This window comes from Clostridium sp. LIBA-8841 (genome assembly GCF_057782475.1).
In genome coordinates, this window is record NZ_CM173488.1 from 425,343 (window position 1) to 483,013 (window position 57,671).

46 protein-coding genes and 1 riboswitch (2 of these 47 cut by a window edge) are annotated in these 57,671 nt (G+C 29.4%); of the genes, 33 read left to right on the plus strand and 13 right to left on the minus strand.

Features of this window, described 5'->3' with window-relative positions; all coding sequences use genetic code 11:
- Together AC2A4K_RS01840 and AC2A4K_RS01845 are read right to left on the minus strand one after the other, a co-directional pair.
- Positions 1-546, minus strand: partial view of an FprA family A-type flavoprotein gene (locus AC2A4K_RS01840; RefSeq protein ID WP_322504674.1) — the 5' end (the start) only. Its footprint begins 654 nt before the window's first position; the window shows 546 of its 1,200 coding nt (coding positions 1-546); the start codon lies at positions 544-546; its stop codon lies beyond the left edge, outside the window.
- A 486-nt stretch (positions 547-1,032) separates the two neighbouring features.
- Positions 1,033-4,458, minus strand: a complete 3,426-nt coding sequence (locus tag AC2A4K_RS01845) for an endo-beta-N-acetylglucosaminidase (protein WP_322504673.1) — start codon at positions 4,456-4,458, stop codon at positions 1,033-1,035.
- A 368-nt stretch (positions 4,459-4,826) separates the two neighbouring features.
- Here AC2A4K_RS01845 and AC2A4K_RS01850 point away from each other — a divergent pair, with 368 nt between their 5' ends.
- The 22 genes from AC2A4K_RS01850 (at position 4,827) to AC2A4K_RS01955 (ending at position 28,797) form a co-directional block, all read left to right on the plus strand.
- The gene (locus tag AC2A4K_RS01850; RefSeq protein ID WP_322504672.1) at positions 4,827-5,132 is read left to right on the plus strand and encodes a DUF6514 family protein; all 306 of its coding nucleotides are present in this window, start codon (positions 4,827-4,829) and stop codon (positions 5,130-5,132) included.
- A 51-nt stretch (positions 5,133-5,183) separates the two neighbouring features.
- Positions 5,184-5,585 (plus strand): holo-ACP synthase, encoded by a 402-nt coding sequence (gene acpS, locus AC2A4K_RS01855; protein WP_322504671.1) that lies wholly within the window; start codon positions 5,184-5,186, stop codon positions 5,583-5,585.
- A complete protein-coding gene (locus AC2A4K_RS01860) occupies positions 5,572-7,071 on the plus strand; it encodes an NAD(P)H-hydrate dehydratase (RefSeq protein ID WP_322504670.1) in 1,500 nt (499 codons plus the stop codon). Before acpS ends, AC2A4K_RS01860 begins: the two co-directional genes overlap by 14 nt.
- A gap of 60 nt (positions 7,072-7,131) precedes the next feature.
- The gene (locus tag AC2A4K_RS01865; protein WP_322504669.1) at positions 7,132-7,725 is read left to right on the plus strand and encodes a germination lipoprotein GerS-related protein; all 594 of its coding nucleotides are present in this window, start codon (positions 7,132-7,134) and stop codon (positions 7,723-7,725) included.
- Positions 7,726-7,983: 258 nt separating this feature from the next.
- On the plus strand, positions 7,984-8,226 hold the full coding sequence (locus AC2A4K_RS01870; RefSeq protein ID WP_322504668.1) for a hypothetical protein: 243 nt from the start codon (positions 7,984-7,986) through the stop codon (positions 8,224-8,226).
- A 5-nt stretch (positions 8,227-8,231) separates the two neighbouring features.
- Positions 8,232-8,585 (plus strand): type II toxin-antitoxin system PemK/MazF family toxin, encoded by a 354-nt coding sequence (locus tag AC2A4K_RS01875; protein WP_003458025.1) that lies wholly within the window; start codon positions 8,232-8,234, stop codon positions 8,583-8,585.
- A gap of 447 nt (positions 8,586-9,032) precedes the next feature.
- The gene (locus AC2A4K_RS01880; RefSeq protein ID WP_416173361.1) at positions 9,033-9,857 is read left to right on the plus strand and encodes a transketolase; all 825 of its coding nucleotides are present in this window, start codon (positions 9,033-9,035) and stop codon (positions 9,855-9,857) included.
- Positions 9,857-10,801, plus strand: coding sequence for a transketolase family protein (locus AC2A4K_RS01885; protein WP_322504667.1), 945 nt, complete (start codon positions 9,857-9,859; stop codon positions 10,799-10,801). The genes AC2A4K_RS01880 and AC2A4K_RS01885 overlap by 1 nt, the downstream gene beginning before the upstream one ends.
- Positions 10,802-11,009: 208 nt before the next feature.
- Positions 11,010-11,867 (plus strand): YitT family protein, encoded by an 858-nt coding sequence (locus AC2A4K_RS01890; protein ID WP_322504666.1) that lies wholly within the window; start codon positions 11,010-11,012, stop codon positions 11,865-11,867.
- A gap of 208 nt (positions 11,868-12,075) precedes the next feature.
- A complete protein-coding gene (ftsE, locus tag AC2A4K_RS01895) occupies positions 12,076-12,762 on the plus strand; it encodes a cell division ATP-binding protein FtsE (protein ID WP_322504665.1) in 687 nt (228 codons plus the stop codon).
- Positions 12,752-13,660 (plus strand): permease-like cell division protein FtsX, encoded by a 909-nt coding sequence (ftsX, locus tag AC2A4K_RS01900; protein WP_322504664.1) that lies wholly within the window; start codon positions 12,752-12,754, stop codon positions 13,658-13,660. The genes ftsE and ftsX overlap by 11 nt, the downstream gene beginning before the upstream one ends.
- An 88-nt stretch (positions 13,661-13,748) precedes the next feature.
- Complete coding sequence (locus AC2A4K_RS01905; protein WP_322504663.1) at positions 13,749-15,032, plus strand: S41 family peptidase; 1,284 nt, start codon at positions 13,749-13,751, stop codon at positions 15,030-15,032.
- Positions 15,033-15,053: 21 nt separating this feature from the next.
- On the plus strand, positions 15,054-16,331 hold the full coding sequence (locus AC2A4K_RS01910) for a PDZ domain-containing protein (protein ID WP_322504662.1): 1,278 nt from the start codon (positions 15,054-15,056) through the stop codon (positions 16,329-16,331).
- Positions 16,332-16,420: 89 nt separating this feature from the next.
- Positions 16,421-18,400, plus strand: coding sequence for an excinuclease ABC subunit UvrB (uvrB, locus tag AC2A4K_RS01915; RefSeq protein ID WP_322504661.1), 1,980 nt, complete (start codon positions 16,421-16,423; stop codon positions 18,398-18,400).
- A 504-nt stretch (positions 18,401-18,904) separates the two neighbouring features.
- Entirely contained in the window at positions 18,905-19,756 is an 852-nt protein-coding gene (locus tag AC2A4K_RS01920) for a DegV family protein (RefSeq protein ID WP_322504660.1), read from the plus strand.
- Between the two features lie 292 nt (positions 19,757-20,048).
- On the plus strand, positions 20,049-21,053 hold the full coding sequence (locus tag AC2A4K_RS01925; RefSeq protein WP_322504659.1) for an alpha/beta hydrolase: 1,005 nt from the start codon (positions 20,049-20,051) through the stop codon (positions 21,051-21,053).
- A 233-nt stretch (positions 21,054-21,286) separates the two neighbouring features.
- Positions 21,287-22,840: a MutS-related protein gene (locus tag AC2A4K_RS01930; RefSeq protein ID WP_322504704.1), complete on the plus strand. Its 1,554-nt coding sequence runs from the start codon at positions 21,287-21,289 to the stop codon at positions 22,838-22,840.
- A gap of 14 nt (positions 22,841-22,854) precedes the next feature.
- A complete protein-coding gene (locus AC2A4K_RS01935) occupies positions 22,855-23,541 on the plus strand; it encodes a FadR/GntR family transcriptional regulator (protein ID WP_322504658.1) in 687 nt (228 codons plus the stop codon).
- 236 nt (positions 23,542-23,777) lie between these two features.
- Positions 23,778-25,301, plus strand: coding sequence for an L-lactate permease (locus tag AC2A4K_RS01940; protein ID WP_322504657.1), 1,524 nt, complete (start codon positions 23,778-23,780; stop codon positions 25,299-25,301).
- A 99-nt stretch (positions 25,302-25,400) separates the two neighbouring features.
- Entirely contained in the window at positions 25,401-26,189 is a 789-nt protein-coding gene (locus AC2A4K_RS01945; protein WP_322504656.1) for an electron transfer flavoprotein subunit beta/FixA family protein, read from the plus strand.
- 12 nt (positions 26,190-26,201) lie between these two features.
- Positions 26,202-27,395, plus strand: a complete 1,194-nt coding sequence (locus AC2A4K_RS01950) for an electron transfer flavoprotein subunit alpha/FixB family protein (RefSeq protein ID WP_322504655.1) — start codon at positions 26,202-26,204, stop codon at positions 27,393-27,395.
- 1 nt (position 27,396) lies between these two features.
- Positions 27,397-28,797 carry an FAD-binding oxidoreductase gene (locus AC2A4K_RS01955; protein WP_322504654.1) on the plus strand — a complete coding sequence of 467 codons (1,401 nt, stop codon included), beginning with the start codon at positions 27,397-27,399 and terminating at the stop codon, positions 28,795-28,797.
- A 297-nt stretch (positions 28,798-29,094) separates the two neighbouring features.
- Here the strand turns inward: AC2A4K_RS01955 and AC2A4K_RS01960 are convergent, their stop codons facing one another.
- The 4 genes from AC2A4K_RS01960 to AC2A4K_RS01975 all read right to left on the minus strand — a co-directional run bounded on the left by AC2A4K_RS01960 (position 29,095) and on the right by AC2A4K_RS01975 (position 34,296).
- Positions 29,095-29,493, minus strand: coding sequence for an HsmA family protein (locus tag AC2A4K_RS01960; protein WP_322504653.1), 399 nt, complete (start codon positions 29,491-29,493; stop codon positions 29,095-29,097).
- 575 nt (positions 29,494-30,068) lie between these two features.
- Positions 30,069-32,447, minus strand: coding sequence for an ABC transporter permease (locus AC2A4K_RS01965; protein WP_322504652.1), 2,379 nt, complete (start codon positions 32,445-32,447; stop codon positions 30,069-30,071).
- A 9-nt stretch (positions 32,448-32,456) separates the two neighbouring features.
- Entirely contained in the window at positions 32,457-33,155 is a 699-nt protein-coding gene (locus tag AC2A4K_RS01970; RefSeq protein ID WP_322504651.1) for an ABC transporter ATP-binding protein, read from the minus strand.
- A gap of 169 nt (positions 33,156-33,324) precedes the next feature.
- Complete coding sequence (locus AC2A4K_RS01975; protein WP_322504650.1) at positions 33,325-34,296, minus strand: fructosamine kinase family protein; 972 nt, start codon at positions 34,294-34,296, stop codon at positions 33,325-33,327.
- Positions 34,297-34,768: 472 nt separating this feature from the next.
- On the opposite strand from AC2A4K_RS01975, the gene AC2A4K_RS01980 reads away from it, so the two are divergent.
- Complete coding sequence (locus AC2A4K_RS01980) at positions 34,769-36,868, plus strand: sodium-translocating pyrophosphatase (protein ID WP_322504649.1); 2,100 nt, start codon at positions 34,769-34,771, stop codon at positions 36,866-36,868.
- 129 nt (positions 36,869-36,997) lie between these two features.
- On the opposite strand, the gene AC2A4K_RS01985 is transcribed toward AC2A4K_RS01980, so the two are convergent.
- Positions 36,998-37,375 (minus strand): ribosomal maturation YjgA family protein, encoded by a 378-nt coding sequence (locus AC2A4K_RS01985; protein WP_322504648.1) that lies wholly within the window; start codon positions 37,373-37,375, stop codon positions 36,998-37,000.
- A gap of 194 nt (positions 37,376-37,569) precedes the next feature.
- On the opposite strand from AC2A4K_RS01985, the gene AC2A4K_RS01990 reads away from it, so the two are divergent.
- Both AC2A4K_RS01990 and AC2A4K_RS01995 read left to right on the plus strand, forming a co-directional pair.
- A complete protein-coding gene (locus tag AC2A4K_RS01990) occupies positions 37,570-38,223 on the plus strand; it encodes a DUF975 family protein (protein WP_322504647.1) in 654 nt (217 codons plus the stop codon).
- A gap of 212 nt (positions 38,224-38,435) precedes the next feature.
- Positions 38,436-39,113 (plus strand): DUF975 family protein, encoded by a 678-nt coding sequence (locus AC2A4K_RS01995; RefSeq protein ID WP_322504646.1) that lies wholly within the window; start codon positions 38,436-38,438, stop codon positions 39,111-39,113.
- Between the two features lie 230 nt (positions 39,114-39,343).
- Here AC2A4K_RS01995 and AC2A4K_RS02000 read toward each other — a convergent pair whose 3' ends face one another.
- Both AC2A4K_RS02000 and AC2A4K_RS02005 read right to left on the minus strand, forming a co-directional pair.
- Positions 39,344-39,973, minus strand: a complete 630-nt coding sequence (locus AC2A4K_RS02000) for a DedA family protein (RefSeq protein ID WP_322504645.1) — start codon at positions 39,971-39,973, stop codon at positions 39,344-39,346.
- Positions 39,974-40,071: 98 nt separating this feature from the next.
- A complete protein-coding gene (locus tag AC2A4K_RS02005; protein ID WP_322504644.1) occupies positions 40,072-42,732 on the minus strand; it encodes a calcium-translocating P-type ATPase, PMCA-type in 2,661 nt (886 codons plus the stop codon).
- A 569-nt stretch (positions 42,733-43,301) separates the two neighbouring features.
- Between AC2A4K_RS02005 and AC2A4K_RS02010 the strand changes: the two genes are divergently transcribed.
- The 4 genes from AC2A4K_RS02010 (at position 43,302) to AC2A4K_RS02025 (ending at position 48,170) form a co-directional block, all read left to right on the plus strand.
- Positions 43,302-44,099: a TIGR00266 family protein gene (locus tag AC2A4K_RS02010; protein WP_322504643.1), complete on the plus strand. Its 798-nt coding sequence runs from the start codon at positions 43,302-43,304 to the stop codon at positions 44,097-44,099.
- A gap of 154 nt (positions 44,100-44,253) precedes the next feature.
- Positions 44,254-44,355, plus strand: a riboswitch (purine riboswitch).
- Between the two features lie 267 nt (positions 44,356-44,622).
- Positions 44,623-45,195: a xanthine phosphoribosyltransferase gene (locus tag AC2A4K_RS02015; RefSeq protein ID WP_322504642.1), complete on the plus strand. Its 573-nt coding sequence runs from the start codon at positions 44,623-44,625 to the stop codon at positions 45,193-45,195.
- A gap of 412 nt (positions 45,196-45,607) precedes the next feature.
- On the plus strand, positions 45,608-46,549 hold the full coding sequence (locus AC2A4K_RS02020; RefSeq protein ID WP_322504641.1) for a DMT family transporter: 942 nt from the start codon (positions 45,608-45,610) through the stop codon (positions 46,547-46,549).
- A 238-nt stretch (positions 46,550-46,787) separates the two neighbouring features.
- Positions 46,788-48,170 carry an APC family permease gene (locus AC2A4K_RS02025; RefSeq protein ID WP_322504640.1) on the plus strand — a complete coding sequence of 461 codons (1,383 nt, stop codon included), beginning with the start codon at positions 46,788-46,790 and terminating at the stop codon, positions 48,168-48,170.
- Between the two features lie 167 nt (positions 48,171-48,337).
- Here AC2A4K_RS02025 and AC2A4K_RS02030 read toward each other — a convergent pair whose 3' ends face one another.
- From AC2A4K_RS02030 to AC2A4K_RS02045, 4 genes are all read right to left on the minus strand, one after another.
- Positions 48,338-49,060, minus strand: coding sequence for an ABC transporter permease (locus tag AC2A4K_RS02030; RefSeq protein ID WP_322504639.1), 723 nt, complete (start codon positions 49,058-49,060; stop codon positions 48,338-48,340).
- Positions 49,053-49,922, minus strand: coding sequence for an ABC transporter ATP-binding protein (locus tag AC2A4K_RS02035; RefSeq protein WP_322504638.1), 870 nt, complete (start codon positions 49,920-49,922; stop codon positions 49,053-49,055). The genes AC2A4K_RS02030 and AC2A4K_RS02035 overlap by 8 nt, the downstream gene beginning before the upstream one ends.
- On the minus strand, positions 49,923-50,717 hold the full coding sequence (locus AC2A4K_RS02040; protein ID WP_322504637.1) for a MerR family transcriptional regulator: 795 nt from the start codon (positions 50,715-50,717) through the stop codon (positions 49,923-49,925).
- A gap of 182 nt (positions 50,718-50,899) precedes the next feature.
- Complete coding sequence (locus AC2A4K_RS02045) at positions 50,900-52,189, minus strand: DUF389 domain-containing protein (protein ID WP_322504636.1); 1,290 nt, start codon at positions 52,187-52,189, stop codon at positions 50,900-50,902.
- Between the two features lie 272 nt (positions 52,190-52,461).
- Between AC2A4K_RS02045 and AC2A4K_RS02050 the strand changes: the two genes are divergently transcribed.
- The 4 genes from AC2A4K_RS02050 to aspT form a co-directional block, all read left to right on the plus strand.
- A complete protein-coding gene (locus AC2A4K_RS02050) occupies positions 52,462-53,847 on the plus strand; it encodes a TldD/PmbA family protein (RefSeq protein ID WP_322504635.1) in 1,386 nt (461 codons plus the stop codon).
- Between the two features lie 15 nt (positions 53,848-53,862).
- Complete coding sequence (locus AC2A4K_RS02055; protein ID WP_322504634.1) at positions 53,863-55,212, plus strand: TldD/PmbA family protein; 1,350 nt, start codon at positions 53,863-53,865, stop codon at positions 55,210-55,212.
- 457 nt (positions 55,213-55,669) lie between these two features.
- On the plus strand, positions 55,670-57,256 hold the full coding sequence (locus AC2A4K_RS02060; RefSeq protein WP_322504633.1) for a bifunctional aspartate transaminase/aspartate 4-decarboxylase: 1,587 nt from the start codon (positions 55,670-55,672) through the stop codon (positions 57,254-57,256).
- A 17-nt stretch (positions 57,257-57,273) separates the two neighbouring features.
- A protein-coding gene (gene aspT / locus AC2A4K_RS02065; RefSeq protein ID WP_322504632.1) for an aspartate-alanine antiporter crosses the window boundary here: on the plus strand, positions 57,274-57,671 show its 5' end (the start). Its footprint extends 1,267 nt past the window's final position; 398 of the gene's 1,665 nt are visible here — the first part of the coding sequence; the start codon lies at positions 57,274-57,276; the stop codon falls past the right edge of the window.

The following is a 57,671-nucleotide window of genomic DNA, read 5'->3' on the forward strand; positions in this document are numbered from 1 at the left end:
AATTAAATCGTCAAACATCTCTTCACAAGAGTAGTGACTTCCAAATGAATCACAAGTGATAAGAGTTTTATCTTCTTCTACATAAGTGTAGATTGTGTCAGGCCAATGTAAGAATGGTACTGACATGAATTTTAAAGTTTTATTTCCTAAAGAAATTGAATCACCATCTTTTACAGGCATTGATTCAAAATCCCTGTTTGCTATTTCTTTTAAATAATTAATAGCAACAGGTGATGCTACTACTTTAGCATTAGGAGCTAATTCTAATAATTTATCTATAGAACCAGCATGGTCAGGTTCAGTATGACTTACAACTATGTAGTCAATTTCTGAAGGCTCAACACCTAAGTCTTTTAATCTTGATATATATTGATCAAAGAATTCAGCTTTTACAGTTTCAAAAACTGCTGTTTTTTCACTACCTTTTACAACATATGAATTATAAGTTGTACCATAAGGTGTGTACATTATTATGTCAAATACTCTAAGGTTTGGATCTAATGCTCCTACCCAAAATAAATCGTCTTTAATATTTAAGTGCTTCACTACATACGCTACATATTTTTTGTAGAATAATATGCAGCTACCTCCCTTCAAAATGTAATATATTTTATAAATTAAAAATTATGCATAAACCTAAAAATATTAGTCCTATTAATTAAAAAAGTAAATTCTTATTATATATAGAATTACCAATAATTATTTTACTATGTCAAATAACAGAATATTTTTTTGATAAAATAATATAAAAAGTACATTTATTTTTCTAATTAATTAATAATATCAAGTAATAAATTTTATTACTTGATATTATTAATTATACACTTTTAGTATTAAAAGTAAATAGAAATTGAGCATTATTAACTCAATTTTAAACTAAAAGATAATTAGGAATTTTCAGAAAATTACAAAGAAGATTACATAAAAAATAGCAGACTTTTAATTGAAATTTAGTAAAAAAGAAATCACATCCTAAAATTCTAGGATATGATTTCTCTTTTTTTATTTTTACTAAAATCTTATTTAAAAAAATTATTTTTTCTTTTTCTTTAAAGTTAGATAAGCACCAGCAGCTGATATAGCAACACCAGCAGTAGCTAAAGCACCTGTACTGATTGGAGTACCAGTATTAGGAAGATTGCCGCTATCTTTTTTGTTTGTAGTAACTTCTAAGGTTATCTTATCTGATTCTTTTCCGTTTTTATCAATTGAAGATACTTCGAACTTATACTTAGTATTAGGATTTAAATCCTTAGCTAAGAATTCAAGTGGAGTCTTATCAGTAGGAACTCTGCCTATTTCCTTTCCATCTTGATAAACAACATACTCTTGAATTGGTTCTGCCTTTTCAGGAGCATTCCAGCTTAATAAAGCACTATTGTGAGTAACTTCTTTACTAGCTAAATCGGCTGGTGCAGCAGGCTTTTCTTCTGGATTTTCAGGTTTCTCTGAATCGCCAGGTTTTTCAGGATTTTCAGGTTTCTCTGAATCACCAGGTTGATCAGGATCAACTGGCTTTTCAGGATCAACAGGTTTTTCAGGGTCAACAGGTTGATCAGGATTTTCAGGTTTATCTGGGTTAGTAGGCTGATCTGGATCAACAGGTTTATTTGGTTCATCTGGGTTTAAAACAGGAGGTAATGCTACATCTCCATCTAATCCTTTAACTGCTACTTCGTATATTCTAGCTGCAGAGTCAGCTCCTTGAGTAGGTTGAATAATATTTAATCTAACATATCTAGCTTTAGTAACAGGGAAGGCATCATTACTTACAGCCTTTGTATTATCATTTACATTTAATACAGGAGTGAAGTTTTCACCGTCGTTACTAACTTCAAGAGAGTAAGCTCTAGTATTCATACCGCTACTTTCTCCACCAGCTTCAGCATGGCTTATTTCTAATTCACCTATAGTTTTAACATCCCCTAAATCTATAGTTAATGTATGTGGAGCAGAGCCAACAGCACACCACTTAGTTTTAACATCTCCGTCTAGAGCAAATTTAGGTGACTCGTTTTCATTAACAAAACTTGATGCTGTAGCAGGTTTGTTAAGTGATAGGTTTACTAAACCATCCTTTGCAGCATTTGTAACTGTTATAAGCTCAGTTTTAGTTTCAACATTTTCTCCAGAAGAGTTTTTAGCAGTAAGTATTACTGGATAAACTCCTTCTTCTTCATAAGTTACAGTTGGATTTTGCTCTGTACTAGTCTCAACTGTAGCGCCTGGGAATTTCCATTCAATTTCTTCAGTAACTTCAGAGCTAGTATTAGTAAATGTTACTGATTGACCTGGTGCTATTAGTGTGTTTGAAACTTTAAATGAAGCTGTTGGAGATGGATAAGCAGGCCATTCCATATTTATTGTTTGTCCATTTCCTCTATTATAGTTTTTGTTAACAGCAACAACTTCAAACGTAGTGTTTGCTTCTTTGTCATTTCTTCTTAAATCACTAACATAATAGCTTGTGTTAGGAGTTGCACCTAATAATACTTTAGTGCCATCTTTCATAACTCTATAAACTTCGTAATGATGTACAACGGAAGCATTTCCTTCTGGAGTCCATGAAAGTCTAGCACCTGCATATATTCCATCCTTAAAGTCTACATCGTTTAAATTAGTATTAGATACATTAACAATAGAACTTGAGTTAGGTGTTTCAATTGTTATGTTGCCTAAGTTAGCTGAGAAGTTTTCAACACATACAGGACTTGATACTTTATAAGAAATTGTTTTAATTGATTTTCCTACATATGGTGAAACATCGTAAGTAAGCTTAGTCCAGTCAGTACCAAGTTTTTTATCGGCAGCAATAGTAGCCTCTGTACCATCATGGAATGTAAGAACTAAGTTCATATCTACAGTATTTCCATTAGCCTTAGCGGTAGTTGTAAATTGAACGCCTTCAGGTAAAGCTAAATCAGCACTATAAAGTTTTATTGTAGAAGATTTACCCTCAGCTAGGTATCCAGAAAGCTTAATTGAGTTACCTCCATAGTAAGCAGTAGTATAATCTATATCAGCTTTTACATTGTTATTTTCTTCATTTGAAATAACCCATCTATAAGTTGGCATTATATCGTTTAAACTTCTATTATTCCAATCTTGAGTAGATACCTTAGCACCATCAACATAGAAGTCATATCCATTACCCATATTAAAGTTAGTTGTGAAAGGAAGAGTAGTTACAGCACTCTTTTCAACAGAGTATGTTGAGATTCCTCTCCAATCAAGGTTTTCAGCGTTAGTTCCTTTTGATGGGTCACCATGCTCATTAACCCATAATCTACTTTCATTATATTGGAACTCCTCTGGAGTCTTAGCATCAAAGTAAGTCCAGCTTGGGCAATATAATCCTAATGAAGTAAATGGAGCTTGATCTTCTCTTTGATAATGAGTCCATCTAAGTGGAGTTTTATAACCATTTGCTTGAACATCTATACCAGCATATAAATCATAAGGATTAATTCCTATGTCCTTAGCTTTTTCATTAGATACTCTTAATAAATCTTTATCTTTTAAACTGTTGTATGTCCACCAGAAATTCAAGAACATACTATCAGCAACTTTATTTTTATCTCCATCTAATAGGAAGTATTCATTTTTATCAGTTAAAGCATTTTGCCAATCCATTTCACCATCTTTTGTCATTGAATCATACCACATGATTTCAAGTTTTCCATTGGATTTTGCTTTAAATTGTTTTATTAATTCTTGCATAAGTTGTGCGTGTTCAGGAGTTAAAGGTTCTTGCTCAGTTCCTTCAGTCTCTTGATTTATGAACCATCCATCAAAGCCATATGTTTCAGCAACTTCGATTAATTTATCTACTATAGGGAAGTTACCATTTGCATCCTTTTGAAGGAATTGATCAAGCCATTCCATTTTTCCACCATGAGCAGTCATAGGGAAGAATACAGTACCTAAAACAGGAACTCCATTTCTATGAGCTGAATCAGTAACATCTGGACTTGGAGGAACTATTAATCCTTCACCAGCTGAGCCACCCCAGTAAACTAACTTATCTATGTATTGCCAATAAGAGAATGTGTTAGCACTAAATTTATTCGAACCTTGTGATGGGTTACCACTAGTGTTTGAATTCATTATAGAAATTGCTACAACTTTAACATCTTTGTTTTGAGTGTCATTAATAGTGTCAAGTTTCTCTTTTTCGACTCTTTTTGCTAATGGAACTGTGCTTTTATTGAAGTTTGTATCTTTATCAGTGCTAGCACTCCACTTTAATAAATCTTCTGGATACCAATAAGATGAGATCGGTTGATTCTGAATTGAGTTTGAAGTCTCTTCTTGAGTTTGTACGTAGTTTACAATATTTTTGTCTTGTTTAGGCGTTGCGTAAGTTACCTTTCCTAATGCGTTAAAAGAAAATGCAAATGCTGCAAAAACACAAAGTAAAGCCCTTCTACGCTTACGCATTTTTTGTTTGTTTGCCATAAAAAAATCCCCCTCATATTAACTTTTTATATAACGATTACAGATGAATTATTACATAGTTATAAATTTTCATAAATATAACTAATTATATAAAAAGTGGATAAATTTCAGTTATTACATCGTTTTCATAAAATTTATTAGGAATTTATGAAAAAACACAAAAATATAAATAAAAAAAATAAAATATTCTCAGAAAAATACAAAAAAAATGAATTTTGGGTTTTCATGAAGGGACTTATGTCGTTAAAGAACGATAAAAAATTCTGGAGAGTATGCATGATTTGACATGTTTTTTCAAATAAAGATGATAAGATAAAGGTGATTAATGTGTACATGCATATAACATAGGGAAATGAGGGGGAAATTCGATGAGAGTCATAAAAAATTTGTGTAAAGAAGTAAAATTAGAAGATAAGTGTTACAAATTTTGTTATAGATTAATAGAAACCTGTTTTAAGGGAAACATGGTATATGGCATAGAAGTTGAAAGAAAAGATTTTATGGATGAAGTTTTAACCAATATAGAGAGAGATTCTATTGAAAAAATATCTCCTAACAAGGATAAGGTTGAAAGTTTAATTGATAAGTTACATAAATATGAAGTTTCACCTATACATCTAATAGATGTTATAGGTGAAGATGTAGATAATTATGTGGCTGACTTTGGATGGTAGTAGTATCATAGGAGATAGTAGAATATTAATTAAACAAGGGAGAGGATCTCTATGATAATAGGTATTGGTGTTGACATCATTGAAATAGAAAGAGTTAAAGAAGCTATTCAAAAAAATAAGAATTTTATAAATAAGTTATTTACAGAAAAAGAAATAAATTATTTTAATGATAGAAATATGAATAGCGAGGTTATAGCTGGAAATTTTGCTGCGAAAGAAGCTGTTAGTAAAGCTTTAGGGACTGGTATAAGGGGATTCTCTTTTAAAGATATTGAAATTCTTAGAAATGAATTAGGAAAGCCAGAAGTTACTTTGCATAATGGAGCAATGGTGATAGGAAATGAGCTAGTTGGAAATAATAAATCACTAAAGGTACATTTAAGTATTTCTCATAATAATAGTAGTGCTATTGCGTATGCTGTATTGGAAGGTGAGTATTATGGAAATTTATAGCTCTAATAGTATAAGAAATATGGATAGAGAATATATTGAGGCATTTAATATGCCAAGTATAGTTTTAATGGAAAATGCCATAATTAAATTTTTAGAAAATATAGATTTAACTAAAGAAAGTTTTACTATTATTTCTGGAAGAGGTAATAATGGTGGTGATGCTTTAGGTATTGCAAGACATCTGTTAAATAAGAGTAAAAAAGTTTACGTACATATATTAGAAAAAGAAAAGCATGGATCTGAAGATTATAAAACAAATCTTACTATATTAGAAAAGTTAGGATGTCATATAAATGATATATCTGAATTAAAAAATATAGAAGAGTTAAGAAAGAACATAGTAAATAGTGATGTTGTTATTGATGGTATATTTGGAACTGGACTTAATAAGAACATTTCAGGAATATACCTTGAAACTATAAAATGCATAAATGAAAATAGTAATTTTATTGTTTCAATAGATGTGCCATCAGGTATTAATGCAGATACTGGAGAAGTTTTAGGAATAGCTATTAAGGCTAATGAGACAATAAGCTTTCAGGTTTATAAAAGGGGATTTTTAAATTACAAGAGTTTTGAGTATGTAGGAAATTTAAAAATTGTAGATATAGGAATTCCTAAAGTTATAATTGATAAAAATTCAGATAACATTAGATTTACAGATATAGAATATGTAAGGAGTAAGTTTCCTTATAGAGATAAATTTGGACATAAAGGTACATATGGTAAGTGTTTGATATTTGCTGGGCATAAAGGGTTTGTTGGAGCTGCTTATATGACAGGAAAAGCTACAATAAAAACTGGAGCTGGATTAGTTACAGTATTAACCCATGAAGATGTTCAATGTGAATTATCTATTAAGTTAAACGAAGGAATGACAGGTAAATATAATACTTTAGAAGATTATAATGATTTACTTATTGGCGCTAATGTGGTTGCTATTGGACCGGGTATGGGGAATAATGATACTACCTTCCATAAATTAAAAGAGATATCAGAATTTTATAATGGGAATCTTGTTATAGATGCTGATGGAATAAATGTATTAAGTAGAGAAAAATCACTTTTAAAAAAATATAAAGGAAACATAGTTATAACCCCACATCCAGGTGAAATGGCAAGATTACTAGGAATAGAAATTAAGGATGTCGAGAAAAACAGAATAGATATTGCTAAGAGATGTGCAAAAGAAAATGGAATTATAGTTTTATTAAAGGGATATAACACTGTAATAACAGATGGTGAAAGGGTATTTATAAATCCTACTGGAAATAGTGCTATGTCATCAGGTGGAATGGGGGATACCTTAACAGGAATTATTACTTCCTTAATATCTCAAGGATTGGATGTTTTTGATGCGGCTGTTTTAGGAGCATATATACATGGATACATAGGTGAAGAGTTATCAAAGGAAAATTTCACAGTAAGTGCTATGGAAATTATAAAGAATATTCCTAATAAAATAAAAGAATTAATTAGCTTTTAGAATAAATAAGATTACTAATTAATAGTATGTAAGGTATAAGGTTTCAATAGGAGGATTTTCATGAGAGGCAAATGGAATACCATACTCATAATACTATTAGTTATAATCTTAGGAGTTATAGGTGGACTAGCTATCTATCAAAAAACTTATAATTTAAAACCAGAAGATATACTAGAAGATATGTTTTCTATAGAGTCTTATGAGACAGAAGTAACATATGATGTTAAAAATTCTAGAGGACAGTTCCAAGAAAAAGGTAGAATTTATTATGATGAAGAAGTTGGGACAAAGATTGTTTTAGATGATAGAGAACAATTATTTAAAGAAGATAAAATAATAATAAACTACTTTAAAGATGAAAAGACTTATGAAGTTGGAAAGGATTATGACCAGTTTTATAGATTCATGTTTATAAATGAATTAAAAAATTTATGTAATGAAGAACATAATTTTACTTATAGATGGAATGATGAAAATGAGAAGTCTGAAGTAATATTAGAGCTTAAAGATTTAAATGGAAATGAGAATTTTGCAAGGGAAGTAATTATTATAGATGCTAATAAAAAGGTTCCCAAGGAGGCTATAATTTACGGAAGAGAGGATTCAGAAAGTGTTTCTATAAGGTTTAACAACTTTAGTAAGGTTAAAAATTAAATTTATTTTTGTGGTTGTTTTAAATTTGAACAACCACAGTATTTATTTAATTTATTTATAGAAAATTAGTATTAGGAATTGTTATTTTACATATTTAATATATTTAATGAGGATAAAATAGGAAAAAACAAATTAAAAAGTAAATATTATGTCAAAAAATATCATTTGCTTAGGACGAAATCTTTGACAAGGTGGCATATTTTGTAATATAATTTATACATAATTTTAGAACTCTTTTTATATTTAGGAGTGGTGTTCATGTCAGTATCAAAGATCAATAAACAAAATTTAAAAAAACAAAAAAAAATTGAGAATTTTAGTCAATTAAAAGGACAAAAGCTAATAACATATAGTGAGGACAAAAAAGAAGATGACTTTTATGAAGCAATGAAGGAAGGATATAAAGCTATGGCTTTAATAAATTCACAATATGCTGAGGAAGGAACTTCTGTAGAATACTTTGATCAAATAGAATATGAGACATGGCTTTGCGGAGTGTGATATAAATGGCTAGTTTAAATGTAAAAAGAGGGGATATATTTTATGCTGATCTTAGCCCAGTTGTTGGATCAGAGCAAGGTGGAATAAGACCGGTTATAATAATACAAAATGATATAGGAAATAGATATAGTCCAACTGTAATTGTTGCGGCTATAACTTCTCAAATAAATAAAGCAAAATTACCTACACATGTAGAGATTTCTTCTGAGGAATATGGATTAAATAGAGATTCAGTTGTTCTTTTAGAACAAATAAGAACTCTTGATAAGAAGAGATTAAAAGAAAAAATTGGACATATGACAGAAGATGATATGAAAAAAGTTAATAAATCTCTATTGATAAGTTTAAATTTACAGTAAAAGATAAGTCAGGCTATGATTAAATTTTTAATCATAGCCTTAATTTTTTTTGAAAAAGCTATTAAAAAGAAGATTTTTATTATTTTTTAATGCATAAGAAAAATAATTTAAAAAAATAAATAAATGTAATCGATATAACCTTTTGTATAGTATTAAAGCTATAAATGTGATACTCTATTTAAAACTTTTTCATAAAAAATTTTATCCAGGATATACTATTATGGACTTTAAACTAAGAAAAACAGCTTTAAGCTATTAAAATCAGAGAGTAATAGAGTAGTCTAATTAGGTATTAAGATATACTTAATGGATGTGATTTAGGGAAAAAGATTAGCATAAATAAAAAAATCCTATATGAAAAATTAATTTTTTGTGATAGAATGAACTTGGCAAAAAGGTAAAACAATATTTTAAAAAAAAGTTTACATAAATGTACAGGAGGTCATTATGAGCAACAAGATACAAGAGTTAAAAAGCATGTCTAAGGTTATAAGAAAAGACATAGTAACTATGCTTACTGAGTCAGCATCAGGACATCCAGGTGGATCTTTATCAATCGCAGATATAGTAACAGTTTTATACTTTGATGAAATGAATATTGATCCAAAAAATCCAAAAGACCCAAATAGAGATAGATTCGTTCTATCAAAAGGACATGCAGCACCAGTATTATATAGTGCTTTAGCAAGAAGAGGATATTTTGATCCAGCAGAATTAACAACATTAAGAAAATTTGGTTCAAACCTTCAAGGACATCCAAATATGAACGACTTACCAGGAATCGACATGTCAACTGGTTCTTTAGGTCAAGGTATATCAGCAGCTGTAGGTATGGCTTTAGCTGGTAAATTAGACAACAAAGATTACAGAGTATTCACTATTTTAGGAGATGGCGAGTTAGAAGAAGGTCAAGTTTGGGAAGCAGCTATGTCAGCAGCTCACTACAGACTAGATAATTTAACAGCTTTCGTTGACTTTAATGGATTACAAATAGATGGAGATATTAAAGAAGTAATGAGTCCTTGTCCAATAGACAAGAAATTCGAAGCTTTCGGATGGAATGTAATAGTTATAAATGGACATGACTATGAAGAAATAATAAATGCTATACAAAAAGCTAAGAGTACAAAAGGAGCACCAACTTGCATAGTTTGTAATACCGTAAAAGGTAAAGGTGTTTCATTCATGGAAAATGAGGCAGCTTGGCATGGAACAGCTCCTACTAAAGAGCAATGTGAGCAAGCTATAGAAGAGATCGGAGGGGACAACTAATGGCAAAGAAAATAGCAACTAGAGAAGCATACGGAAAAGCATTAGCTGCTTTAGCTAACGAGAATGAGAACATAGTAGTTTTAGATGCAGACCTTTCAAAATCAACTAAAACAGCTGATTTCAAAAAAGCATGCCCAGAAAGATTTATAAATATGGGTATTGCAGAAGGAAATATGATGTCAGTAGCAGCAGGTTTATCAACTTGTGGAAAAATTCCATTTGCTAGTACATTTGCTATGTTTGCTGCTGGAAGAGCATTTGAGCAAATAAGAAACTCAATATGTTACCCAAGATTAAATGTAAAAATATGTGCTACTCATGCTGGATTAACAGTTGGTGAAGATGGAGCATCACATCAAGCTATAGAAGACTTATCATTAATGAGAAGTATACCAAATATGACAGTAATATGCCCATCAGATGCTGTTGAAACAGAAGCTGTAATAAGAGCAATTGCAGAGTATAACGGACCTTGCTATGTAAGATTAGGAAGAGCTGGAGTTAACGTAATAAATGATAGACCTGATTACAAATTTGAAATTGGAAAAGGTATAGAATTAAAAGAAGGTAATGATGTAACATTATTTGCTACAGGTATAATGGTTGATGTAGCTATAGAAGCTGTTGAAGCTTTAGCTAAAGAAGGCATAAATGCTAGATTAATAAACATACATACTATTAAACCAATAGATTCAGAGCTTATATTAAAAGCTGCTAAGGAAACTGGAGCACTAGTTACATTAGAAGAGCATAATATAATTGGTGGATTAGGATCAGCTGTAGCTGAGGTTGTTGGAGGAGAATATCCAGTACCAGTAGTTAGAGTTGGTGTTAAAGATACATTCGGAGAAAGTGGTAAACCAGACGAATTATTAAAAGCTTACGGATTAACTTCAGAGGAAGCAGTTAAAGCTGCTAAAAAAGCAATAAGCTTAAAAAGATAATCTTAAATAGTAAGTATGCAGCATGAGTAATTTTTCTCATGCTGTTTTTTATTTTATATAAGAATATAAAATAGCATTGAATTGAAATTAATTGCCATAATATGAATATTAATGGTAATATTAGAGATTGAGAGTAATAAGTTAATGCTTAATTTAAAATGGGGAGAACAAATTAAATATAAATTTATTTAAAAAGGGGGTCTTTAAAATGAAGATTAGTATGAAGACATTAAAGGAGTATGGAATAATTACTGTAGGGGTAATTCTTTTAGCTGTATCATTAGAATACTTTTATTATCCTAATGATATTGCCGCTGGTGGAGTATCAGGATTAGCATTAGTTATAAATAAAGTGACTGGAATGTCACAAGGTATGTTCATGAATATTGCCAACGTAATACTTTTTGCATTAGCATTTTGGCTTATTGGTGGAAACTTTGGAGGACGTAGTATATATGCCGCTTTTGGATTATCAATAACAATAAGTTTAATAGAAAGTTTTTTACCAACTTTTGCGGTAACAGAGAATATGCTTTTAGCTACTATATTTGGTAGTGTGGTAGCAGCTTTTGGAATAGCATTAGTTTTTAGCCAAAACTCATCAACTGGTGGAACTGCTATTGTGGCTAAAATATTAAATAAGTATTTACACATTGATATTGGTAAATCACTTCTATGTGCTGACTGTGTTGTAGTTGTATGTGCTCTTTTAGTATTTGGAGTTGATAAAGCTTTATTTGGGTTAATTGGTGTTTTCATAATGGGAACATTAATCGACAAAATAATAGAAGGTTTTAATTCTTGCAAACAACTTTTAATAATAAGTGAAAAAAGTGAAGAAATTTCCCAGGTAATAATGAAGGAAATTGATAGAGGATGTACTAAAATAGAGGGAACAGGAGCATATTCAAAAAAAACTGTAACTATACTTTATGCAGTTGTAAATAGAAGACAATTTATAAGTTTAAAGAAAAAGATAAAAGAAATAGACCCAAAAGCATTTATAACAGTAAATGATGCTAAAGAGGTATTCGGGGAAGGTTTCCTTGAGTTAGTAGAAATATAGATGTTTGTTATGATATAATTAAGCTGTTTTACATTAACACATAAAATTTTAACAAAAATTAAGTAGATTAATGTAGAAAAATAGAGTAAAATAGTAAAATAGATTAGTGTTGATAGCAATCGGGTAAATTTATATATATATTTTGTCTAAACTTAAGTTTAGAAAATTGTTTTGTTGAGTTAGAAAAAGTTATTAAGGAGTGTTAACAATGATAGAATTTAAGAATGTTAGCAAGGTCTATAATAAGAATGTAAAAGCGTTGGCAAATGTTAATATAAACATAGACAAGGGTGATTTTGTATTCTTAGTAGGGCCTAGTGGTGCTGGTAAATCAACTTTTATTAAAATGTTGTTAAAGGAAGTTGAGCCGACAACAGGAAACATAGTTATGGGGGACGAGGATTTATCTCAAATAAAGAGAAGACAAATACCTTATCACAGAAGAAAAATAGGGATGGTATTCCAAGATTTCAGATTAATACCAACTCTTAACGTTTATGAAAATGTTGCTTTCGCAATGAGAGTAGTAGGGGCTACACCAAAAGAAATAAGAAAAAGAGTTCCAATGGTATTATCACTAGTTGGATTATCTAATAAATATAAAATGTTCCCAAATGAGTTATCAGGAGGAGAGCAACAAAGGGTTTCAATAGCAAGAGCTATAGTTAATAATCCTAAGGTTTTAATAGCTGACGAACCAACAGGAAACTTAGACCCAGATACAGCTAAAGAGATTATGGAATTAATAGATGACATAAACAAGGCCGGCACAACAGTAGTTATGGCTACTCATGCTAAAGAAATAGTTAACTCAATGAAAAAGAGGGTTATAGCTATAGATAAAGGTGAAGTAGTTAGTGATGTTCAGAAAGGAGGATATGAATATGAAGTTTAGTACTATAGGATATTTCATATCAGATGCTTTCAAAAGTTTAAAAAGAAATAGAACAATAAGTATAGCATCTATAGCAACTGTTCTTACTACATTATTTATATTTGGAGCATTTTTATTAACTGCTTTAAATGTTAAAAATGGTGTAACAAATGTTCAAGATAAGGTTGAGATTAATGTTTTCCTTAAAGATGATGTAACTCAAGACCAAAAGGCAGCTATAGAGGCAAAAATCAAAACTGTCCAAGGTGTTAAAGAAGTAGTATTTGAATCTAAAGATCAAGCATTTGCTAAGATGGAAGGTTCAAGTGATTACAATAAAGAAATATTAGCTGGATATAGCAAAGAAAACAACCCATTACCAGCTTCATACATAGTAAGATTAGAAAATACAGATGTAGCTAGTAGCGTTGAAAGCGCTATGAAAACTAATGATAAATATATGGATGGGGTTGAAGATGTAGGTAACGATGAAGAGCTTATAGGAACTATAAACTCATTTGTAAAAGTTATTAATACAGTTGGATTAGTTTTAGGTATAGTATTCGTAGGTGTATCACTATTCTTAATAGTAAATACAATAAAGATAACTGTTTACTCAAGAAGAAGAGAAGTTGGAATAATGAAGTTTGTTGGTGCAACTGACTGGTTCATAAGATGGCCTTTCGTAATTGAAGGGGTTATAATAGGACTTGTTGGTGGTATTTTATCAACGCTTTTATTATTTGCTGGATATAACTTATTGTACGGAAAAGTTGTCTCAGCATCATCATTATATATGCCTCAATTTGTACCACCAATGTATGTATTAACAACAATGTCATGGCAGTTCATACTAGCTGGTATTGTTATCGGTGCAGTAGGTAGTATAATAGCTTTAAGAAAATTCTTAGACGTTTAATATTTAATATAGAATATAAAAAGCTTAAAATACGTAAACTATTTAAATATAGTGTATTTTAAGCTTTTTTTTTGAAAGGGTGGGTTTTATGAGTCATAAAGACGATGAAAAAAAGGAAAATGAGAATAATAAAAATCATAAGATGAAAAAAAGATTGAGAGTTGTGGCCATGGGTGTAGCTTTAGCTCTTATAGTTGGAATTTCTGTTTATGCTGGTAATCGGCTTACTGCCTTTGGAGTTTTACCAATAACTAATGTTAATACTGTTCAGGCATCATTAGAAAATGTGAATGATACAGAAAATTTCAAAAAGGTATTAGAGATAAGAGAAATGCTTTATAGATGGTATGATGGTCAAATAGATGATAGCAAATTAGCCGAAGGTGCCATAAAAGGTATGGTTGCATCTTTAGGAGATCAATATACTTACTATATGAATGAAAAAGAGTTTTCAGATTTTAAAGAAAAAAGTCAAGGAAACTATATGGGAGTTGGAATTCAAGTAAGAGTTAAGGATAATAAAATAGTAGTTGCTTCACCTATTGAAGGCGGTCCAGCTGAAAAGGCAGGAGTAAAAACAGGAGATGTTATACTAAAGATTAATGGAGAAGCAGTCTCAGGAGAAGAATTAGATAAAGCTGTATCAATGATGAAAGGAACTACAAAAGAAAATATAAAATTAACATTATATAGAGAAGGTAAAGGCGAATTTGATGTTGATGTCATGAGAGATGTAGTCAAGACAGTTAACGTAAAAAGTGAAATGATTGATGGAGATATTGGGTATATTCAAGTATTAGCTTTTGATGAAGGAACAGCAAAAGATTTTGAGAATCATTTAAAAGCTTTAGAAGATAAAGGAATGAAGGGATTAATACTTGATTTAAGAGGAAATCCAGGAGGGTTTATGAAGGAATGTGTAGATCTAGTATCAAACTTTGTTCCAAAGGATAAGGTTATAGTGTCTACAATAGATAAGTATGGCAATAAAGAAGAAAGCGTATCTAAAGGTGGAATAGCACAAGGTATGCCATTAGTTGTTTTAATTGATGGAGGAACTGCCTCTGCATCAGAGATTGTTGCAGGAGCTATTAGAGATTATGATTTAGGTACTTTAGTTGGAACAACAACATTTGGAAAAGGAATAGTTCAAGTTGTTTTAGATAAGATTGGGCAAGAAAAGGATGGAACTGCTTTAAAGGTAACTATCTCAAAATATTATACTCCAAATGGAGAGAATATCCACAAAAAAGGTATAGCACCTGATGTTACAGTAGAGTATCCAGCAGAGCTTAAGGAAAGTCCATATTCAAGAAGTACCGATCCACAGTTTGAAAAGGCTTTAGAAATCATACAAGGAAAAGTAAAATAATAAAATTTTGGAGGACTTAAAATGAATTTACTTATAGAAAATATAAGGGCAATATCATACGCATTAATAAGTCCTACCTTATCTTTAATGTTAATAGTAATAGCTATCTTATTCTATTTTAAAAATAGGAAAATAGCATTTATGCAAAAGTTAATGCTTGGGAGGAGCGTACAGTCTCCTCTTGAGATGACTTTATTACAAAGCTTAATGGGAATACTAGGTGGTGTAATAGCAAGTTTATTACTAAGTTTTTTAGGAGTAACTTTTGAAGATAGATCTTTAATAGACATTATTTTAACAGTATCAGTATTTTCTATTGTGTATAAAAATAGATTTATTAAAATACCATATATAGCCCCGGTATTAGGAGTAATAGGTGTCTTACTGAATAGTAATGCTGAATATTTGGGGAATGGCTTTAGTTTCTCTATTAATTTAACATCAATAATTGCATTGATAGGAGTATTTTCAATTGTTGAAGGAATCCTAACAATGATTGATGGAGATAAAGGATACTTGCCTATATTTACTCAAAAGGATGGAGAGCTTGTTGGTGGATTTAGTTTTAGACGATTTTGGGCATTACCTGTATGTCTTTTAGTTGTATTAGGAACTAATAGTGGGCTTTCAATAATCAATGAAGTTAAAGATTTTCCACAATGGTTACCATTTTTTTATGGAGAAAAAGCTCTTACTATAATGAGTATAACAGCCTTAGGAACTATAGCAGCGTATGGAGTAACTTCATATGAGTCATCTACATTTACTCAAAGTAAGAGAAGAAAGACTTTGAGTTCTGGATTATTTAACATTGTATATGGTATATTAGTTATAATATTAGCTTATTTATTAAGAGAAAATCTTGTTTTTACCATTATATTAATTGTTTTAGTTCCTTTACTATATGAATTAAGACTTAATATAGAAAGAAAACTAGAAGTTATGAGAGAACCATTATATTTTTCAAATAGTGAAGAGATATGTATTTTAGATGTACTTCCAAATTCTATTGCATATACAAAAGGATTGAGAAGTGGAGATAAAATAATCAAGGTTAATGGTGAAACTCCTAAAAATGAAAAAGAAGTCTTTATGGCAATAAAAAAGAATTTTTATGGAGTTGATCTTGAGATAAGAAAAAATAATGGAACTATTGAGAAGCATATTATTACAGGCGAAGATAGAGGTAAGTTATTTGGAGTAGTATTAGTTCCAAAAGGAGTATCTTTTGATAGGGAAATTGATGAGTTGTTAGAAAAACTTAGAAAAGCTAATAATGATGAAGAGGCAAAAAAATAAATAATGGTTTAATGTGGCTGTATCAAATATTTACATAATTAATTAAAAGTAAATTTGATACAGCCCTTTTATAGCAAGGAGGGAAAGTTATGGGAGAATTTAAAATACAATCAAAGTTTAAGCCTACTGGTGATCAACCTAAGGCAATAGATACTTTAGTAAAATCTATAGAAAGTGATAATAGAGGACAGACTCTTTTAGGAGTCACAGGATCAGGAAAGACTTTTACTATGGCAAATATCATAGAAAGAACTCAAAAGCCAACACTTATATTGGCACACAATAAGACTTTAGCAGCTCAACTTTGTGCTGAGTTTAAAGAATTTTTTCCAGATAATATAGTTGAATATTTTGTTTCATATTATGATTATTATCAACCAGAAGCATATGTGCCTCAAACAGATACTTTTATAGAGAAAGATGCATCTATTAATGATGAAATTGATAAGTTGCGTCACTCAGCTACATCAGCACTTTTAGAGAGAAGAGATGTAATAATAGTTGCCTCAGTATCATGTATATATGGACTAGGTAACCCAGAAGAATATAAGAAACTTACTCTTTCATTAAGACCCGGAATGGTTAAGGATAGAGATGAAGTTATTAAAAAACTTATAGAAATACAATACGAAAGAAACGATATAGACTTTGCCAGAGGAACCTTTAGAGTAAGAGGAGATAATTTAGATGTAATTCCTTCCTCTTCATCATCAAAGGGGATTAGGGTTGAGTTCTTTGGAGATGAAATAGATAGAATAAGAGAGTTTGATGTTTTAACAGGAAATATAATTGGAGAAAGACAACATGTGCTTATAACTCCAGCATCTCACTTTGCTGCTTCTCATGAAACACTAGAAAAATCAATAAGTATAATAGAAGATGAACTTGAAGACAGATTAAAGGTTCTTACAGCTGAGGATAAAATACTAGAGGCACAAAGACTTAAACAGAGAACAAACTATGATATAGAAATGATTAGAGAGATGGGATATTGTCAAGGAATAGAGAATTACTCAAGAATTTTAGATGGTAGAGCACCTGGAACTCCACCTCAAACCTTACTTGATTATTTCCCTGAAGATTTCTTAATGTTTATAGATGAAAGCCATGTTACATTACCTCAAGTTAGAGCTATGTACGCAGGGGATAGGTCAAGAAAAACATCTTTAGTTGATTTTGGTTTTAGATTACCTTGTGCTTTTGATAATAGACCTCTTAAATTTACTGAGTTTGAGAGTAAGATAAACCAAGTAGTTTTCGTAAGTGCAACTCCAGGAGACTATGAAATAGATCATTCTAAGACTGTGGCAGAACAAATAATAAGACCTACAGGACTTTTAGATCCTGTAATAGAGATAAGACCTATTCAAGGACAGATTGATGATCTTTATGGAGAAATCCAAAGAACTGTACAAAGAGGTTTTAGAGTTCTTATAACAACTCTTACAAAGAGAATGGCTGAGGATTTAACTAAGTATTTAAAAGACTTAAATGTTAAGGCTACATATATGCATTCAGATATAGATACATTAGAAAGAATGAAGATAATAAGAGAACTTAGGCTTGGAGAAGTTGATGTATTAATAGGAATTAACCTTTTAAGAGAGGGGTTAGATATACCAGAGGTTGCTTTAGTTGCTATATTAGATGCTGATAAGGAAGGATTCTTAAGATCTGAAACATCTTTAATACAGACTATAGGAAGAGCGGCTAGAAACTCTGAAAGTAAAGTAATAATGTATGCTGATAACATTACTAAGTCTATGAATAAGTCTATTAAAGAAACAGAAAGAAGAAGAGTTATTCAAATGGAATATAATGAAGAACATGGAATTACTCCAACTACTGTAATTAAGGGAGTAAGGGATATAATAGAGGCTACTAAGGTTTCAGAAGAAAAAGAAAGCTATGAAACTGAGGTTAAAAAAGCCGGTAAGAAAGATATTCCGATAGAAAAACTTATAGAACAATATGAAGAAGAAATGAAAGAAGCAGCTAAAAATCTTCAATTTGAAAGAGCCGCTGAGCTTAGAGATATAATAAAGGACTTAAAGAAAAATACTAAGTAAAATAAATTTTACTGCATGTAAAGTAAATCATAGGTCTATTTAGGTGGTAATTTTGATATTAGATCTATAAAAGTGAGTATTGAAATTGCTAACAATTAGTTAATTAGTATATTTCACGAAGGAATTACGTTGAATTTATCTAATAAAATAATTAGTATAGTGAAAAACGTTTTACAAATTTAAATTAAATGTTAAAATGAATAATAGATTGTTAGAACCAAGAAGTTAGTTCCTATGACATTTTATAGGAACTAGCTTATGGACTAGTATAAGAGTTGATAATTAAGAGAGGTAAGATTCTTCTCTTGATTAAATTTATCTAAGTGATTTATATAAACTTATAAGCTATATAATTAATAAACTAAGATAAAATATAATATAAAGAAAAAGCATAAATATATAAGTAATAGCACTATGTATAGTGATTAGTAATAGGATTTAATTTTGATATTATGGTTAAATCTAAAGAACTAAAAGAATGTGTTTAAGTTTTAGGAGGAATATATGGCTGTTAAAGTAATTACAGATAGTACTAGCTGCATACCAAAAGATTTAGCAGAAAAGTACGGAGTAGAGATAGTATCTTTAAGCGTTATAATGAATGGAAAAAGTTATAAGGAGGTAGACATAGATAGTGAAGCTTTTTATGACGAGCTAGCGAAATGTGATAAACTTCCAACTTCATCTCAACCATCAATAGATGAATTCTATAATGCTTTTGAGAAATTTGCTAAGGATGGTCATGATATAGTTGCAGCGTTTATATCATCTAAATTAAGTGGAACATATACAACATCACATATAATAAAAGATATGATTTTAGAAAAATATCCTGATGTTAAGATTGATCTTATAGATTCTCAAACTTCAGTAATGGCACTTGGAATCGGTGTATTAGAAGGAGCAAAGGCTGCTCAAGAAGGAAAAGATTTTGATGAAGTTTCAAAAATAGTTAGAAATACTATAAAAGAATCAGAGATTATATTTATTCCAGGTACTTTAGATAATCTTAAAAAAGGTGGAAGAATAGGTGGAGCTGCCGCATTATTTGGAAAAGTTCTAAAAATAAATCCAATATTAACAGTTAAAGAAGGTGCTGTTGTAGTAATGGATAAAGTTAGAACGAAGAAGAGAGCTATAGATAAGATTATAGACGTAGCTAGACATGATTTAAAAGAAAAAGGAATAAAGAAAGCAGTTGTATGTCATATATTAGCTGAAGACGAGGCTAAGGATTTAGCTAAGAGACTTAAAGATGAATTAGATTTAGATTCAATGATAGGTGAAATTAGTGCAGTTATAGGTGTACATGTTGGTGTTAAAAGTGTAGGAATAGCTTACGCTAGAGAATCTTAATATATAAGTAAAAGTAACTTTAGAAGCATATAAAAAAAAGATTTAGTTTGATAATAGAAAAACTCTGGTTAAAAGTCCAGAGTTTTTCTATTTCTATTTTTATTAATTTATGTTATTTTAAATATTAAAACTTCTCTTTGTATGGGGAGTAAATTTATAAAATCTTCTCAAAATAAAGAAATATCTTATTAAAACGTAACTTTTTTATAAAATTTAACAGTGAAACTTTTGATATGATTTTGAGTAATAAATAAATTAAAATTTATAGATTAATAGGTATTGGGGGAATAAGATGAAAAAATTTTTAAAGGTGATAGGAGTATTGTTTTTAAGTTTAATAATAGTAGTTGGAGCCTTAGCTTATTATTTTAGAGGACAAATAGGATTTTATATAAACATAGGAAAAGAATATGTAGCTTTAAAAGAAAATCCACCAAGTATAGATGAGTTAAAAAATATGAAAATGAGTGAAGATATGGATTTTAAAGATGTGGTTTATAAAGATACTAATGGAAAACCACAGGCTTTAGATATTTATGGGCCAGAAAAGAAGTTAAAGCATGGTTCACCAGTAATTCTATATGTTCATGGTGGGAGCTGGGTTTATGGAGATAAGGTAATTCCTGATGTTATAGCACCTCTTTTAGATTCTTTTAGAAAAGAAGGATATACTATAATAAGCGTAGGATATGAACTTGCTAGTAATAAGGTTGATTTCGATAAACAGGCATCAGATGTTAAGGATGCTATAAGATGGGTTTATAAAAACAAGGATACTTATGGATTTAATACAAATGAAATAGGAGTCATAGGGGCTTCTGCTGGAGCTCATTTATCTCTATTAGCAACATATAGTGAGGAGGATGAATTTGTTGATGACAAAGAACTTGCTAATTATCCATCAAAGGTTAAATATGTAGTAGATTTCTTTGGCCCAACAGAACTAGATACTTTAGATATGGGGATGGCATCATGGGATTTAAATAATTCTATAGCAAAAACAGAAAGTCAATTAAGAGGAAATCAAAGTATAGAAGAATACATGAATAAATATAGTCCAATAAATTATATTAAACCTAATTTACCTAGGACATTAATAGTTCATGGACGCCAAGATAAGTTAGTTCCTTACAGCAATTCTATTGACTTATATAATAAGAGTAAAGCTGAAGGAAATAACGTTCAAATCTTAACTTTAGAAAATAGTGGACATGACTTTTCACAAGTAGATGTAAATGAAGTGTTTGAATTAGGCTTTAAAGTTTTGAATTTCATACTTTTTAATACGAAGTTCTAAGTTTCTAAAAAAATAATAGAGAATAAGGCTTAGGGTAAGCAACTCTAGGCTTTATTTAATTATGTCTATAATAAAAGCAAATTTTAAATTGCAAGTAATTTCCCTTTTATTAGAAAAAACTATATAATTAAGACAATAAATTTTTTATGTTAATGAGGAGCTTTAAGATGAGTTATGAAAATGATAAAACCTTACTAATGTCTTTAAAAGAGCAGATTTTTCCAAGAGAAAGAATGTTAAGGTTAATAAGATATGATTATGCAGAGCCAATGGATAAAAAAAGAAATTTTAAGAACATAAGAAAATTATATGATATGAGCGAAAAAGGAGAATATCATATAGATGAACAAACTTGGCATGATTTAGATTTGGATAAGGTTTATTCAAAGTTAGATAGAAACTACAGCAGTGTAGGAGAAGCTGCACTTTATTCAATGCTTAGACATCCTTTGAATGATGAAAAAAAGTTGAATGATAGAAATAATACCATAGAGTATTTTAAAGAAAATGAAAAAGTAAGAACTAAGATTTTAGGAATATTTTTTGATTTAGGAATGGATAAGAAAAATAGTCTACTAGATATGATAGATGAGAAATTAATAGAATCTAATCAATTTAAGTACTATGCATATACAATACTAGGTAAGGTGTTACCAGCAATACTAATACTTACTGCTATATTCGTAGATATAAGAGCAATGCTTATATTTATGTTTTTAAGTTTTTTTAATATGTATTTAAATAGTAAAGAAAGAGAACATATTAAATCTAATGGATTAATTTATTTAAGAAAAGTAATTAAATCAGCTAAAAAAATAATGGCCATTAAAGATAAAGGCTTAGATAGCTTTAAAGAAGAAATAAATGAAAATTTAAATAAGTTAAAATCCATAGATAGAAATACTCAAATAATAGGCTTCGCTAATATGTGGGGGGGAGTATTTGAATTTATATCTTTATTATTTTTATTAGAAGAGGCAGCTTATTATAAAACTGCTGATGCTATAGAGAATAATAAAGTTTCAATTTTAAATCTCTATAGAGATTTAGGCAATATTGAGGCTATAATATCTGTTGGAAGCTATGAAGTAGAAGAAAAAGATAGAATTAATAAACCTAAATTTATAAAAGAGACTACATTAAGAATTAAAAATGGAATACATCCAATTATAGAAAATCCAGTAGCTAACTCAATAGGTATGAATAAGAGAGGAATTGTTCTTACAGGAACTAATATGTCAGGTAAATCTACTTTCTTAAGAATGTTAGGAGTAAATATGATCTTGGCTCAAACCTTTGATTTTGTTTTGGCAGAAAAATATGAAGCACCTATATTAAATATAGTAACTTCAATAAGTCCAAATGATGATTTAAGTAGTGGTAAGAGTTTTTACATGGCAGAGGCAGAGTCAATTTTAAGAATAATAAAGGCATTAGATAATGACTTACCAGTATTCTGTCCAATTGACGAAATATTTAGAGGAACAAATCCTATAGAGAGAATATCAGCTTCAGCTGAAATACTTACTTATATAAATAAGAAAAATAGTATATCTATAGTGGCTACTCATGATAGAGAATTAGTTGATATATTAAAGAATAATTATGAATTTTATTATTTTAGTGAAAGTGTTAATAGTAAAGAAGGTTTAAGCTTTGATTATAAGCTTAAAAAAGGAGTTTCTAAAACTAGAAATGCTATAAAATTATTAGATTATATAGGATATCCAAAGGATATAATAAAGAAAGCATATGAAAGATCAGAAAAGTTAGAAGGTTTTATTTAGAAAGGATTGTTAGGATGTTTAAACCAGTTAAAAACACGAAAGTTTATGAACAGGTTGTTGATCAAATAAAAGAAATGGTAAGAGTAGGACAAATAAAAAAAGGGGATAAACTTCCTACAGAGAGAGTTATGGCAGAGGAACTACAAGTAAGTAGAACTTCTATAAGAGAAGCTATGAGAGCACTAGAGGTTGTTGGATTAATAGAAAGTAGACAGGGTGCAGGAAATTATATAAGAGAAGAATTTGATGATGTATTATTAGAGCCGCTTTCTATAGTATTTATGCTTCAAAATGGAACTAATAAAGATATATTTGAACTAAGAGAAGTTCTAGAGTTATCAACTATATTTTTATCTGTAATGAGAATATCAGAAGAAGATTTGAAAAAACTTGGTGAACTTGTTGAGAGATTTAAAACATCTACTAATGAAGAAGAGAATGTTAGAATTGATAGCGAATTTCATAGCATTATTGTTAAGGGAGCAAATAATGTGCTTATAACAAATCTATTAGAAGGCGTTTCTGAATTAGTAGACAAATTTATAAGTGAAGGAAGAAGAGCTATTTTAAGCAATGAAAATAATAAGGGAAAATTATTAGATTTTCATGAAAAGATATATTTAGCTATAAAAAATAGAGATGCCTATTCTGCATATAAACATATGCAGGAGCATTTTGAATTAATAAAGGAAAATATTTAGTTATACAAACTTCATTTAAAATTAAAGTATTTTTTAATCTATTATAAGCTTATATAATAACTTGATAAATTGACTAAAATATCTAAAAGGTATATGGTTAATTTAGGGTATAAAAGAGAGGTTTGGTATACAAATTTTAATATGGCATATTATTTTAATATGCTATATTTTATAAAATAAAATTGGTCATACCAAATTGCTTGAATGGTATAAAGGTTATATGAGAGGTGAAAAAATTGAATACGTATCTTATGTTTTTCCTTGCTCTTATACCTATAATAATTCTAATTATAGGTCTTGGAGCTCTTAAAATCCCAGCTCATAAAATATGTCCAATAGCATTAATAATTACCATAATACTTTCCATACTTTTTTGGAAAATGCCAATACAAGATTCTTTAACGGCGGCTTTAGAAGGCATTGCCTTGGGAACTTGGCCAATAATGATAGTTATTATAGCTGCAGTATTTACTTATAACTTAGTTGTCCATACAAAAGCTATGGATGTTATAAAGTCAATGCTAACAGATGTTAGTGATGATAAAAGGATACTGGTTCTTATATTAGCATGGGGATTTGGTGGATTTTTAGAAGCTGTAGCTGGCTTTGGAACAGCTGTTGCAATTCCAGTTGGAATAATGGCTGCCCTTGGATTTAATCCTTTTTTTGCATGTGTTATTTGCCTAGTAGCTAATACAACTCCTACTGCCTTTGGAGCGATTGGCCTTCCGGTGATAACGTTATCTAATGTATCAGGAATTCCTATAAAGCCACTAAGTTATTATGTAGTAATACAATTATTTCTCTTTGTGGTGTTAATTCCTTTTGTATTGGTTGCTTTAACTGAGAAAAGTTTGAAAGGCATAAAAGGGGTATTTGGAATAACCTTAGCTTCTGGTCTTTCTTTTGGTATTGTACAAGTTATTGTAGCAAAATTTTTAGGACCTGAATTGCCAGCAGTTTTGGGATCAATAGTTTCTTTATTAGTCACAATTTTCATAGCAAAAAAATTCTATAAAAAAAGTGAAAATTTGAAGAATGAAGAAAAAATTGAGTTAAAAAAAGTGCTAATAGCATTTTCACCATTTATATTAATATTGGTAATAATAATTGGAGTTAGCCCATTATTTCCAAGCTTATATGACAAATTAAATGAAATAAAGACCTCAGTCAATATTTATACAGGAGTAGGGGCTAAACCATATACCTTTGTATGGATAACAACACCAGGGGTATTAATATTGATAGCCGCATTTATTGGAGGGTTTATACAAAGAGCTCCTTTTAAAGAAATGATTGAAATCTTGGGAAAGACAATGAAACAGATGGGTAAGTCCACCATAACAATACTTTCAATAATAGCCTTAGCAAAAGTAATGGGATATAGTGGCATGGTTGCATCCATAGCAACTGTTCTCGTCATGGTAACTGGTTCATTTTATGCTTTCATAGCACCTTTTATTGGAGCTTTAGGAACCTTTGTTACAGGAAGTGATACTTCTGCCAATGTTTTATTTGGTGAACTTCAAGCACAGGCTGCAAATTCTTTAGGAATAAGTCCAGCATGGTTAACAGCTGCTAATACTTGTGGAGCCACCGCTGGTAAGATGATATCTCCTCAAAGCATAGCTGTAGCAACAGCTGCCACAGGATTAGCTGGAAAAGAAGGAAAGATATTAAACTCTACATTAAAGGTATGTATAGTATATGTGATTTTATTAGGTGTAATAAGTTATGTAGGAAGCTTAATTTTCACATAGTTTTTTGAAAACGTTTATTAGAAAATTATATAATTTAAAGTCTCTATTTTAAATTAATAAACAATTAAATAGAGTTAGAAAGGGAATGGAGTGATTTTTATGAAGATTATGGTTTGTATCAAACAAGTTCCTGGTACTTCAAAGGTTGAAGTTGATGAAAAAACAGGAGTTTTAAAGAGAGATGGAGTAGATTCTAAAATGAATCCATATGATTTATATGCCTTGGAGACTGCGCTAAGGATAAAGGAGAAAAAAGGTGGAGATATAAAAGTTATAAGTATGGGACCACCACAAGCTAAGGCTGTAATAAAAGAGGCCTATTCCATGGGGGCTGATGAAGGAACTTTAGTTTCAGATAGAAAATTTGCTGGTGCCGATGTATTAGCAACTTCATATACATTATCTCAAGGAGTTAAAAAATGTGGAGACTTCGATATTATTCTTTGTGGTAAGCAAACCACTGATGGGGATACAGCACAGGTTGGTCCTGAAATGGCTGAATATTTAGGGATTCCTCATGTAGCTAATGTTAGAAGGATTTTAGATGTTAATGATGATTTTATTAAAGTTGAAATGGATATGCCTAATACAATAGAAGTTTTAGAAGTTAAATATCCTTGTCTTTTAACTGTGGATAAAGATATTTTTCAACCTAGATTACCTTCCTATAAAAAGAAAGTTGAAACCAATGAAAGAGAAATAAATGTAATATCTTTAAGTGATTTTGAAGATAAAGATGAGAAAAAATATGGATTAAATGGATCACCAACTCAGGTTGAGAGAATATTTCCACCAAGCAATAATGATAAACATGAAATTTGGATAGGTGATTCATCAGAGCTTAGTGAAAAGATGGAAGATAAATTAAGAGAGCTTAAGTTTATTTAGGAGGTAAGAATCATGGGAAGATTAGTAGTTCATCAAGATAAAATAGATGATGTAAATAGTGTAATAAAAATATGTCCTTTTGGAGCTATGGAAATAGTAGATGGTAAAGTTGAAATAAATGCAAGTTGTAGAATGTGTAAAGTTTGTGTTAGAAAAGGACCTAAAGGAGCTTTTGAGTTCGTAGAAGATGAGGACAAGGTTTTAGTAAACAAAGATGAATGGAATGGTATAGCAGTTTATGTTGATCATGTTAATGGAGAAATTCATCCAGTAACTTTAGAACTTATAGGAAAAGCTAGAGAACTTGCAGATAAGGTTAATCAAAAAGTATATTGTTTATTCATGGGGAATGGAATAAAAGACAAGGCTGGAGAGCTTTTACATTATGGAGTAGATGAAGTTATTGTATATGATTATAAAGAACTTGAAAACTTTAGAATAGAGCCATATACAGCTGTTTTTTATGACTTTATAAACAAGATTAAACCATGTTCAATATTAGTTGGTGCAACAACATTAGGTAGATCACTAGCTCCAAGAGTTGCAGCAAGATGTAGAACAGGTCTTACAGCAGACTGTACTATATTAGATATAAAAGAGAATACAGATTTAGTTCAAATAAGACCTGCCTTTGGTGGTAATATTATGGCACAAATAGTAACTCCAAATTCAAGACCTCAAATGGCAACAGTTAGATATAAGGTTATGTCTGCTCCAGAAAGAAATGAAGAATGTACTGGAGAGATTAAATACTTTGAAATAGAAAAAGATAAGTTAGAATCAAATATAGAGGTTAAAGAAATCAAACAAAAGGCTAAAGAACATAGCATATCAGATGCTGAGGTAATAGTTGTGGCAGGTAGAGGAGTTAAATCAGAAAAAGATTTAGAAATGATAAAGGAACTTGCTGATTTAGTAGGAGGAGAGCTTGCAGTTACAAGACCACTTATAGAATCAGGATGGGCTGATGCAAATAAACAAGTTGGGTTAAGTGGAAGAACAGTAAGACCAAAACTTATAATAACTTGTGGCGTTTCTGGAGCTATTCAATTTGTAGCAGGAATGAATAACTCAGATCATATATTTGCAATAAATAAAGATGAAAAAGCACCTATATTTAAGGTTGCTCACTATGGAATAGTTGGAGACATTTATGAGGTTGTTCCTAAGCTTATTGAGAAGATAAAAGGGGAAGGAGTGCTTTAATATGAACTACAATAAAATAAATAACAAGGGTATTGAATTTATAAAAGCAATAATAAATGATGATGAGAGAGTTTTTCTTGGAGAAGAAATAAATGAAGATTATTCCCATGATGAATTAGGTTCTGAAAGACATATGCCGGATATTGTTGTTAAGGCAATGGATAGAGATGAGATTGTAGCTATAATGAAGTATGCCAATGAAAATAATATTCCTGTAACAGTAAGAGGATCAGGTACAGGCCTTGTTGGAGCTGCAGTACCAATATTCGGAGGAATCCTTTTAGATTTAAGTGGAATGAATAAGATATTAGAATTAGATGAAAATAACTTAACTCTTACAGTTGAACCAGGAGTTCTTCTTATGGAAATAGCTAAGTTTGTTGAGGAGCATGACTTCTTCTATCCACCTGATCCAGGAGAAAAAACAGCAACTATAGGTGGTAATGTTAGCACAAATGCAGGAGGAATGAGAGCCGTTAAATACGGAGTAACAAGAGACTATGTAAGAGGTATGGAAGTTGTCCTTCCAAACGGAGAGGTTTTAGAACTAGGTGGAAAGGTTGTTAAAAATAGCTCAGGATATAGTTTGAAAGATTTAATGGTTGGTTCAGAAGGAACTTTAGGAATAATAACTAAGATAATTTTAAAACTTTTACCACTACCTAAAAAAGTAATAAGTTTATTAGTTCCATTTAAGAACTTAGAAAGTGCAATAGAAACAGTTCCTAAAATAATAAAATCAAAGAATGTACCTACAGCTATAGAGTTTATGCAAAGAGAGGTAATAATATCAGCAGAGGAATTCTTAGGGAAGAAATTTCCTGATAGCTCAGCAGATGCTTATTTAATATTAAGCTTTGATGGAAACTCTAAAGAAGAGGTTGAGGGTTACTATGAAAAAGTGGCTGATATATGTTTAAAAGAAGGAGCCTTAGATGTATTTATATCAGATACAGAGGAAAGACAGGAATCAATATGGTCAGCTAGAGGAGCTTTCTTAGAGGCTATAAAAGCTTCAACAAGTGAAATGGATGAGGTAGACGTTGTTGTACCAAGAAATAAGGTAGCCGAGTTTGTAAAATTCACTCATGAAGTAGAAAAAGACCTTAATATAAGAATAAGAAGTTTTGGACATGCCGGAGATGGAAACTTACACATTTATATATTAAGAGATGAATTATCAGAAGAAGAATGGAAGAAAAAGCTTAGTGAAGCTATGGAAATACTTTATAGAAAACAAAGAGAACTTAATGGACAAGTTTCAGGAGAACATGGTATAGGATTAGCTAAAAAACTATATTTAGATGAATCATTAAATAAAGCTACAATTGATATTATGAGAGGAATAAAATTGGCCTTTGATCCTAATAACATTTTAAACCCAGGTAAGGTTTGTGAGTAATAAAGATTATAATTAGCAATAAAAGACTCTGTTTTAGGTGAATGTTGATTTTTAGCTAGCCCTTCAGACCTAGCTTAATTTAGCAAAGTATTACTATCAACTGCTTCAGAATAATAGCTAAAGCTTTTAAACTCGCTACGCTCAAACAGAAAAAGCTTCTTAACGCTATTATTCTTACGCATATAATGCAATACTAACTGCTCATTAAGATGGTCTTACAGTTCTATCTAAAAATCAACACTAGTTTAAAACGAAGCCTTATAAAAAAATAAAGAGCCATAAATAGGCTCTTATTTTTTATGATGTCATTCCGATATACATACCTACGAAGTATGGGATAAGCCATATGAACCAAACTACTAAACTGAATTTGTGGAATATAGCTTTTGCTTTTTCACTACCTTTGTTTAGAACAATTGTTGCCCAAACAGCATGTATAAGCATTAAAATAATAGCAAGCATACCTGTTGATTGATGTATTAAAAGGTCTGTTGTAGTAATGCTAGTGTCAGTTCCGGATGCAACGATTCTACTCATTGTATATGTACCAAGAGTATCACATACTAAACCACACCAGAAGATTATTACATGTTTTTTCTTTAAGATACCTGCTCTGTGTTCACTCCAAACACCGATTGTGTAAAATATTAATGCTAATGTTATAAATATAATAGCGGGAATTAATAATTTAGGCATAAAAAAACCTTCTTTCTTAAATTAGAATAAAATTTTATAGCCTGTCCTTAAATTGAAGTTTTCATATATTAAAAAAAATCTTATATTATTGGTTTGTTTTAATATATGAAAATTACTAACTTTGATTGTGGACTAGGTTCATATTAATAATAACATATTTACAGAAAATTAATAGATATAACGAGAAAAATTATTAACAATTTGTTTAAAAATATTATTTTTTATTGTTTTATAGTTAGTTTATAAAGTTTAATTTGACTTATATTTAAAGAAATTGTCTTTTTAAAGAAGTTTAAGAAGAAAATGTAATTTATCTTATTTCCAAAAGAGTCGGGTCAATATGAGTATTGTATTAAATTTAAAAAGAACGATTTTACAGGGGATGAAATAGTAGAACTAGCCAGAAAAACTAAATTTAATGTTAGTTATGTTAAATGTAATAAAAAAGAAAAAAAGCTTGAGAATAAGCTGTGGAAATTAGAATAAGAATAATCCTGTTAAGTAGACTTAATAAAGTATTTTTAATAATGTCTATTTAACAGGATGAGTTTTACATTTTTTATAATTCTTTTAGTTTATTCTCTTTTTAATGTTTCTTGTAATGAGATTTTATTGATTTTTCTCTTAGCACTAAATGTTCCTAAATAGAAGATTATTAGAACTATTACAAAACCTAAAATGGCTTGTAGTAGACTAAGTTTCACAGGAAGTATCATGCCAAATTCAGAGGCTAGATATTTCATTCCAAAGTTCATGCTTACTATGGTTAATGGTAGTCCTATTAGGTAAGCAATTATTGTATATATCTTATAACTATCTAGAATCATTGAGTTAACCTCTTTTTTATTATATCCCATAACTTTTAGTAGAGAGATACTATAAGTATTATCTTCAATAGTTAGTGAAGTTAGGACAAACATTATTATTACTGCTATAAATACAGCACTTGCTATCATTGAGTATATTGAAACTCTAACAAAGCCTTGCATTGATTTACTTTGTTCAAGTATTATGTTTTTATTTACAACACTTACATAATCATTACTATTTAACTTTTCTTTTGAGAAAACTCCATTATAAAGATCGGAATTTTTTTCATCACTTATTAATTCACTAAGTTCTTTTCTAGAAATATAAAGCTTATCTCCAATATATTCATCAGTTTCTCCAACTATTTTTAAAGAATCTTCTTTATTTCTGATTTGAACTTTTATTGTATCTCCAACCTTTATTCCATTTTTAAGAGCAAAGCTACTAGTCATTACAATACCATCATCTAAATCCTTAGTAATATCCTTATTATCTTTATCATAAAGCTTATGAAGTTTATTATCTTCAGATAATCCAATTAAGGTTATCATTTCATCTTTATACAAAGCACTTGGATACTGTAGGAATTTTTCTTCTCCAGCACTAAGTTTAGGAAGTTCCTTAGTATTATCTATAAAGCCTTCATAATTATAACCAACTCTTTCATAATACTTAGTTCCAAGATTATTAAATACGCTACTCATCATTAAAGCCATAACTATTAAGATAGTTGAGAATAGCACTCCAAAGAAGAATACTAAGAATTTAGCTGTATTCTTAAAGATAAAAGAGTATTTAAATTTAGTTTTACCTTTAGCATTCTTAAGTATTTTATTTGTAAGTTTATTTAAGAACGAAACCTTGTTTGTTTCAGAGTTTCTAAGTAAATCTAATGCCTTTTTAGAAAGCATTTTTATTATTAATATTGAAGAAAGTCCTATGAAGAAGATTAATGGAACAATAATAGCTGTAAGAGCTACTACAAAATTACCTCTTATAGGAACTGATGGTAATAGGTAAAACATTAGGTACATGTTTTTTAGTGGTTCAGCAGCTAGCCATCCCCCTATATATCCTAAGATAAGCATAGGTAAAGACATTAATAGAATAAGCACTATGTAGGGCTTAGCTATTTTTTTGTTTTTATATCCTAAGGCCTTAAGAACACCAATCTGTCCTTTTTCTTCTCTTAAAATCTTATAAATAAGAATCGCAACAATTAATATGGCTATGGAGGATATAACTATACTTAATCCCATACTCATAGCTTTACCACCTTTAAGTTCTAGATATATTCCACCGCTTCTCATTTGATTTTGAGTCGATACAATGCTAGTTATGAAATTTAGATTACTTTTATCTTTATAAGTATCAACTATGTCAGTTTTAAACTTACTTTCATTCCATTCTCCTTTAGAAACTCCAGAAAAATGAAAGTTTTCGTCACCTTTTAACTCATCAAAGGCTTTATCTGTCATAATAATAAAGCTTTGAGTTTTATTATCTATAATAAGATCTGTACCTAGTAAAGGTAAGTTATAATCAGGAAGCAGTGAGAAACCAACTATTTTATATTTCTTACCATTTAAGTCTAAATAATCACCTATATTAAGATTATTATTTTTTGCATAGGTCTTATCAATAGTTATTTCATCATCTTTTTCAGCTTTCCTTCCTTCTTCGATATAAGTAAGGTTCATAGTAATTCCATTTTTGAAAACTCTTCCTTTATTTCCTTTTCCATTAAGAGTATAGTCGATGTCTTTGTAATCTCTAAGCTCTAATTCATAGCCATTATAGTCAGAAAGAAATTCTTCTTTTCTATTTTCTATTATTTCATTAAATAGATTTTCATCTAATCTTTTTATATCACTTAAGTAAAAACTCCCACTTAGTTCGGATACAAGGGAAGGATTGTTTTTAAGAAGATATTCCATTTCATTTTGAGTTAGTCCAGTATACATATCAATGGAGAAGTCTTCTAGCTTGCTTTCTTTAAAAAATTCTTCTGTAGGCTTTTTTAATCCATCTATGGCATATGCCATAACTGTATAAATAAATGAACTTATAAAGATAACTAATCCAATAGCTAAGATTTGAGCCCATTTTTTCTTGAAGGTTTTAAACACACTTTTATATAACATAGTATCCTCCTATGACCATTTAAGCTCATTAGCAGTAAGTTTTTCTTTGTTTTTGTATATTTCTTCTATTTTTCCAGAATTCATTCTTATTACTGTGTCAGCCATATTAGCTATACTTGGATTATGAGTTATTATTACAGTAGTTGTTTTTAACTCTTTATTAAGTTTTTGAAGTAAATTTAATACTTGCTTAGCTGTTTCTTCATCTAAGGCACCTGTTGGTTCATCACAAAACATTATGCTAGGGTTCTTAACAACACTTCTTGCTATGGAAACCCTTTGTTGTTGTCCACCTGAAAGTTGAGATGGATATTTATCCTTTGAACTTTCTAAACCAACATGTTTTAGTGTTTCATTAATATCTAATGGATTTTTACTAAGATCAGCACCCATTTGAATATTTTCATAAACAGTTAAATTTTGAAGTAGATTATATTGTTGAAAAATAAAACCTAAATTATCTCTTCTGAATTCAGTAAGTTTATCTTCTTTATATTTACTTATTTCTTCACCATTAAATTTAATACTTCCAGATGTTATATTATCTAATCCACTTATAACATTTAATAAAGTACTTTTTCCACTTCCACTTGGACCGAGAATAACAATAAATTCGCCATCATTTATGGAAAGACTAACACCTCTTAAGGCATGGGTTTCCACATCACCAGTTTTATAGGTTTTAAATACATTTTCTAAAGTAATCATAATTTTTCTAGTGAAATTTAAAAGGATTATTCACTAAATCCTCCTTTCTATATTTGTTTCTATTATATACTTTTAATATGTTATTACTAATAGATGTGCCAAAAATCTTAGTTAAATAAAAGTAGAGAGTACTATATTTAGTCTCTCTACCTTTTCATATCAAATATTTTTATTTAACAATATCATTTAGCAATTTAATAGCATTAAGCTTCTCATTTTCAGAGGCAATAGGATTATTATATTCTATTTTCCACACATAAGCATCTATCAAATGATACATTAATCTATAAATATTCTTCCTAGTTGTTTTATTAGGAGAATCATCTGAAGTCATACCATAACCATTTAAAAAGTCTTCATTTATAATCCAAGGATTTGCGAAGTCAAAGTCTGCATCTCCAAATAAAGCTCTATCTATATCTATAATTGCTGCTACCTTAGGTTTAGAATTATAAGATTCAATCAATATATTGCCTGTCCAGAGATCACAGTGAACAAGGTGTGGTGTTTTAATTTCGTCTAATAAATTAAAGTTTTCCTTTATAATAACTTCAAAAGAGTTTAGTTCTTTCTCAGTGAAAATATTAAATTCTTTAAGTTTACTTTTTACCTTTTGGAACTCATCAAATATGAATTCGCTCCAAGAATCAAAGCCATTATTATTAAAAACATCATAAACTCTTCCAAATTTTTTTGAAGTTATTTGATGTAATTTACTAATATATTTACCAGTTTCATTGTATAAAAAGCTTTCAGTTTCTTTATCAAGTTTTAATTCAGAAAAGGGTTTACTATCTATATATTCTATAATCATGTAATCTCTAGGTATCAATTTTTTACTTACATCACATTTTAAAATTTTTGAACTAGGTATATTATTGGCTTCACAAAGAGAGTAAACATATTCTTCACCTTTCATTAAATTTACTTCAAATGGAAGAAGTAAATCTGTGTTTACTGGACCGACTCTAAGTATAAACTTTTCATTAGTATTTAACAATTTAATACAGTAGGTAGTGTTAAATAGTCCTCCTGTTATTAAATCTGCTTGGAATTTAGTATTAATTCCGAAGTAGTTATCAATTAATATACTTAACTCAGAATTATTTAGTTCCTTAAAAAGTTTTGAATCTTTGTTCATTTATAATCCCTCTCAATATTGAAAATTTAGTTATAGAGAATAACTTTTACTATTAAATTTTACTGGTAAGAAGAATTAAATTATATAGTAGTTAATTCATATTAAGTTGTAATATTTTAGAAAGTAAATAAATACATTAAGAATAGAGTCAAAATTAAAACTTAATAAAATTTAGTATGTATTAGATAAGCAGAGAGAACCATAGTTAAATTAAAAAAAGAATAGTTTTTCTTTATTACAAATTTTACCAAATTAGTTTATAATTAAAGTATATTAAATTTGTAAGTAAGATTAGCAAATTATTTAATTTCACAAGTATTATGTAAACGTTTGTTAAGGTCGATTAAATTAATCATATATAGCTATAGATTTGGTTTAGATAAGAATTATTTCTATTGATATTTATGTTTAAGTCTTTATTAACTTTTAATAGGCTTATTTTAAAAGATTAATTAAATAGGGGGAGATGAAAATGGACCTTATGCTTTTAGTGCCAATATGTTCAATCATAGCACTTCTATTTGCTGCTTACTTAGGAAGAAAAATAATGAAATGTGATGAAGGTGATAGTGATATAAGAGCTGTCGCAGAAAAAATCAAAAGAGGATCAAATGCTTTCTTAATAAGACAGTATAAAGGAGTTTCATTATTCTTTTTAGGAATGTTTGCACTTTTAATGATTTTAAGTTTTATGGGTTACTTATCAATGTTTGTTCCTTTTGCTTTTGTGACTGGTGGATTATTCTCTGGTTTAAGTGGTTATCTTGGAATGAAGACTGCAACCAATGCAAATTCAAGAACAACTACGGCGGCTAAAAAAAGCTTAAATGGAGCTCTTAAAATAGCTTTCTCTAGTGGGGCCATAATGGGTCTAGTAGTTGTTGGCTTAGCTCTTCTTCATTTAGGTGTTTGGTATTATATTTTAGATTGGTATTATGCTGCATTACCTGAGGTTGAAAAGGTTGGTCAAATAACATCTGCTATGCTTACCTTTGGTATGGGAGCTTCATCTATGGCTCTTTTTGCTAGAGTAGGTGGAGGAATATTTACAAAGGCTGCTGACGTAGGAGCTGACTTAGTTGGAAAGGTTGAGGCTGGTATTCCAGAGGATGATCATAGAAACCCAGCTGTTATAGCAGATAACGTTGGAGACAATGTTGGAGATGTAGCTGGTCTTGGAGCAGACCTTTATGAATCCTATGTAGGTTCATTAGTTTCAGCCTGTGCCTTAGCAGTGTCAGCAGGTTTAGGATTAGAGGGAGTAGTGCTTCCTTTAACTATTGCATCAGTGGGAGCAATTGCATGTATAATTGGAACTTTCTTTGTTAAAGCAAAAGAGGATGCAAGTCAAAAATCACTTCTTGGAGCTTTGAGAAGAGGAACATATATAGCAGCAATACTAGTTGCTATTTCAGCTTTCTTCATAGTTAAATTAATACTTGGAGAAAATAATTTAGGAATTTATTTTAGTATTTTATCTGGATTAATTGCTGGAATTTTAATTGGGTACTTTACTGAGTATTATACAAGTGATAATTATAAACCTACTAGAAAATTGGCTGATATGACTAAGACAGGTTCAGCCACAACTATAATAGGTGGATTATCATTAGGAATGATTTCAACAGCGTTTCCTGTAATAATAATTTCAATCTCTATAGTTATTAGTTTCTTAGTTTCTGGTGGATCAAAAGATTTTAGCTTAGGTCTTTATGGAATAGCTATTTCAGCCGTAGGTATGCTTTCTACATTGGGAATAACCTTAGCTACAGATGCTTATGGACCAGTGGCAGACAATGCTGGTGGGATAGCAGAAATGACTGAACAGGACCCAGAGGTTAGAAAGAGAACAGATGCTTTAGATGCATTAGGAAATACTACAGCGGCTACAGGAAAAGGCTTTGCTATAGGCTCAGCTGCTTTAACAGCATTAGCTTTCATAGCAGCATACAAAGATTCTGTAGAAAATATAGTTAAATCACAAGGATTAGATTTTACATTTAATCTTTCTATAATAAATCCACAGGTTTTAATAGGACTATTTTTAGGTGGAATGGTTACCTTTGTATTCTCAGCACTAACTATGGATGCTGTTGGAAGAGCAGCTTCTGAGATAGTTGTTGAGGTTAGAAGGCAGTTTAAAGAAATTAAAGGACTTATGGAAGGAAAGGAAGAAGCTGATTTTGAAAAATGTGTTGATATATGTACAAAATCATCTCAAAGAGAATTAATACCAATAGCTTTGGTAGCTATTTTAACTCCTATAATTACTGGATTATTATTAGGACCTAATGGAGTGGCAGGGCTTTTAGCAGGCTCAACTGTAACTGGATTTGTACTAGCTATAATGATGGCTAATTCAGGAGGAGCTTGGGATAATGCTAAGAAGTATATTGAAAGTGGAGTATTAGGCGGAAAAGGCTCAGACTGCCATAAAGCCGCGGTTGTAGGAGATACTGTAGGAGATCCATTTAAAGATACTACAGGACCATCTATTGATATATTAATAAAATTAATGTCTATGATTTCTATTGTATTTGCATCATTAATACTTGCAATAGGAATACTTTAATTAAGAAGTGAATATAAGATAATAATAGTTTAAAGTCTGCCGCTTTAAACTATTCATTATAAATTTTGGTTGCTATTGTAGATACCTCTATTTTGCCCTAAGGTTTTTTGCTACTCCTTAGGGCTTTTTTTATTGAGATTTTATTAGAGCAATGTTATCTATAAAACAGCCAATAAAAACACCTATGGTATAACATATTAAATCGCTCCAAAGAAAGCCGTGTCCAAGAATTAAGGCACCTAATGTTGTAGCCCTTAGATTATTAATCCACTGAGCTTGATATAGTTGACTAATTTCTATTCCAAAGGAGAAAATAATAGCAATAAGAAAACAAATTTTAGTTTTGGTTTTGGGAAATAAGAATCTAAAACCAAAGTAAACCATAGTTGCCCAAAGTATATCACCTAAATAAGGTGCTATTAAATCAGGTAGGTATGCCATGAATTTTCTAGATAATAGGCCTAAAAGCATGGTCAAAATTGTTAAAATAAAATATTTTAATCTCATAAATTTAATACCTTTCTTCAATAAAAATCAATATATTTATAATAAAAAATATTGTTGAGTAAATTATAACAGACTTTAGAATAATATTTATATATTAACAAATAATAGATAAAATATATAATATATTAACATATAGGTAATATATTGCATGTAATATTGTAATTATTACAAAACAAGATAAAGGAGGTCTTTCTATGGAAAGAGCTGAAAGTAAAATTAGAGCCAAAGAGCTTTTAAATGGAAGATGGGGAAATGCCGTAGGTGCAGTATTTATATTCTTAGTATTGGCAACTTTAGCTAGTGTAATATTATACATTATACCTATATTAGGGTGGATATTAGGAGCAATCTTAGGATATTATTTAAATCTATCATTTAATAAATATTGTATTATGCTTACTAAAACAGATGAAAAGGTTAAATATAATGATTGTTTTGTTAGTGGATCAGTATTAATTAAAGCTGCAGTGGCACAATTTATAGTAGGGTTAATTGTTGTAATAATTCCAATCATAATTTTTGCAATAGGTGGAGTTTCTAAAAGTTCAATAATTGCTATAATTGGAGTGATAATTGAGTTTATAATTTCTATATATTATACATTAACATTCTTTACACTACCATTTATCTTTATAGAAAATGAAGAGATAGGAATAATAGATGGAATAAGAAAGGCAATATATATTTCAAGAGGATTTAAGTGGAAATACTTTGTATTTTTATTAAGCTTCATAGGGTGGATTATATTAGCCTGTATAACTTTAGGGATAGGATGGTTATGGTTAACACCATACATGACTCTATCAACATATTTATTTTACAAGCATATGGTAGGAGAATATCAATAATTTTAAATTATTGATATTTTTGGACTATAAGATATAATCAAAAATAAAAGGTTGTATATAGAGCCGTACTTAACTAAAAATAAATGTTTTGGTTTTGTAAGTAGGTTCTAAGTATAACCTTTTATTTTTTGTATTAATTATTAGTTGATATGAATAGTATATAGAAGTAATTAGATTTATCTGATTAATCAATTTATAGGGGGCGCTATCTATTGACGGATAGAGTAGAATGTAAATTAAAAGCTAAAGAATTATTAAGGGGAAGATGGGGAAATGCAGCAGGTGCATGTTTAGTAGTTACTATTTCATCAATGCTAGTAAGTTTTTTCTTATCTCCAATACCTATATTTGGGTGGATTATAGTTGCAGTAGTATCTTCCTTTTTGAATGGAGCATTCATTAAGTATTGTATTAAGTTAACTGAAACAGATGAGAAAGTAAAATACTTAGATTGTTTTGTGAGTTTTAAAGCTGCAATTAAGATTTTTTTATGTAATATTTTAATTGGAGTGGTTTTAGGCATAGGATTGCTTGTATTAACTATGATTTTTACAACTGCATCTTTTATTAGTGAAAGTGTATTTTTAATGTTTATATTTTTTGTAATATTGCTTACTTTAGGGCTTTTTATAGAAGCCTGTATATTCACAATACCAATTATATTAACAGAAGATGATGAAATAGGAGTTATAGAGGCAATAAATATGAGTTGGGAAGTAACTAAAGATTATAAGTTAAAATACGTTATTATGATTTTAAGTTTTGTTGGATGGGGGATTTTAGCATTACTAACTTTGGGAATAGGTGCTTTTTGGCTACAGCCATATATAATGCTTACAGTATATATTTTTTATAAAGGAATAAGAAATGCTAACATAGCTATTGAATAAAAAAGTTTTCATAAGTTAGTAAAAAAGAGGTGTATAGTACTTTTTATAATATATTTAATTTAAAGACTCTGTTTTATGTGAATGTTTAAAACAGAGTCAATTCAAAAAAATGGGTTGTATCAAAACTTAAACAATAAACCTTATAAATATTATGAAGAGAAAAACTATCAATTCTCGGAATAGGTTTATAAGCTTTATTTTAAGTTGTTTTTGATACAACCCTTTAATATTTAATTTTGTTTAGAAGTAGATTTCTTCTTTTTAAAGAATTTAAGGTATATAACACTAATGATAACAATAGCTAATATTGCTAGTGTTATGAAAGTGTATTTTTCCATAATTGAATTTATAAGAGGTAAATTATCTCCTATAAAGTATCCTAAGCATACTAAGAAAATATTCCAAATACTTATACCTAAAGAAGAGTATAAAATAAAATGCTTTAAACTGAACTTTTCAGCGCCAGCTAATAAAGATACATATGTACGAGTAAGCGGAACAATTCTAGCTAGTAGTACTGCAGGCTTTCCATATTTTTTAAACCATTTATTTAGTGATACCATGCTTTTTTGACTACTTGGAAATTTATGACCTATCCATTCTTGAAGGGGAACACCTCCGTAATAACCAATGGCATAGCATATTAGTGAACCTAGTAAACCTCCTATAATACTGAATATTATGACTCCTATAAGAGAAAATTCTCCTTGAGATGCACTAAGTCCGAAAAAGGTTAAAACAACTTCACTTGGAAGTGGAAAACAAGCATATTCCAATCCTACTATTAATAAGATTCCAAGGTATCCAAAAGAACCAACTATATCAATTAAAAATGTTAATAGAGATCCTAAAAATTCCATGCAAAATCCTCCTGTATATTCTTAATTGGTATTAGTATTATATAAATATAGACCATGCTAATATACCATTAACATGGTCTACAGAAAAAATATAATTATTAAGCTGCTTTGTCTTCAGTGTTTGATTCTTCAGAAGCAGTATTTGTTTTATTTTTATTAAGTTTTTCTCTTATAAATTTAACAGCTTGAATAACTATGAATGTACATAGAGATAAGCCATATATAGTTAATAAGTTGTTAAGTGTAAGTGGAGCAACTTGGAATAATCCTTCAAATGCAGGTACTAAAAGAACTAAGTTTAATAGTACGAATCCTATACCAAAAGCAGCCCATAAATATTTATTAGAGAATAATTCTTTTGATAAAACATGTTTCTTAGACTTACTATTAAATCCATGAACAAGTCTTGATAAACATAAAGTAGCAAATGCCATTGTACTTGCTAATGCAGCTCCACCTTGTTTTAATCCAATATGGAAAGCTGTCATAGTAACAATAGTTATAATTATGCCTTCAAATAAAACATCAGTAACAAAGTCTTTTGTTAAAATAGAAGCATTAGCTTTTCTAGGTTTTTCTTTCATAACATCTTTTTTATGAGGTTCAAGACCTAAAGCGATTGCAGGTAAACTATCAGTTAAAAGGTTTATGAATAGTAAGTGTACAGCTGCAAATGGTACAGGTAATGCTAATAAGGAAGCATATAATACTGATAATATACCAGCAGTATTACCAGATAATAAGAATTTAATCGCATTCTTAATATTTGAATAAATATTTCTACCATTTTCAATAGCTTTTACTATTGTAGCAAAGTTATCATCAGTTAAGACCATTGAAGCAGCATCCTTTGCAACTTCTGAACCTGTAATACCCATGGCAACACCGATATCAGCTTGTTTTAAAGCAGGTGCGTCATTAACACCATCACCAGTCATAGCAACAACATTACCTTTTTCTTGCCATGCTCTAACTATTCTTATTTTATGCTCAGGTGAAACCCTAGCATATACTGAAATGTGTTCTACCATGTTCTTAAGTTCTTCATCACTAACTTTATCTAAAGCAGAACCGTCAATAGCTTCACTTCCGTCAGTTAATATGCCTATTTGTCTAGCTATAGCAGAAGCAGTTATTTTATGGTCACCAGTTATCATTACAGGCTTAATTCCAGCGGATATACAAGCCCTAACAGCCTCAGCAGATTCTTCTCTAGGTGGATCCATCATTGAAATAAGACCTATAAATGTTAAGTCATTTTCATCATCAAGTTTTATATCAGTTCTACTTTCAATATTTCTATAAGCAAAAGATAATACTCTAAGACCAGTTTTTGAGAAGTTTTGGTTAACTTCTTCTATCTTAGCTATATCTTCTTTAGTGATAGGTCTAATTCCTTTTGAAGTTTCAATTTTAGTAGCTCTCTTAAGAAGTACATCAACAGCACCTTTAGTAGCTATAATATTTTCACCATGAATGTTATAAACAACACTCATAAGTTTTCTATCTGAATCAAATGGAATTTCTCCAAGTCTCTTAAATTTATCTCTTTGAACAAGCTCATCCATTCCATATAAGTCACCTAAGTTTACAAGAGCAACCTCTGTAGGATCACCAAGCTCTTTTTCACCATCGGTAATTGCATCATTACAAAGTAAACTCATAAGAAGTAAATCATTATCTATTTTATTTTTTAAATTTAATTCATTTGAATCTACAATTTCGCCATCAACAAAGATTTTTTTAACAGTCATTTTATTTTGAGTTAATGTACCAGTTTTATCTGAACATATAATAGATACACTACCCAATCCTTCAACAGCTTGAAGTTTTCTTATAATAGCATGTTCTTTAGCCATTTTTTGAGTTCCTAAAGAAAGAACTATTGTTACTATAGAACTTAAAGCTTCTGGGATAGCAGCAACTGCTAAAGCAACAGCAAACATGAAGGCATCTATAAGAGCTTCACCTCTGTACATGCTAAGTGCGAATACAATAGCACAGATAACAAGTATTCCCATTGCAAGTTTCTTACCGAAGTTATCTAAGTTGATTTGTAGAGGAGTTTTCTTTTCTTTAGTATCATTTAATAATTGAGCTATTTTACCTATTTCAGTATCCATACCAACAGCAGTAGCTAATACAGTAGCTCTACCATAAGTTACTAAGCTTCCAGAGAAGACCATATTTTTTCTATCACCAATAGGAATGTCTTCACCTCTTATTATTTCAGACATTTTAACAATACTTTCAGATTCACCTGTTAATGAACTTTCGTTAACTTGTAAACTATAGTTTTCAAGAATTCTACCATCAGCTGGAACATAATCTCCAGCTTCAAGGAAGATAATATCTCCAACAACAACGTCTTTAGAATCTATTTCGATTCTTTCACCATTTCTAAGAACCTTAGTAGATGGTGATGATAAAGCTTTTAAACTACTTAAAGATTGTTCAGCTTTAACATGTTGAACTGTTCCAAGAGTAGCGTTTACTATTAACACGAATATGATAACAGCGGCACTTTCAATATCTCCTAGGAACATTGAGATAGCAGCAGCACATAGAAGAATTATTATAAGCATGTCCTTAAATTGATCAAGAAATACTTGGAAAGTAGATTTTTTCTTACCTTCAACTAATTCGTTTTTACCATATTTTTCTCGCATGCTTTGAACTTGAGCGTCATTTAAACCGTCCTTGTTTACGCCAAGATCTTTAAAAAGTTCTTCTTTAGACTTTGAATAGACTTTTTTCATATTATTATCTCCTTCCTTATTTAAAAATTATTGTTTAGGGATAATTACTAACAAATAATATCTATGTATAGAAGTCTAAAAAAAATAAGACTCCTAATATAATCTAAGGAAAAGTATATAAAATACCTTAAATCCCTTAGATTATATTAAAAGTCTTGTAACCAAAATTGGTGTATAATACCAGGTAACTTTTCGTTAACCGCGATGTTGATATTATAACTTGTAACTACTCCCTCTTAACACAATAGATACTAAATATTAGATTTAATATCATATTATATCTCTTTGAGTTGTCTGTCAATAACTTTTTTCTAAATATAAATTTTTTCTGTTAAGTCCAACAAAAATACTTACTAAATATTATGAATATATTTAAATAAATGTGAGTAAAAAATATTATTTTTTTATATAAGTGAAAAATGATGTTTTTTATTAACTAAATATAAAAAATATATTATTTTTTTGAAGGGTTAGAATATAATTTTTTTGACAATTATATAATTTATGATAATATGAAAAATAAAATTAGACTGAAATACGAGGAAGATGTCTATAGGAGGACGAAGTAAATGATGAATTCACATGAAATTGATTTTAAGCTTTATGGAGATGATATGCAGTTTGTTGAAATTGAATTAGATCCAAGAGAGACTGTTGTTGCTGAAGCTGGAGCAATGATGATGATGGATAATAGTATAGAAATGGAAACTATTTTTGGAGATGGAAGTAATAAAGGATCAAGCGGATTTTTTGGTAAATTAGGTGGTGCGGCTAAGAGGGTATTAACGGGTGAAAGTTTGTTTATGACTGCATTTACTAACGTTGGAGTAGGAAAAGAAAAAGTAGCTTTTGCATCCCCGTATCCTGGGAAAATAATTCCTGTAGACTTAAGAAGATATAATGGAAAACTTATATGTCAAAAAGATGCTTTTTTATGTGCTGCTAAAGGTGTAAGTATAGGAATAGATTTTAGAAAGAAATTAGGAACAGGCTTCTTCGGAGGAGAAGGGTTTATACTTCAAAAACTTGAAGGGGATGGAATGGCATTTATTCATGCAGGTGGTACTATTGTTAGAAAACAACTTTTACCAGGACAAAAATTGAAGGTTGATACTGGATGTTTAGTTGCTATGACAAGAGATGTAAATTATGATATTGAATATGTAAAAGGAATCAAAAATGCTGTTTTTGGTGGCGAAGGGATTTTCTTTGCAAGTTTAGTAGGACCAGGTGAAGTTTGGATTCAAAGTTTACCATTTAGTAGACTTGCATCTAAAGTTATTGCATCAGCTCCTCAAGTTCCAGGTTCTCGTGACGTAGGGGAAGGTAGTGTATTAGGAGAGTTTGGTAAATTATTTCAAGACTAAATATTAAATTTCTACAGTATTAAGATGCTTTTAAGATGAAGTTTAATTTATGAATATAAAGCTATTAAAACTTTTTAAGCGATGTTAAAAATAATTTAACGATAAAACTTTACATCGTGAGAATAAGTAGTTATAATACTACTTAATAACTTAATATGTAATTATATAAGTATATCGTATATGCTCGACAATATGGGTTGAGTGTTTCTACTAGGAGGCCGTAAACATCCTAACTACGAATATATAGGTGATTTCTATATTTTTGTGAGATTATTATATATTCCTAGGCTTTTAAGGCTTAGGAATTTTTGTTTTTTAATAGTATTTAAATCGAAGTTAATTCAGCCAATTTTAATTGAATTCATTGCTTTAAATTTTTAAACAAGCTTATAGGAATTGTTTTCTAGTAGAAAAGTATCGGCTATATGGAACTTTTTTAAGGTTAAGTAAGAATTTTAAGAGTAATTATTAAGTGAGTTACTTATCAGGATGAAATAATTTTTATAACAGGGGGAAAAGAAAGATGGAAGCATTAAAAGAAAAGATATTAAGAGAAGGAAAAGTTAGAGATGGAAATATTCTAAAGGTAGATTGTTTCTTAAATCACCAAATGGATATAAGATTTCTTAATGAAGTTGGTAAGGAATTTAAAAAAAGATTTAAAGACGAAAAAATAGATAAAATACTTACAATAGAAGCATCAGGAATAGCTATTGCAGGTATAACATCTCAATATTTTGATTATGTGCCTGTAGTTTTTGCTAAAAAAACTGAAAGTTTAAACTTAGACAAAGATGTTTATGAATCAAATGTACACTCATTCACTAAGAAAAAAGATTATAAAGTTAGAGTTGGAAAACAATTCTTAAATAAAGGTGAAAGAGTTTTAATTATTGATGACTTTTTAGCTCAAGGATGCGCAACTAAAGGAATGATAGATTTAGTTGAGCAAGCTGGTGCAGAATTAGTTGGAATAGGTATAGTTATAGAAAAAGGATTCCAAGAAGGAAGAAAAGTTTTAGAAGACTTAGGTGTAAGAGTTGAATCTCTTGCTATCATAGAAAAATTAGAGGACAATAAGGTTTCTTTTAAATAATTATAATGTATTAAATGAGAATTCATTTAGTAAGAGTTTAAGGATATAAATATTATATTATTTTAAGGTGCAAGTAAAAACTTGCACCTTTTTGACGTATCAAATTAAAAATGAGAGTAGTATTATTACTCCCATTTTTGCTTTTAGAAATTCATTTTTGCATAGTTTTGAAATGAATTATTCAAAAATATTTTTAAACTGACAACTTTTAAAATTTGAATAAGTTTTTAAATGCAGCATAAATTAGTATATAAGCTAATTAGAGGAATTATAAGAAATAGCAACTAAATTAATATAATAGTGCAGAAAATGAAAGTTAATAATGTTAAAATGTCATTTTTGGAACTTTTAAAATTTGTTAATAAGTATATAATATAAATTGTGCTGAAAACTTAGAAAAAGAGGAATTATTATGAATAGTAAGAAGAAAGGAATAAGTTTAGTCTTAATAGCAACATTTTTTTGGGGCATAATGGGTATAAGTAGTAGAACTTTATATGAATCTGGACTAGAAACAATGTTTATAGCCTTTAGTAGAAGTTTTTTGTCAGCTATTTGTTTTTTCATTTGGGTAATGGTGACAAACAGAGAAGTATTAAAAATAGATATTAAAGGATTATGTGTTTCAGCTTTATATGGTATAGGAACCTTTGCATTATGTTTTATTGGATACAATTTATCAGTGGAGTATATACCTATATCAGTGGCGACTGTATTGATGTTTACAAACTCAATATGGGTAACAATATTCGGAGTATTATTCTTTAATGAAAAATTTAATCTGAAAAAAGGTTTTGTTATAGTATTAACTTTAGTAGGATGCATAATGGTATCAAATATGTCTTTAGGACATTCTAATATGAGTGTAATAGGATTATCTGCTGGATTAGGTACAGGATTCTTGTTTGCTTTTCAGATAATATTTCCTAAGTTTTTTAGTTCCTACAAAAAAGATACAATGCTCGTTTATGGCTATATATTTGCAAGTATATTTATAGGTTTATTTACAGATTTCAAGGAGTCAGTTAGTATAATTGCAAATTCGCCTAACATAGGTATAGTCATATTAAATATATTATCTATAGGTATTTTAAGTACATTTATTTCTAATACCTTTTATATAAAATCAACAGAATATATAGAGGCTAGTGTTACCAGTATATTAGCTTCTATGGAGCCAGTATTATCAAGTATATTTGCTTTCTTTATATTTGGAGAAGTTTTAAATAATAAACAAATATTAGGTGCTATATTAATAATAATAGCTGCAATAATATTAGAGTTAAATTTAGATAGAGAAAGACTGAATAATATACTAAGATTTAAATTTAAAAAGTCTAAAGTAATAAGCTGATAAGTTATAATATAAATTTTAAAAATCCCTGACTTAAAATGAATATTATAAATTATTAATTAGGTTGTATCTGATTTGGATACAACCTTTTTTTAGGTAATTAAAATTGTTTGATAATAATGAATAAAGTGTTAACATATATCGTGTAGGAAATAATTTAATAAACTTATTAAAAATATTAGAGTTTCACAATAAGTAATATCATTTAAAATTAATAATTTAAAAGGGTGATTAATCTATGGAGATTTTTAGAAAGCAAAGTTTAAAAAAAATACTTAGCGAAGCAAATGAAAATAAAGAAAGAACTCTTAGCACCTTAGATTTAACTTTAATGAGTGTTGGATCTGTAATTGGTACAGGAGTCATGGTTTTAACAGGGATTGTTGCTGCAAAGCAATCTGGGCCAGCTACATCAATAGCATTTATAGGAGGGGGAATAGCTGCTGCCATAATAGTTTTATGCTATGCAGAATTTAGCTCTAGCATACCTAGTGCAGGAGGATCTTATTCATTCACTTATGTTTCTTTGGGAGAAATTATTGCTTACATATCGGGATTATGTATTGTTATAGGATATACTTTATCTACGGCTACAGTTGCATCGGGATGGGGAGCATATCTTTTAAGTATTCTAAATACCTTAGGAATAAAATTACCAAAATCGATTACAGCAATTCCTAGTGAAGGTGGAATAGTAAATTTACCAGCAATGATATCAATTTTATTTATAGTTTTTGTAATATCATTAGGAACTAAGGAAAGTAAAAAGGTAAATGATTTTATGGTATTTATAAAGATTGCTGTTATAGCTTTATTTATTGGAGTGGGAGCATTCCACGTAGACCTTAGTAATTGGCATCCATTTGCACCTTTTGGAGTTAAGGGAGTAGTTACAGGAACTGCATCATTATTTTTTGCTTATTGTGGATTTGATGCTACAGCATCAGCAGCTGAAGATGTAAAGAATCCTGAAAAATCTTTACCTTTAGGGCTTATAACTTCTTTATTAATATGTACAGTTATATATATAGCAGTGTCATTAGTTTTAACAGGAATAACATCATATACTAATTTAAATGTTGGGGATGCATTATCTTATGCTTTGAAATTAGCAGGAGAAAATGGAATTGCTTTTATAGTATCCTTAGGAACTGTTATAGGGATTCTTGCTGTAATATTTGCAGGAAATTTCACAACATCACATATACTTTTAGCTATGAGTAGAGATGGATTATTACCAAAATTCTTTAGTAAAGTTGATAAAAAAGAGGTTCCTTATACTGCTTTATGGACAGTTGGTATAATAGGTGCATTTTTAGCAGGATTTTTTAACCTAGGACAATTAGCAGACTTCGCCAATATAGCTTTCTTATTAACATATACTTTAGTTTGTATATCTTTAATAACCTTTAGAAAGAAATATCCAAACGTAAAAAGAGGATTCAAAACACCATTAGTACCTTTTATACCAATATTGGGAGCTATTAGTTGTTTATTTTTAATGACTAATTTATCAAAGAGTACATGGCAAATATTCATAGTTGTTTTATTTTTATTGATTATAAGTTATTTAATTTATGGAAGAAAACATTCTTTAGTTAAATCAAACAATATTAATTAAATAGAAAACTGTATCAAAATACTTACTAATTTTTTTATAATTGATTAGAGTTTTGATACAGTTTTTTACTTTGTAAAAAGAATGACTTTATATTTAGCTTTTAATTAATATATTTTAAAAGTGATTTTTGATAAATACCAATTTATAATGCTAAGTCATAGCTTGAATTATTGAACTTTTTTATTAGCTCTTATTTTAAATATAGTTATCAATAAAGAAATTAGAATTATTATTATTAGTGGAAGTATTTTAAGTAACTCTAAATTATCTGTTAAACTCATTGTTTCAAATGCCCAGGTAGCAGGAAAGAGATTGCCGACATTTTTCAAAAAGGATGGCAGCATATTAGTAGGAAACATTATACCTGAAAGCATTATGGAAGGAAGAAAGATAAATTGAGATATCATTGTTAATTTTGATGTGCTTTTTATGAAAATTCCAAGTAGAGTTCCTAGACTTAATGAGGAAATAATAAATAGTGAGAGAGTAAAAAAGTACACTGGAATATTACTTGGAAGATTTGCACTAAAAGCAATAGATGAAATAAATAAGATAATAAGTGAAACAATAAAAAGGTGTATAAAAGCTGATAAGAAATTATTCATTATAGGAGTCCAAATAGGGATTTTACTAACAATATAAGATTTCTTTATATCACTATTGAAAAAGTCTACTAAAGGGCTAGGATAACCTATAATTGATCCCATGGTTACAGCAAATATTGTCATAGAAGGAATTAATGTTTTATAAGATTCAGGATCAATTGAAGTGAAAATTCCACCCATAAAGAAGAAAAAAACAATAGGAACAACATAATAAGTTAATAATATGCCTCTATTTCTTAAATCTAGTTTCCATTGGAGCGTGATACCATATAAAAATTTATTCATTAATTTCACCTCTTGCTATATTTATAAAACATTCCTCTAAGGTTGTTTGTTCTATTTTTACATCATATACCTCTATATTTTGACTTTTAGCACAAGTTAATAATTCTAGAAGTTCTTCATCAATCTTATTAATTTCAAAGGTATAATATCCTTGATCAATAGATTTAAATAAAATCTTAGAATTATTTTCTAGTAGTAATTGAGAGGAAAGCTTTAGTTTTATTTTATAAAGTTTTGAGGTTGTAGAAGTAAGTTCATGAGGGGTACCCATAAATACAATTTTTCCATCTTTTAATATTGCCAATCTATCACAAAGAGAGGCTATTTCAGCCATATCATGACTTGTGATTATTATAGTTTTACTTTTAGATTTCAAGTTTTTTATTTCATCATGTAAGGCAAATCTTCCTTCAACATCTAATCCAGCTGTAGGTTCATCAAGAAAGATAATATCTGGATTTCCAATTAGTGATAATGCTAAATGAAGTCGTCGTTTCTGTCCAATTGATAATTCTTTGTATTGTTTCTTTAAAAGAGGAGTTAAATTTAATTTTTCTATAAGGTTATTATCAACTGTAGAGTTATTCCACTTAGAAAATAAGCTTAATGCTTCTAAAATTCTTATATTTTCAGGAAGAGATGATGATTGAAGTTGAACACCCATTTTACCGTAAAGAGAGATTTCTCCACTATTATAAATTTTCAATCCTTCTATGCATTCTAAAGTAGTTGTTTTACCAGCTCCATTTGTTCCAAGAAGTGCGAATATCTCTCCTTTAGAAACTTCAAAAGATATTCCTTTTAAGACTTGATTATTACCATAGTTTTTGTAAAGGTTAGATACTTTTAATGCAGTACTCATTTAATTATCCTCCATTCCTAAGATATTTATATTTTTCGATTGAAAATAGTAGTTTAATGATTCATCTAAGAAACTATCAATAATACTTTGTTTTATTGCCAGTTCTTCATTCCAATTTTCTTTATTATTATTAAATTCCATAAGATTAGGAAGGAGACTCATATCACCACCAGTAAAATCACTTATCATATTCCACCATTCTTCAGCTAGAGAAAGACTTGCTTTACTACTAGGTGATTTATCTTGATTTTTCAGTTCTAAAGTTTTATCGAGTAGTTCGGAGTATTTATTAAAGATTTTTATGCCATCACTAGGATTAGCATTAAATTTTTCACGTATATGAGAAGATAGTTTGTCATCAAAAAGCTTTATTAACCAGTAATTTTCATTTTGCTGTTTTAGAATAGTAACTATATCAGCATATTTTGAAAAATTAACAGTTTTGATTTTTAAAACTTCTTTGTGAAGAGATTCTGTAGTATCAAGAGCTACTTTTAGTTGATTAATTTGTTTCCTTAAGATATCAGCTTGTTTAGCTAATATTTCAGAAACTTCAAATGGATCATCTAAAGAAAATAATTTGTCTTTAATTTCATCTAGAGAAAAGCCTAAATATTTTAAAGAAAGTATTTGGTGGAGTTTAACCATATCTTTTTTTGAATAAAGTCTTCTTCCACCTTCACTTTTAGCTGAAGGTTTCAATAGACCTTCTTTATCATAATACTGAAGTGTTCTAACAGTAACATCCATTTCTTTTGCCAATTCACCAACAGTAAAAAAATCAGAATTTTTCATATTTATTGCCCCCTTTTAATCTTATGCTAACATATTACCTTACGTCATAAACAAGCATAAATTAGAAAAAATTACAAAAAACTTTTTGACAATAAATTTAAAAAATAATAAGAAGAGCTATATAAACGATTTTTAAATAGCTCTTCTTATTATTTAAGTGTTATATTTTAAAAGTATTTCTGCTATTCTTTATCAGGAGTTACTTTTTCAAAGTAAATTTTAGCATTTTTTAAATTAGGATTGGATAATATGTATGCATTAATAGCATCTTTATCAATACTATCCTCAGAGTAATTTATAATAAATACAGGCAATTCATTATCTAAAACTCCGCTATAAACTTTAATTATATCATTGAATTTGCTAGGCAAAGATGAAGTAACTGAATTTAAATTGGCTGTAACACTGTTAGTATTATTAGAATTATTTTTTCCTTTATTTATTTCTAAGTCACCTATAAATCCTGAATCCTGTTCTTTTATCTTATTTAAATACATTTTTAATTCAGGAAAATTATCAGTTGATTGTTGAATTATAAGCTTATACCCATTAAAATTATAATATTTTAATTTCTCTTGAAGCTCAGCTTCTTCGGTATTATCTAGGGTATTACCTATTGTAACTAATTCTATTGTTTTAGTTTTAGTGTTTATTTCTTTACTAAGTATGTACTCAGAGGGAAGTTCCTTTTGAATAAAGTTACTAAGATTAGTATTATTCATAAAACTATTAACCATTGTTGCTGCTGAAATTAAACTTGGTATAGTAACTAAAATTGTAGAAACTATTATTATTTTCTTTAATTTTTTTTGTTTAATCTCAGAGAGCGTGTTTCTAGTTGGTATTCTCATAAATTTTACAACCAATAGAGTTGAAAGTGCTATAAAAAATGAGTTTATAAAAAATAAATATCCTGCGCCTAAGAATATATGAATATTTTTAGTAGCTAATCCATATCCACTAGTACAAAGTGGAGGCATTAGAGCCGTAGCTATAGCAACTCCAGGCAGTATATTTCCAGATTTTTTACGAGTCATACCTATTATACCTGCAATTCCACCGGCAAAGGCTATTATTACATCCCAAATATTTGGAGATGTTCTTGATAAAATTTCACTTCCAGCACTAGATATAGGACTTAAGTAAAAATAAATTGTGGCAGTAGTAACACTTATAAGTATTTCTATAACTAAAATAACAATAGATTTTTTTAAAAGTTTTAAATTATAGATTCCTACAGAGTATCCTATGGCTATGATTGGGCCCATAAGTGGGGAAATAAGCATTGCACCTATAATTACAGCTGTAGCATTCATATTTAATCCAACAGAAGCTATTATTATGGCACACATTAAGATGATAAAATTAGCACCATGTATATTAACACCGTCTAATATATTGTCGTGAATTTCATCATATGTAGCTTGGTCTTTTTTAAAGTCATTAAAAAAGCTGTCTTTAGTAATCTTCACAGTAATTCCTCTTTTCATATAATTTTAATAAGTTCAATAATCTATATTTTAAGTTAATTAGAATAATATGTCACTTTTGAAATATTCTCTTAAAATAACATGATTTTTAATGCAAAATAAAAAATCTAATGAATAGTAAATTTTTTATAATAATAATATTTATTTTAGTTATAGGAAAATATTACTTATGCAATTACAATAGAATTAAATATTTAGAATTAAGTAGGATTGTAGAAAATATAATTATTTATATTAAGTTGGGGAGTGATTCTATGTTAAGTAAAGAAAAGATTAAAAAAGTTCTTTCTGTAGCACTTAGTACAGGAGGAGACTTTGCAGAAGTTTTTGTTGAAGAAAAGTTAAATAATAAGATTGTTTTGACATCGGGGTCTGTTAAAGATATTATTTCTGGAAAAGACTATGGTATTGGAATAAGAATTTTTAAAGGATTGAAGTGTATATATGCATATACAAATGATGATTCTATTACAAGCCTAATTAATACTGCTAATAGGGCTGCATTAGCTTTAGGTGATGTTAGAGATGGACATACAGTTAATTTAAATTTAGTTGAGAGAATAAATACTAATATTCATCCTGTTTTATATGTGCCTTCATCCATAAGTGCAACTAAGAAAATTGAAAAGATGAAAGAAGCTTATAATGGAGCAAAAGGTTATAGTGAAGAGATAGCTCAGGCTACAGTTTCAATGGTAGATGAGGATCAAAAAGTTTTAATAGCTAATAGTGAGGGATTATTCACTGAAGATAGAAGAATAAGATCAAGGATATCTGTTAATGCAATAGCTTCAAATGGAGTGGATAATCAGTCAGGAATGAGAGCTCCTGGAGCATCTATGGGATTTGAATTTTTCGATACAATAGATTTAGGAAATGTAGGAAATGAGGCTGCTAGAACTGCTGTTACAATGCTTCATGCAGATTATTGTCCAGCAGGAAAAATGACTGTTGCTATTGAAAGTGGATTTGGAGGAGTTATATTCCACGAAGCTTGTGGACATTCACTTGAGGCTACTTCAGTGGCTAAAGGAAATTCTGTTTTCTGTAATAAACTTGGTTCTCAAATTGCTTCATCAAAGGTTACTGCAATTGATGATGGAACAATAGCTAATGCATGGGGTTCATTAAATATAGATGATGAGGGTAATCCAACTCAAAGAAAAATTCTAATAGAGAATGGAATACTTAAGTCATATATGATTGATAAATTTAATAGCAGAAGAATGGGTATGCCTTCTACAGGAAGTGGAAGAAGAGAGTCTTATAAATATGCTCCTACTTCAAGGATGACAAATACATTCATAGCAAATGGAGAAGATGATAATGAGGAAATTATAAAATCTATAGAAAATGGATTGTATGCAAAACAGATGGGTGGAGGATCAGTAAACCCTATAACTGGTGATTTTAATTTCAATGTTCTTGAAGGATATCTAGTTAAAAATGGTGTTATTGATAGAGCCGTAAGAGGTGCTAGCTTAATAGGTAACGGTGCTAAAATATTAATGGATATAGATATGGTTGGAAAAAATTTAGACCATGGGCAAGGTGTTTGTGGATCCTTAAGTGGATCAGTTCCAACTAATGTAGGACAGCCATTACTAAGAGTTAAAGAAATCACAGTTGGTGGAAGATAGGAGGGGTTGAGTGTTATGGAATTTAAAGAGTTTAAAGAAAAATTGTTTAGCAAGGCAAAAGAAGTTGGTTTTGAAAAATATGAATTATATTATGGTAAAAGTGATTCTCTTAGCATAAGTTCAGCTGAGGGAGAAGTTGAAAGATATGGATTAAGTACTACTATAGGAGTTTCGTTTAGAGGGATTTATAATGGGAAAATGGGATATTCCTATACTGAAAAATTAGATGAAGAATCAATTGAAATGTTAGTGTTTAAAGCAAAAGAGTGTGCTGAATTAGTTGAAAGTAATGATGAAGAATTTATTTTTGAAGGAGGATTAGAATACACTGAAGTCAATTCGTATGATGAAAGTATTACTAAAATGACTCCAACAGAGCAGATAGAAAATGCGATTAAATTGAATGTTGAGCCATCAAAAAGGAATTCAGAAATAATAAAAAGTGAATACACAAGCTTCAATACTTCTAAGGTGGAAAGAATAATCGTAAATTCAGAAGGAATAGATTTAAGAGAAGAAGGTACAATTGTTCAGGCATCTGTTTATCCAATAGCTAAGGATGGAGAGAATATGATTGTTGATGGCGCTTCAAGTGTTTCAACTAAATTAAGTGATGTAAATATAAATAAATTAATAGATGATGGAATAAAGAAAACTTTAAGAAAAAAAGGTGCAACTTCTATTAAATCTGGCAAATATAAAGTTATTATAGATGGAGAGGTTATGGCAGCTTTGGTTAGAACTATGCAGGATAACTTCTTAGGAGATATAGCTCAAGAAAATAAGACACTTTTGAAAGATAAAATAGGAGAAAAAATTGCTTCTGACAAGGTTACTATTGTTGATGATCCTTTCTTAAAGGGAGGAATCTCAACCTGTTCTTTTGATGATGAGGGAGTACCAACAAAACTTAAAAATATAATTGAAAATGGTGTGTTTAAAGGATTTTTACACAGTTTAAAAACAGCAAACAAGGCTAAAGTTGAACCAACAGGTAATGGATTTAAAGCAGGATTTAAGGCAACTGTTAAAGCTAGTCCAACGAATTTTTATATAAAAGAAGGAGATAAATCTTTCAATGAACTTTTAAAATTTGTGGGAGATGGAATATATATAATAGATTTAGAGGGCCTTCATTCAGGAGCTAATGCAGTAACTGGAGATTTTTCATTGGCAGCACAAGGAATAAAGATAGAAAATGGAGTTTTATCTAATGCTATAAAACAAATAACAATAGCAGGAAACTTCTTTACTTTATTAAAAGATATTGAGGAAGTTGGAAATGATTTAAGAGAAAGTGGTGTAACATCAGGCTATGGTAGTCCGAGCCTTGTGATCAAAGAAATATCTGTAGCTGGTGAATAGTGTTATTTTAGTTCTTAATTTAAGTAAAGGCTTTATTTTAAAAGTAGTGTTGATTCTTAGGTCTGAAGATATAGCTAAAAATCAACATTTACTTAGAACAGAGCCTAAATAAAAAATAAATTAGAAATGATGTATCAAATTTGATACATCATTTTTTTATAGAATATTTTAAATGTAAAATTATTTAAAAGTAAACAAAGTATTAACATACTAAAAATATAAAAATTTAGATTATAATACAAAAAAATGCTTGTTTATTTTAATATAACTAAAAAAAATGCTTAACGTTTAAAATGTTTTCACGGTTTTTTGAAGAAATTGTATACTGTGAGCCTTTAAAAATGTTAAAAAAGTGTTAATGTATACATGAGCTGAGATGTTTAATATATGTATTCGGAGAAAAATGAATATAACTATTAGATATTTCGGGATAATTTATTATAAGGAGTGATTAGTCATGATAACAAAGGAATTTGAAAAAGAATTAGAAGGATTAGGAGCTTTTGAAGTTAGCCGTAAAATGTTACAACTTGCTAAAAATAATGAAAAGCATAATCCTTTCCTAAATGCAGGAAGAGGAAATCCTAATTGGATAAATACTCAAGGAAGATTGGGATTAAGTAGAATAATAGAATTCGGTGTAATTGAATCAAGAAAAACTATGAACGATAGAAATTTAGCAGGATATACAACTCTAGATGGTATACATGATAGATTCGTGGCTTTCTTAGATGATAGTCATGAAGCTGATAAGTTCTTAAGAGAGGCTATAGCTTATAGTATTAGAAATTTAAATGTTGATAAAGATGTATTAGTTAAGGAATTTGTAGATGGAGCAATTGCTAATAACTATCCAATTCCAAGTAGATGCTTAGTAAATACAGAAAAGATTTTAAATATGTATTTGCAAAAAGAACTTTATAATGGCGTAAACCTTGATAAAGAAACTAGTTTATTCCCAACAGAAGGGGGAACAGCAGCAATATGCTACATATTTAACTCATTAAAGGAAAATGGTTTAATAAAACCAGGAGATAAAATAGCTCTAAATACTCCAATTTTCACACCATACTTACAAATTCCAGAATTACAAGATTATGAATTGATAGAAGTTGACTTAAGATCTAAAGAAGAAAATAACTGGATTATAGATCCAGCTGAATTAGATAAGTTAAATGATAAAGAGATTAAAGCTTTATTCTTTGTAAATCCTTCAAACCCAGGATCAAAAGCCTTACCTGAAGAAGTTTTAAATCATATAGCTAATTTAGTGAAAGAACGTAAAGATTTAATAATACTAACTGATGATGTTTATGGAACTTTTGTTGACGGCTTTCAAACTATATATGCAGTAGCACCTTATAATACATTATTAGTTTATTCATTCTCTAAATTATATGGAGCAACTGGTTGGAGATTAGGATTAATAGGTGCTAATGAAAATAATGTTTTTGATGATTTAATAAGTAAGTTACCAGAAGAAAAATTAAAAGAATTAGATGCTAGATATGGTCTTGTAACATTAGAACCAAGAAAATTAAAATTCATTGATAGACTTGTTGCTGATAGTCGTTCAGTAGGACTTTATCATACTTCAGGATTATCAACTCCTCAACAAATTCAAATGGCTTTATTTGCTTTAAGTGCATTACTTACTGAAGGAAAAGATCCATATATTGAAAGCTCTAAAAAATTAGTAGGATCAAGATATAATGATTTATTCACTACTTTAGGAATTAAAGAAGATAATAGTAGAGAAAATGCCAAATATTATTCATTAATAGATATTTATAAAATAGCAACTAATTTATATAGCGAAGAATTTACAGCATACTTAAAAGATAATTTTGAACCAATTGACTTCTTATTACGTTTAGCAGAAATGAATGGAGTAGTATTAATGGAAGGGGTAGGCTTTGGCGCAACTCCTGGAACATTACGTGTATCCCAAGCTAACTTACCAGATAATGCTTATAAGAAAATAGCTAAACAAATTTTAGAGTTACTTTCTGAATATCATGATAAATTTAAATCACAAAAATAGTATAGAAGGTGATTTAAATGAAATTCATAATAGATTTTTTAGAAAAGAATCCTAGTGTAGCTATATTTCTATGTTTAGCTTTAGGATATTTGATAGGTAAGTTAAGATATAAGTCATTTAGTTTAGGATCAACAGTAGGGACATTGCTTGTTGGACTTATTTTAGGACAGTTTGCAATATTCCACATTTCTCCAGTAGTAAAAAATATATTCTTTAGTTTCTTCATATTCACAATAGGATATGAAGTCGGACCTGCTTTTATAAATAGTTTAAAGAAATCAGGAGTTAAGCTTGTAATACACGCAGTATTCTTCAGTGTAGTTGCATTCGCTGCTGCTATGATATGCTTTAAAATATTTAAAGTTGGTCCAGGGGAAGGTGCAGGTATAATCGCCGGCTCACTTACTCAATCAGC

Coding starts and splice junctions, on each gene's coding strand:
- AC2A4K_RS01845 (WP_322504673.1), bottom strand. CDS start 4,458: ATGGCAAACAAACAAAAAATGCGTAAGCGTAGAAGGGCTTTACTTTGT.
- AC2A4K_RS01850 (WP_322504672.1), top strand. CDS start 4,827: ATGAGAGTCATAAAAAATTTGTGTAAAGAAGTAAAATTAGAAGATAAG.
- acpS (WP_322504671.1), top strand. CDS start 5,184: ATGATAATAGGTATTGGTGTTGACATCATTGAAATAGAAAGAGTTAAA.
- AC2A4K_RS01860 (WP_322504670.1), top strand. CDS start 5,572: ATGGAAATTTATAGCTCTAATAGTATAAGAAATATGGATAGAGAATAT.
- AC2A4K_RS01865 (WP_322504669.1), top strand. CDS start 7,132: ATGAGAGGCAAATGGAATACCATACTCATAATACTATTAGTTATAATC.
- AC2A4K_RS01870 (WP_322504668.1), top strand. CDS start 7,984: ATGTCAGTATCAAAGATCAATAAACAAAATTTAAAAAAACAAAAAAAA.
- AC2A4K_RS01875 (WP_003458025.1), top strand. CDS start 8,232: ATGGCTAGTTTAAATGTAAAAAGAGGGGATATATTTTATGCTGATCTT.
- AC2A4K_RS01880 (WP_416173361.1), top strand. CDS start 9,033: ATGAGCAACAAGATACAAGAGTTAAAAAGCATGTCTAAGGTTATAAGA.
- AC2A4K_RS01885 (WP_322504667.1), top strand. CDS start 9,857: ATGGCAAAGAAAATAGCAACTAGAGAAGCATACGGAAAAGCATTAGCT.
- AC2A4K_RS01890 (WP_322504666.1), top strand. CDS start 11,010: ATGAAGATTAGTATGAAGACATTAAAGGAGTATGGAATAATTACTGTA.
- ftsE (WP_322504665.1), top strand. CDS start 12,076: ATGATAGAATTTAAGAATGTTAGCAAGGTCTATAATAAGAATGTAAAA.
- ftsX (WP_322504664.1), top strand. CDS start 12,752: ATGAAGTTTAGTACTATAGGATATTTCATATCAGATGCTTTCAAAAGT.
- AC2A4K_RS01905 (WP_322504663.1), top strand. CDS start 13,749: ATGAGTCATAAAGACGATGAAAAAAAGGAAAATGAGAATAATAAAAAT.
- AC2A4K_RS01910 (WP_322504662.1), top strand. CDS start 15,054: ATGAATTTACTTATAGAAAATATAAGGGCAATATCATACGCATTAATA.
- uvrB (WP_322504661.1), top strand. CDS start 16,421: ATGGGAGAATTTAAAATACAATCAAAGTTTAAGCCTACTGGTGATCAA.
- AC2A4K_RS01920 (WP_322504660.1), top strand. CDS start 18,905: ATGGCTGTTAAAGTAATTACAGATAGTACTAGCTGCATACCAAAAGAT.
- AC2A4K_RS01925 (WP_322504659.1), top strand. CDS start 20,049: ATGAAAAAATTTTTAAAGGTGATAGGAGTATTGTTTTTAAGTTTAATA.
- AC2A4K_RS01930 (WP_322504704.1), top strand. CDS start 21,287: ATGTTAAGGTTAATAAGATATGATTATGCAGAGCCAATGGATAAAAAA.
- AC2A4K_RS01935 (WP_322504658.1), top strand. CDS start 22,855: ATGTTTAAACCAGTTAAAAACACGAAAGTTTATGAACAGGTTGTTGAT.
- AC2A4K_RS01945 (WP_322504656.1), top strand. CDS start 25,401: ATGAAGATTATGGTTTGTATCAAACAAGTTCCTGGTACTTCAAAGGTT.
- AC2A4K_RS01950 (WP_322504655.1), top strand. CDS start 26,202: ATGGGAAGATTAGTAGTTCATCAAGATAAAATAGATGATGTAAATAGT.
- AC2A4K_RS01955 (WP_322504654.1), top strand. CDS start 27,397: ATGAACTACAATAAAATAAATAACAAGGGTATTGAATTTATAAAAGCA.
- AC2A4K_RS01960 (WP_322504653.1), bottom strand. CDS start 29,493: ATGCCTAAATTATTAATTCCCGCTATTATATTTATAACATTAGCATTA.
- AC2A4K_RS01965 (WP_322504652.1), bottom strand. CDS start 32,447: ATGTTATATAAAAGTGTGTTTAAAACCTTCAAGAAAAAATGGGCTCAA.
- AC2A4K_RS01970 (WP_322504651.1), bottom strand. CDS start 33,155: ATGATTACTTTAGAAAATGTATTTAAAACCTATAAAACTGGTGATGTG.
- AC2A4K_RS01975 (WP_322504650.1), bottom strand. CDS start 34,296: ATGAACAAAGATTCAAAACTTTTTAAGGAACTAAATAATTCTGAGTTA.
- AC2A4K_RS01980 (WP_322504649.1), top strand. CDS start 34,769: ATGGACCTTATGCTTTTAGTGCCAATATGTTCAATCATAGCACTTCTA.
- AC2A4K_RS01985 (WP_322504648.1), bottom strand. CDS start 37,375: ATGAGATTAAAATATTTTATTTTAACAATTTTGACCATGCTTTTAGGC.
- AC2A4K_RS01990 (WP_322504647.1), top strand. CDS start 37,570: ATGGAAAGAGCTGAAAGTAAAATTAGAGCCAAAGAGCTTTTAAATGGA.
- AC2A4K_RS02000 (WP_322504645.1), bottom strand. CDS start 39,973: ATGGAATTTTTAGGATCTCTATTAACATTTTTAATTGATATAGTTGGT.
- AC2A4K_RS02005 (WP_322504644.1), bottom strand. CDS start 42,732: ATGAAAAAAGTCTATTCAAAGTCTAAAGAAGAACTTTTTAAAGATCTT.
- AC2A4K_RS02010 (WP_322504643.1), top strand. CDS start 43,302: ATGATGAATTCACATGAAATTGATTTTAAGCTTTATGGAGATGATATG.
- AC2A4K_RS02015 (WP_322504642.1), top strand. CDS start 44,623: ATGGAAGCATTAAAAGAAAAGATATTAAGAGAAGGAAAAGTTAGAGAT.
- AC2A4K_RS02020 (WP_322504641.1), top strand. CDS start 45,608: ATGAATAGTAAGAAGAAAGGAATAAGTTTAGTCTTAATAGCAACATTT.
- AC2A4K_RS02025 (WP_322504640.1), top strand. CDS start 46,788: ATGGAGATTTTTAGAAAGCAAAGTTTAAAAAAAATACTTAGCGAAGCA.
- AC2A4K_RS02030 (WP_322504639.1), bottom strand. CDS start 49,060: ATGAATAAATTTTTATATGGTATCACGCTCCAATGGAAACTAGATTTA.
- AC2A4K_RS02035 (WP_322504638.1), bottom strand. CDS start 49,922: ATGAGTACTGCATTAAAAGTATCTAACCTTTACAAAAACTATGGTAAT.
- AC2A4K_RS02040 (WP_322504637.1), bottom strand. CDS start 50,717: ATGAAAAATTCTGATTTTTTTACTGTTGGTGAATTGGCAAAAGAAATG.
- AC2A4K_RS02050 (WP_322504635.1), top strand. CDS start 52,462: ATGTTAAGTAAAGAAAAGATTAAAAAAGTTCTTTCTGTAGCACTTAGT.
- AC2A4K_RS02055 (WP_322504634.1), top strand. CDS start 53,863: ATGGAATTTAAAGAGTTTAAAGAAAAATTGTTTAGCAAGGCAAAAGAA.
- AC2A4K_RS02060 (WP_322504633.1), top strand. CDS start 55,670: ATGATAACAAAGGAATTTGAAAAAGAATTAGAAGGATTAGGAGCTTTT.